This is a genomic window from Arthrobacter sp. C152 (genome assembly GCF_054890965.1).
This window is the reverse complement of record NZ_JBTZSU010000031.1, coordinates 1-50,287: the sequence shown is the minus strand read 5'-3', so window position 1 is coordinate 50,287 and position 50,287 is coordinate 1. Positions and strand designations below refer to the sequence as shown.

At 68.3% G+C, this 50,287-nt stretch carries 43 protein-coding genes and 1 tRNA gene; 21 read left to right on the top strand and 23 right to left on the bottom strand.

Annotated elements, in window-relative coordinates:
- Window positions 1–122 precede the first annotated feature (122 nt).
- Together ACYSM9_RS17410 and ACYSM9_RS17405 are read right to left on the bottom strand one after the other, a co-directional pair.
- Entirely contained in the window at window positions 123–2,123 is a 2,001-nt protein-coding gene (locus tag ACYSM9_RS17410) for a vWA domain-containing protein (protein ID WP_461858213.1), read from the bottom strand.
- A gap of 14 nt (window positions 2,124–2,137) precedes the next feature.
- A complete protein-coding gene (locus ACYSM9_RS17405) occupies window positions 2,138–3,526 on the bottom strand; it encodes a sigma 54-interacting transcriptional regulator (RefSeq protein ID WP_461858212.1) in 1,389 nt (462 codons plus the stop codon).
- 147 nt (window positions 3,527–3,673) lie between these two features.
- On the opposite strand from ACYSM9_RS17405, the gene ACYSM9_RS17400 reads away from it, so the two are divergent.
- Both ACYSM9_RS17400 and ACYSM9_RS17395 read left to right on the top strand, forming a co-directional pair.
- A complete protein-coding gene (locus tag ACYSM9_RS17400; RefSeq protein ID WP_461858211.1) occupies window positions 3,674–4,306 on the top strand; it encodes an MSMEG_4193 family putative phosphomutase in 633 nt (210 codons plus the stop codon).
- A gap of 28 nt (window positions 4,307–4,334) precedes the next feature.
- Complete coding sequence (locus ACYSM9_RS17395; protein WP_461858210.1) at window positions 4,335–5,036, top strand: SCO1664 family protein; 702 nt, start codon at window positions 4,335–4,337, stop codon at window positions 5,034–5,036.
- Between the two features lie 31 nt (window positions 5,037–5,067).
- On the opposite strand, the gene ACYSM9_RS17390 is transcribed toward ACYSM9_RS17395, so the two are convergent.
- The gene (locus ACYSM9_RS17390) at window positions 5,068–5,802 is read right to left on the bottom strand and encodes an SGNH/GDSL hydrolase family protein (RefSeq protein WP_461858209.1); all 735 of its coding nucleotides are present in this window, start codon (window positions 5,800–5,802) and stop codon (window positions 5,068–5,070) included.
- Between the two features lie 165 nt (window positions 5,803–5,967).
- On the opposite strand from ACYSM9_RS17390, the gene ACYSM9_RS17385 reads away from it, so the two are divergent.
- Window positions 5,968–6,765: an MBL fold metallo-hydrolase gene (locus tag ACYSM9_RS17385; RefSeq protein WP_461858208.1), complete on the top strand. Its 798-nt coding sequence runs from the start codon at window positions 5,968–5,970 to the stop codon at window positions 6,763–6,765.
- On the opposite strand, the gene ACYSM9_RS17380 is transcribed toward ACYSM9_RS17385, so the two are convergent.
- The 4 genes from ACYSM9_RS17380 to ACYSM9_RS17365 all read right to left on the bottom strand — a co-directional run bounded on the left by ACYSM9_RS17380 (window position 6,750) and on the right by ACYSM9_RS17365 (window position 10,475).
- The gene (locus tag ACYSM9_RS17380; protein WP_461858207.1) at window positions 6,750–7,574 is read right to left on the bottom strand and encodes a DUF1206 domain-containing protein; all 825 of its coding nucleotides are present in this window, start codon (window positions 7,572–7,574) and stop codon (window positions 6,750–6,752) included. The two genes, ACYSM9_RS17385 and ACYSM9_RS17380, sit on opposite strands and share 16 nt — an antisense overlap.
- A 78-nt stretch (window positions 7,575–7,652) precedes the next feature.
- Window positions 7,653–8,885: a serine hydrolase domain-containing protein gene (locus ACYSM9_RS17375; RefSeq protein WP_461858206.1), complete on the bottom strand. Its 1,233-nt coding sequence runs from the start codon at window positions 8,883–8,885 to the stop codon at window positions 7,653–7,655.
- Between the two features lie 118 nt (window positions 8,886–9,003).
- Window positions 9,004–10,086: a DUF1648 domain-containing protein gene (locus tag ACYSM9_RS17370; RefSeq protein ID WP_461858205.1), complete on the bottom strand. Its 1,083-nt coding sequence runs from the start codon at window positions 10,084–10,086 to the stop codon at window positions 9,004–9,006.
- On the bottom strand, window positions 10,083–10,475 hold the full coding sequence (locus tag ACYSM9_RS17365; RefSeq protein WP_461858204.1) for a GntR family transcriptional regulator: 393 nt from the start codon (window positions 10,473–10,475) through the stop codon (window positions 10,083–10,085). Before ACYSM9_RS17365 ends, ACYSM9_RS17370 begins: the two co-directional genes overlap by 4 nt.
- A 276-nt stretch (window positions 10,476–10,751) precedes the next feature.
- Here ACYSM9_RS17365 and ACYSM9_RS17360 point away from each other — a divergent pair, with 276 nt between their 5' ends.
- Complete coding sequence (locus ACYSM9_RS17360) at window positions 10,752–12,185, top strand: flotillin family protein (RefSeq protein WP_461858203.1); 1,434 nt, start codon at window positions 10,752–10,754, stop codon at window positions 12,183–12,185.
- Window positions 12,186–12,194: 9 nt separating this feature from the next.
- On the top strand, window positions 12,195–12,437 hold the full coding sequence (locus tag ACYSM9_RS17355) for a hypothetical protein (protein ID WP_461858202.1): 243 nt from the start codon (window positions 12,195–12,197) through the stop codon (window positions 12,435–12,437).
- 9 nt (window positions 12,438–12,446) lie between these two features.
- On the opposite strand, the gene ACYSM9_RS17350 is transcribed toward ACYSM9_RS17355, so the two are convergent.
- The 5 genes from ACYSM9_RS17350 to ACYSM9_RS17330 all read right to left on the bottom strand — a co-directional run bounded on the left by ACYSM9_RS17350 (window position 12,447) and on the right by ACYSM9_RS17330 (window position 17,426).
- Entirely contained in the window at window positions 12,447–13,478 is a 1,032-nt protein-coding gene (locus ACYSM9_RS17350) for an aldo/keto reductase (RefSeq protein WP_461858201.1), read from the bottom strand.
- A gap of 12 nt (window positions 13,479–13,490) precedes the next feature.
- A complete protein-coding gene (locus tag ACYSM9_RS17345) occupies window positions 13,491–14,381 on the bottom strand; it encodes an SMP-30/gluconolactonase/LRE family protein (RefSeq protein WP_461858200.1) in 891 nt (296 codons plus the stop codon).
- 32 nt (window positions 14,382–14,413) lie between these two features.
- Window positions 14,414–14,680, bottom strand: a complete 267-nt coding sequence (locus ACYSM9_RS17340; protein ID WP_461858199.1) for a YciI family protein — start codon at window positions 14,678–14,680, stop codon at window positions 14,414–14,416.
- Between the two features lie 27 nt (window positions 14,681–14,707).
- Window positions 14,708–16,795: a bifunctional polysaccharide deacetylase/glycosyltransferase family 2 protein gene (locus ACYSM9_RS17335; protein ID WP_461858198.1), complete on the bottom strand. Its 2,088-nt coding sequence runs from the start codon at window positions 16,793–16,795 to the stop codon at window positions 14,708–14,710.
- Between the two features lie 91 nt (window positions 16,796–16,886).
- Window positions 16,887–17,426 (bottom strand): hypothetical protein, encoded by a 540-nt coding sequence (locus ACYSM9_RS17330; protein ID WP_461858197.1) that lies wholly within the window; start codon window positions 17,424–17,426, stop codon window positions 16,887–16,889.
- Window positions 17,427–17,657: 231 nt separating this feature from the next.
- Here ACYSM9_RS17330 and ACYSM9_RS17325 point away from each other — a divergent pair, with 231 nt between their 5' ends.
- Entirely contained in the window at window positions 17,658–19,169 is a 1,512-nt protein-coding gene (locus tag ACYSM9_RS17325) for an FAD-binding oxidoreductase (protein WP_461858196.1), read from the top strand.
- A gap of 7 nt (window positions 19,170–19,176) precedes the next feature.
- Here ACYSM9_RS17325 and ACYSM9_RS17320 read toward each other — a convergent pair whose 3' ends face one another.
- From ACYSM9_RS17320 to ACYSM9_RS17290, 7 genes are all read right to left on the bottom strand, one after another.
- A complete protein-coding gene (locus ACYSM9_RS17320) occupies window positions 19,177–19,332 on the bottom strand; it encodes a hypothetical protein (protein WP_461858195.1) in 156 nt (51 codons plus the stop codon).
- Window positions 19,326–19,592, bottom strand: coding sequence for a hypothetical protein (locus ACYSM9_RS17315; protein ID WP_461858194.1), 267 nt, complete (start codon window positions 19,590–19,592; stop codon window positions 19,326–19,328). Before ACYSM9_RS17315 ends, ACYSM9_RS17320 begins: the two co-directional genes overlap by 7 nt.
- A 540-nt stretch (window positions 19,593–20,132) precedes the next feature.
- A complete protein-coding gene (locus tag ACYSM9_RS17310; protein WP_461858193.1) occupies window positions 20,133–20,876 on the bottom strand; it encodes a lytic transglycosylase domain-containing protein in 744 nt (247 codons plus the stop codon).
- A 35-nt stretch (window positions 20,877–20,911) separates the two neighbouring features.
- Entirely contained in the window at window positions 20,912–21,946 is a 1,035-nt protein-coding gene (locus ACYSM9_RS17305; protein ID WP_461858214.1) for a zinc-binding dehydrogenase, read from the bottom strand.
- A 110-nt stretch (window positions 21,947–22,056) separates the two neighbouring features.
- A complete protein-coding gene (gene selB / locus ACYSM9_RS17300) occupies window positions 22,057–23,853 on the bottom strand; it encodes a selenocysteine-specific translation elongation factor (RefSeq protein WP_461858192.1) in 1,797 nt (598 codons plus the stop codon).
- A 2-nt stretch (window positions 23,854–23,855) separates the two neighbouring features.
- On the bottom strand, window positions 23,856–25,187 hold the full coding sequence (gene selA / locus ACYSM9_RS17295) for an L-seryl-tRNA(Sec) selenium transferase (protein WP_461858191.1): 1,332 nt from the start codon (window positions 25,185–25,187) through the stop codon (window positions 23,856–23,858).
- 36 nt (window positions 25,188–25,223) lie between these two features.
- A tRNA-Sec gene (locus ACYSM9_RS17290) sits at window positions 25,224–25,318 on the bottom strand.
- A gap of 44 nt (window positions 25,319–25,362) precedes the next feature.
- Here ACYSM9_RS17290 and selD point away from each other — a divergent pair.
- A complete protein-coding gene (gene selD, locus ACYSM9_RS17285; RefSeq protein ID WP_461858190.1) occupies window positions 25,363–26,388 on the top strand; it encodes a selenide, water dikinase SelD in 1,026 nt (341 codons plus the stop codon).
- A gap of 15 nt (window positions 26,389–26,403) precedes the next feature.
- On the opposite strand, the gene nrfD is transcribed toward selD, so the two are convergent.
- Genes nrfD through fdh form a run of 3 tightly spaced genes read right to left on the bottom strand, consistent with a single transcriptional unit; the run spans window position 26,404 to window position 31,826 of the window.
- The gene (gene nrfD / locus ACYSM9_RS17280; protein WP_461858189.1) at window positions 26,404–27,492 is read right to left on the bottom strand and encodes an NrfD/PsrC family molybdoenzyme membrane anchor subunit; all 1,089 of its coding nucleotides are present in this window, start codon (window positions 27,490–27,492) and stop codon (window positions 26,404–26,406) included.
- The gene (locus ACYSM9_RS17275) at window positions 27,489–28,499 is read right to left on the bottom strand and encodes a 4Fe-4S dicluster domain-containing protein (RefSeq protein ID WP_461858188.1); all 1,011 of its coding nucleotides are present in this window, start codon (window positions 28,497–28,499) and stop codon (window positions 27,489–27,491) included. The genes nrfD and ACYSM9_RS17275 overlap by 4 nt, the downstream gene beginning before the upstream one ends.
- On the bottom strand, window positions 28,500–31,826 hold the full coding sequence (gene fdh / locus ACYSM9_RS17270) for a formate dehydrogenase (RefSeq protein ID WP_461858187.1): 3,327 nt from the start codon (window positions 31,824–31,826) through the stop codon (window positions 28,500–28,502).
- Window positions 31,827–31,997: 171 nt separating this feature from the next.
- On the opposite strand from fdh, the gene ACYSM9_RS17265 reads away from it, so the two are divergent.
- From ACYSM9_RS17265 to ACYSM9_RS17225, 9 genes are all read left to right on the top strand, one after another.
- Complete coding sequence (locus tag ACYSM9_RS17265; protein WP_461858186.1) at window positions 31,998–32,987, top strand: LacI family DNA-binding transcriptional regulator; 990 nt, start codon at window positions 31,998–32,000, stop codon at window positions 32,985–32,987.
- 2 nt (window positions 32,988–32,989) lie between these two features.
- Window positions 32,990–33,970 (top strand): 2-hydroxyacid dehydrogenase, encoded by a 981-nt coding sequence (locus tag ACYSM9_RS17260; RefSeq protein ID WP_461858185.1) that lies wholly within the window; start codon window positions 32,990–32,992, stop codon window positions 33,968–33,970.
- On the top strand, window positions 33,967–35,184 hold the full coding sequence (gene manD, locus ACYSM9_RS17255) for a D-mannonate dehydratase ManD (protein WP_461858184.1): 1,218 nt from the start codon (window positions 33,967–33,969) through the stop codon (window positions 35,182–35,184). The genes ACYSM9_RS17260 and manD overlap by 4 nt, the downstream gene beginning before the upstream one ends.
- Window positions 35,185–35,186: 2 nt before the next feature.
- The gene (locus ACYSM9_RS17250) at window positions 35,187–36,710 is read left to right on the top strand and encodes a mannitol dehydrogenase family protein (RefSeq protein ID WP_461858183.1); all 1,524 of its coding nucleotides are present in this window, start codon (window positions 35,187–35,189) and stop codon (window positions 36,708–36,710) included.
- Window positions 36,707–37,759, top strand: coding sequence for an NAD(P)-dependent alcohol dehydrogenase (locus ACYSM9_RS17245; protein WP_461858182.1), 1,053 nt, complete (start codon window positions 36,707–36,709; stop codon window positions 37,757–37,759). Before ACYSM9_RS17250 ends, ACYSM9_RS17245 begins: the two co-directional genes overlap by 4 nt.
- A gap of 56 nt (window positions 37,760–37,815) precedes the next feature.
- Entirely contained in the window at window positions 37,816–39,204 is a 1,389-nt protein-coding gene (locus tag ACYSM9_RS17240) for an MFS transporter (protein WP_461858181.1), read from the top strand.
- Between the two features lie 91 nt (window positions 39,205–39,295).
- On the top strand, window positions 39,296–39,982 hold the full coding sequence (locus tag ACYSM9_RS17235) for a bifunctional 4-hydroxy-2-oxoglutarate aldolase/2-dehydro-3-deoxy-phosphogluconate aldolase (protein WP_461858180.1): 687 nt from the start codon (window positions 39,296–39,298) through the stop codon (window positions 39,980–39,982).
- The gene (locus ACYSM9_RS17230) at window positions 39,979–40,932 is read left to right on the top strand and encodes a sugar kinase (RefSeq protein WP_461858179.1); all 954 of its coding nucleotides are present in this window, start codon (window positions 39,979–39,981) and stop codon (window positions 40,930–40,932) included. Before ACYSM9_RS17235 ends, ACYSM9_RS17230 begins: the two co-directional genes overlap by 4 nt.
- Window positions 40,932–41,993: a DUF4862 family protein gene (locus ACYSM9_RS17225; protein WP_461858178.1), complete on the top strand. Its 1,062-nt coding sequence runs from the start codon at window positions 40,932–40,934 to the stop codon at window positions 41,991–41,993. Before ACYSM9_RS17230 ends, ACYSM9_RS17225 begins: the two co-directional genes overlap by 1 nt.
- On the opposite strand, the gene ACYSM9_RS17220 is transcribed toward ACYSM9_RS17225, so the two are convergent.
- Entirely contained in the window at window positions 41,970–43,196 is a 1,227-nt protein-coding gene (locus tag ACYSM9_RS17220) for an MFS transporter (protein WP_461858177.1), read from the bottom strand. The genes ACYSM9_RS17225 and ACYSM9_RS17220 overlap by 24 nt on opposite strands.
- Window positions 43,197–43,386: 190 nt before the next feature.
- Between ACYSM9_RS17220 and ACYSM9_RS17215 the strand changes: the two genes are divergently transcribed.
- The 5 genes from ACYSM9_RS17215 (at window position 43,387) to ACYSM9_RS17195 (ending at window position 50,044) form a co-directional block, all read left to right on the top strand.
- Window positions 43,387–43,761, top strand: coding sequence for a rhodanese-like domain-containing protein (locus ACYSM9_RS17215; protein ID WP_461858176.1), 375 nt, complete (start codon window positions 43,387–43,389; stop codon window positions 43,759–43,761).
- A gap of 396 nt (window positions 43,762–44,157) precedes the next feature.
- Entirely contained in the window at window positions 44,158–45,459 is a 1,302-nt protein-coding gene (locus ACYSM9_RS17210) for an aromatic ring-hydroxylating oxygenase subunit alpha (RefSeq protein ID WP_461858175.1), read from the top strand.
- The gene (locus tag ACYSM9_RS17205) at window positions 45,456–46,862 is read left to right on the top strand and encodes a ferredoxin reductase (protein WP_461858174.1); all 1,407 of its coding nucleotides are present in this window, start codon (window positions 45,456–45,458) and stop codon (window positions 46,860–46,862) included. The genes ACYSM9_RS17210 and ACYSM9_RS17205 overlap by 4 nt, the downstream gene beginning before the upstream one ends.
- A gap of 128 nt (window positions 46,863–46,990) precedes the next feature.
- Window positions 46,991–48,205, top strand: a complete 1,215-nt coding sequence (gene fdhA / locus ACYSM9_RS17200; RefSeq protein WP_461858173.1) for a formaldehyde dehydrogenase, glutathione-independent — start codon at window positions 46,991–46,993, stop codon at window positions 48,203–48,205.
- A gap of 459 nt (window positions 48,206–48,664) precedes the next feature.
- Window positions 48,665–50,044 carry an MFS transporter gene (locus tag ACYSM9_RS17195; protein WP_461858172.1) on the top strand — a complete coding sequence of 460 codons (1,380 nt, stop codon included), beginning with the start codon at window positions 48,665–48,667 and terminating at the stop codon, window positions 50,042–50,044.
- The last annotated feature ends 243 nt before the right edge of the window (window positions 50,045–50,287 follow it).

The window sequence follows — 50,287 nt, the reverse complement described above, 5'->3', positions numbered from 1 at the left end:
GGCAACGACCACGCGAAACGGAGGTTTTCATTTGAGGCAACGTATTACTCTTCCCGGAGGTATTGCAATGAGGCAACAGGGGGACCCATGGACGGAACCACGCCGCAGGAAGAACCAGGCCCTTAGAACCAGTCGCCCTCGGCGTAGGTACTCCGGACATGGGCGCGGAGGTACTCCCCCACCACCGCGGCGCCCAGGTCGCCGGCCTCGGGCGCCACTACCCGGCCGTCGACGCGGCGCGCCATCCGCTGGATGAAGCGTTCCAGCCCGGGGTCACTGCCAAGCCGGAAGAACGTCGTCTGGGCGCCGGCCCGGCCCAGCCGGTCCAGTTCAGCCACCGTGGCGCGGATGGTCTCGGTGTCCGGCGGCCAGTTGAACCAGGAGTCCCCGTCCGGCAGCAGGTGCGCGGTGGGTTCGCCGTCGGTCACCACCAGGAGCACCGGCTGCATCGAGGGGTGCTGCCGGAAGAACCGGCCGGCCAGCAGCAGGCCGTGGTGCAGGTTGGTGCCCTGTTCCCGCAGGGCCGGCAGCGCCGTCAGTTCCCCGATGTCCATGGACTGCGCGTAGCGGCCGAACGTGATCAGTTGAAGCCGGTCGCCGCGGAAACGGGTGGAAATGAGGTGGTGCAGGGCGAGGGCGGTGCGTTTCATGGGCACCCACCGCCCTTCGGCGGCCATGGAGAAGGACACGTCAACGAGCAGCGCGACGGCGGCCTGCGTCCGCGCTTCGGTTTCCGCCACCTCGATGTCCCCGACGGCAAGGCGCAGTCCTCGGGCGGGGTCGCCGCCATCGCCCATGGTCCGGCGGATGGCGTTGGTCATGGTGCGGGTCACGTCCCAAGGCTCGGCGTCGCCGAATTCCCATTGGCGGCTGGAGCCGGTCTGTTCACCCGCCGCCCCCGCCGCCCGGGTGTCCCGGTTCCCCTGCCGGCCGGAGAGCTGCTTCGCGGTGTCCCGCAGCAGCGACTTCCCGAGCCGCCGCATGGCCTGGGGTGACAGGCGCAGGTCGCCGTCGGCACCGCGGCGCAGGTAGCCGCCGTCCTGAATGGCCCGTTCGATCTCCGCCAGGGTGCGGGCGCTGACCGCTGCGTCCTCACCAAGCTGGCGGCCCAGCGCGTCAAGGTCCAGGTCATCGAGCCGGGAACCGTTGTACGACTGGGAGAGCTGCTCGGAGAGCCCATCGAGCTCGGCAAGGTCCTGCAGGACGCCGGTCCCGTCGCCGAGGCCCAGCCCTTCCTGCCCTTCGAAGCGTTCCGATCCCGTCCAGTCCTCGCCAGGACGCAGGGCCTGCAGCGTGGCGTCCAGTTCGCTGAGCTGGGCCATCAGTTCGGGCGAGCCGAAGGCCTGGGCAGAGAGCCGCATCAGTTCATCGCGCTGCTCGGCGGACATGGACTGCAGGAGCCGCTGGGCGGCCGCGGCGCGCTGGGCGAGGGCGTCCACCAGTTCCTCCACCGACTGCGGGTTTTCCGGGAAGAAGTGGCCGTGCCTGGCCATGAACTCCTGGAAATCGGCGTCCGTGTCTTCGCCGCGCCGGTGCTTGCCGAGCAGCCCGTTAAGGTCCTTGAGCATGGCATTCACTGCCTCCCGGTCATCGTCGGTTGCGCTTTCCAGCGCCTGCTTCATGCCGGCAAACCGCTGCTCCAGGACCTCCCTGCCCAGCAGGTCCTTGATTTTGTCGTACGCCTCGCGCGCCGTGCTGGACTGCCAGTCGTAGGAGGCCAGTTCATTGACCGCCGCCGCGGTTGACGGGGGCAGGTTCTGCAGCTGCATTTCCCGGAAGGCGCGGTCAGTGTTGTCCATCATGGCGTCGCGGGCCAGCTGCCTCCGCTCCTCCAGCACGGCCGTGTCCAGGAGTTTCTTCACCTCGTCCAGGGTGCCGTCCAGCCGGTGCCGGCCGAGAAGGTCGCGCCGCCGCTGCTGGACCCGGCGGGCGAGGTCGTCCAGGCCGTCCCGGTTCCGGCCGCCGCGCCGCAGGAACTCCTGCAGGGCGTGCCGCGGCGAGTAGCCGGCCATCACATCCTCCGCGACGGCGTCCAGCGCCTCGGCCAGGTCGACCGGCGGGGCGAGCGGGTCCGGGCCGCCGGTGTACCGGCCGTACCTGGCTGACCGCTTGTGGGTGGCCATGGTGCCTCCTGTGCTTAGCCGTAGATCGTTTCCTCGTCGTCGGACTCCTTGGAAATCCGCCGTCCGAGGTACAGCCCTTCCAGGGCGAGTTCGACGGCGGCCGCACGCTGCCCGTCGTTCGCGGCACCCAGGCGGCGGCTGATTTCGTCGTACAGGCCCGAGCCGTTTAGGGACGGCAGGTTGCCGAGGAACTCCTGCGCGGTGACCTGCTCGCCGGTGGTCACCGTCCTGTGTCCGTTCAGCGCTGCGACCAGCGGGCCCATGTCCAGGCCCTGGAAGTGGGCCCTGACGGCTTCGGCGGTGGCGGTGCGCAGGAGGTGGTCCAGGACGCCCTGTTCGCGGCCTTCCTCCCCGGATTCAAACTCGATCTTGCCGGTCAGCACGTCAACCGCGGATTCCAGGTCGATGATGCGTGCCACGGCCTCCGCTTCGCCCCGGATCCGGGCCCTGCGCAGGGCCGCGGCGGCCACCGTTTCGGCGCCGGCGATGGCGAACCGGGCGGATACCCCGGAGGTCTGGTTGATGGCCGGGGACTGGCGCAGCGCCCTCGTGTAGCGGGCCAGGATCTCCAGGAGGACGGGCGGAACGTCCGCCACGAGCCGGCCCTCCTGGCGGATCACGGCCACTTCATCGTCGAGTTCGATCGGGTAGTGCGTCCGGATCTCGGCGCCGAACCGGTCCTTCAACGGCGTGATGATCCGGCCGCGGTTGGTGTAGTCCTCCGGGTTGGCCGACGCGACCACCAGCACGTCCAGCGGAAGCCTCAGGACGTAGCCGCGGATCTGGATGTCCCGTTCCTCCATGACGTTCAGCATGGCAACCTGGATGCGCTCGGCGAGGTCCGGGAGTTCGTTGATGGCGATGATGCCGCGGTTGGAGCGCGGAATAAGCCCATAGTGGATGGTCTCCGGATCGCCCAGGCGGCGGCCCTCCGCCACCCGCATCGGGTCGACGTCGCCGATGAGGTCGGCCACGGAGGTATCCGGTGTGGCCAGTTTCTCGACGTACCGCTCCGACCGGTGGCGCCACGAGACCCGCAGCCGGTCCCCTTCCGTGAGGGCCCGGGCACGGGACTGCTCCGTGATCGGGCCGAAGGGGTGTTCGTTCAGCTCGGAATCCTCGATCACCGGCGACCACTCGTCCAGCAGCCCGGCCAGGGTCCGGAGCAGGCGGGTCTTGCCCTGGCCGCGCTCGCCCAGCAGGACGACGTCGTGCCCGGCAATCAGCGCGCGCTCCAGCTGCGGAATGACGGTCCGGCTGAAGCCGTACAGGCCCGGCCACGGGTCGCGGCCGGCGGCAAGGGCGGCGAGGAGGTTGTCGCGGATTTCGTGGCGCAGGTCTTTGTGGACATATCCTGCGGCACGCAGTTCACCAACGGTATAGATCTCGGGGCGATCAGTCACTCCTCTACGGTAATCCCCGGCCTGCGGCTAATCGATAGATTCCTCCAGATTCCCGCAGTCGCATGCCGGGCCAACCGAGCCACGCGGGACACCGCGTACCCACGTACCGGGCGCATGCCGGCCGCCCGGGGTTTACGCTGGTTGCTGATGACTGCAGAGAGCACCCTGATCCTCCTTGTCCGGCACGGGGAAACACCCACCACCGGCACCGTTCTGCCGGGGCGGGCGCCCGGGCTGCATCTTTCCGAACGTGGCCGCGCCCAGGCGGATGCTGTCGCCGAACGCCTTGCCGGCCTCGCTATCGACGCCCTCTACTCCTCCCCGCTGGAGCGGGCCCGCGAGACGGCGGAGCCGACGGCGGTGCGCAGCGGTCAGCCGGTCCGGGAGGAAGCCGGGCTGCTCGAATGCGACTTCGGCGACTGGACCGGCTCCGCGCTCGCCGGCCTTGCCGGACTTCCGGAGTGGCAGACGGTCCAGCACAATCCGTCGGCCTTCCGCTTCCCCAACGGGGAAGGCTTCGCCGGGATGCAGGCACGCATGGTGGGCACCCTGGAGGTGCTGCGCTCGGCGCATCCGGGCGGCGTGGTCGTGTGTTTCTCCCACGCCGACCCCATCAAGGCCGCCGTGGCCCACGCGCTGGGCACCCACCTGGACCTTTTCCAGCGCGTGGTGATCAGTCCGGCGTCGGTCTCTGCCATTTCCTTCGTGGACGGAAAGGCGCCGGCAGTGCTCACGGTGAATTCGACGTCGGAACCCCTGAGCGGGCTCAGGACGCAGTGATGTCCAGCGGACGGGTGCGGGGCGTACGGTGTCCGGGCAGGAGCTGAGCCTTCTCACGGAAGGCCGCATCGAACTGTTGGGCCGGATCGTCAGCGGCAGCAACGCCACCTTCCTCGCCGAAGTCACGTGCGGAGGCGAATCGGCCTGGGCTGTCTACAAGCCGGAGGCCGGCGAGCGCCCGCTCAGCGATTTCGACGCCGGCCTGCACCGCCGGGAACGGGCCGCGTACCTGCTCAGCGAGGCCCTGGGGTGGGCCCTCGTCCCGCCGACGGTGGTCCGCGGCGATGCCCCGCTGGGGGTGGGGTCGCTGCAGTGGTTCATTGAGGGCGACCAGCAGGAGCATTACTTCACCCTGTACGCCGATGCCCCGGAAACCCATGCGGTGCTGGCGCAGATCGCCCTGTTCGACTACGTGGCCAACAACACCGACCGCAAGAGCGGGCATGTGCTGCGCGGCAGTGACGGGCACGTGTGGGGCATCGACCATGGCCTGTGCTTCTCGGCCGCGTTCAAGCTGCGCACCGTCATCTGGGAGTTTGCCGGCGACCCCGTTCCGGATGCCCTGCTGGCGGACATCACCCCGCTGGCAACGGCTGTGCCCGACGCCGTGGCCGCCCTGCTCGACGACGCGGAAACGAGCGCCCTGCAGCGCCGGGTCCGGCGCATCCTGCTCGAGGGCGTCCTGCCGGTCGACCATACCGGGATGCGCTATCCGTGGCCGCTGGTCTGACGCCCGGCACGGGCCCCGCGGGGGCAGCGCCTTACTGGGGCTGGGCGCGCCCCTGTATGGACACCGCCGCTGAGGCGGAGGCCTCGTCAATGCGCGCCCCGATACGCTCCAGCAGGTAATGCTGCCCGGTCACCGTCGGGTGGTCGCCGTCCGGCCCGATCAGGTCGTCGACGTCGTCGCTGATCCAGCCCTCGGCAATCGGGTCGACGAACTCCCCGCCCGCCTCGCGGGCAGCCGATTTGAGCGCGGTGCTGATGTCCACCAGGCCCGGATCCGGGATGGCGGTATACGACGGCGGCCCCACGACAATGATCTTCGCGGCCGGGGCAAGCTCCTCCGCGCGGGTCACGGCAGCCAAGGCTGCATCGCCAATGTCCGGGGCGGGATAGCCAAGATCATTTTCCGACCCGAAGAACACCACCACACCGGTGTCAGGGGTGACGAAGTCCCTGACCTGGGTTTCGAACGTGCCGTTGTAGTCGCCGGGGCTGAGGTAGCCGCTGCCGTTTTCCGCGGCGTTGATGACTTCCAGGCCGGTCCCCAGCGGATCCTGGCGGACCAACGCGGGCCAGGCGTCTTCCGGCGAGGTGCCATACCCCGTGCTCAGGGAGTCACCGACCACCACCACCCGCACCGGGTGCACCGGCGCGCCAACGGGTTGCGGCCTGCCGGCGATGGACGATGTTGCCGCCAGGAGGAGCAGGGCTCCCGTTCCCGCCGCAATCAACCGGCCGCGGTGCGCACGGGCCGGCAAAATCGGGTGCATGGCGCCGCCCTTCTGCCTGGAATCCGCGGGCGCCACCAGCGCCGGCCGCCGACTCGTGTCTCTGTATCAGTGTTCCATGGTAGGCGTCAGGAAAGACACTTGAGCCCCAACGGCCCGTTAACGGCAGTTTGCACAGCAACTCCACAGGTTCTGCAGCCAGCTAGGATGAAGCCCGTGCAGAGCCACAAAACCCCATGGAACCCCGCCGCGGCCCTTACCGAGGAGGCGCCCGGCGTCTACTTCGCCCGGGGGCCTGCCTCGAACTGGATCGTGGTCCGGGACAAGACCGGCTTCATCATCATCGACAGCGGGTACCCCGGGGACCGGCCCCATGTCCTGGCCTCACTCCGCCACCTGGGCCTTGATCCGGCGGACGCGCGCGCCTTGCTGCTGACGCACGGACACGTGGACCACACCGGCTCGGCCGCGTACTTCTCGGAGTCGTTCGGGACCCCCGTCCTGTGCGCACCGGGCGAGGTGGCGCACGTGCAGGGAAAGGAGAAGCACCAGGTAACCTTCGGGCAGGTCCTGGCACGCGCCTGGCGGCCGCGCGTCTTCGGCTGGATGGTGCATGTCATCCGTTCCGGTGCGCTGGCGGCCAAGCCCACGCCCCGGGCGGAGCCGTGGGACGCCGCGACACTGCGCTCGCTGCCCGGCGCCCCGGAAGCCGTCCCGGTGCCGGGACACACCCCGGGCAACGCGTCGGTCCTCCTCCCCCGCGCGGGCGCCATCGCCACCGGGGACTCCTTCGTGACGGGCCATCCGCTCAGCCGGAGCACCGGACCGCAGATGCTCCACCCCATGTACCACTCGGACCCCGCCGCGGCAGTGGCCGCACTGGACCGCTTCGCCGGCGTCGACGCGGCTGTCATCCTGCCGGGCCACGGCCCTGCCCTCCGCACTCCGCTCGCTACGGCGCTCGCGTCACTGCCGGGCCGGCGGCCAGGTCAGAACCTGCCGTAGCGCGCCCGCGCCATCGAGTACACGCCGTAGCAGATCAGGCCCGCTGCGATGGCGGCGAGGAGGAAGACACCGTAGGGCTGGGCGCCGAGGGTCTTCAGGCCGCCGTCCAGGCCGGAGGACTTCGAGGGATCGGCGGTGGCGGCGGCAACGATGACCAGGACACCGACGACGGCCAGGACCACGCCCTTGGCCGCGTAGCCGATGGTGCCGATCCACTGGACAACCGTGCGGGCGGTGCCCTGCACCTGCAGGTCCTTCAGGAACTTGCGGCTGATGCCCCGGTACGCGTAGTAGGCACCCGCAGCGATAATGGCCAGCCCGATTGCCACGAGCAGTACGACTCCGGCGGGCACCCCCATCAGTTTGGCGGTGAAGTCACTGGCGGACTGGCTGGAATTCTTGCTGCCGCCGGCAGCGAAAACAGCGAAGGTGTAGGCGAGGAAGGCGAAGATGACGGCCTTCCCGGCCGCGGACGCCGCCTTTCTCCATTTCTTTTTGGGCTCCGTCTCCGCGCGCGCCCCGAACGCGGCCTCACTGACCATCCACAGGGCCAGCGCGGCGCACGCCACCGCCCCGCCCCACAGCAGCACGCCACCGCCAGGCTTCGACGCCAGGGTCCCGATGGCGCCTGACTGGTCCGCTTCCCCGCCCTGTCCCCTGTCGATCTGCAGCGCTATGGCGCCGACCAGGATATGGACCAGCCCAATGAAGACGTATCCGGCACGGGCCAGGACCCGCACTGCCGGGCTGCGGCTTGCCGATGCTGCCTCTGATACCGCCCGGTTGGCTCCCCGCGACGCGTTGTCCATGGCCGGCCCTTTCCGGAATGTGCTCGATGTTCTATTCCCCGGTCAGCTTCCCGTGCCCATGGTCGCCTCGGAATGGGTTCAGTGTAGATCCGTCCGGCCACTCCCGACAGACCCGCCCAGTCCCGACGGACCCGCGCCTCGCGGGGCGCGCTGGCACAGCCTGTCCAGCGCCTCGTTGAGTGTTGACTCAATCTGGCCGTTCAGCAGGTCGCGCCGGTCCGTGGTGGACGGGTCCTCGACATCGCCGGGCATCGGCGGTGAGGTGACGGTCATCGCCGCCTGGAAACGTCCGTCATCGCTGCTGACCGCCACGGTCTGGAAGTCCCAGAAGGATCCGATGCCCTCCTGGCGGCTGGCGGGCGAGCACTGGTCGGCGAACCGCCACAGCCCCAGGCCGTACGGGCCGAAGCCGGGGCTGGTCTTCATCTCCCGCAACGACGATGCCGAAACAGCCCGGCCCTGGAGGAGGCCGCCCATGAATAGGTTCATGTCCTGGACCGTGGATACCGCCCCGGACGCCGGGGAACCTGCCGCGAAGGCGTTGTCTGTGGTGTCGATGCGGTCACCGCGCAGCGTGACGTAGCCGTGCAGCAGGTCGGGCGCGTTGACGTCGAGCCGGTCCAGGCTGGTGTTCTTCAGGCCGAGCGGACCAAACACGTCATCGCGCATGACCTGTTCGAAGGGCTTGTGGCGCAGGGCCTCCACCAGCAGGCCCAGGGCGAGGTAGTTTGTGTTCGAGTAGTGGAACAGTCCGACGTTGAAGGCGGGCCAGGGCAGCGTGCCGGCGGCGCTGATCCCTTGCTCCATGGAGAATGCCCGGGACAGTGTGGGCCTGAAGTCCAGGTTGCGTGGCAGCGCCTCGTTAACCTCCGGCAGGCCTGAGGTATGGCTGAGCAGTTGCCGCACGGTGATGGGTCCGGGCGGCTGCAGGGCCGCCTTGAAGCCGGGGATGACGTCGTTGACGGGGTCGTCAAGGGCGATCAGGTGGTCATCGACGAGCTTGAGTACTGCCACGGCGGTCATTGTCTTGGTGACGCTGGCGATCTGCACGCGGTCCGTCGGCTGTGCGGGGGCCAGGGAGTCGAGGTCCCGCACGCCGTAGGCCCGGGACCATTCGCCGCCCGGCCAGCGGACCTCGACGACGGCGGACACGGCACCTTGGTCCATGAACAGCTGGATCTGCTGCACCAGGGGTTCCAGGGCGGCGGGCTCGGCCGGTTGCGGAAGGGTGTCGTCCGTATAGGTGCAGCCGGAAAGGGCGAGTGCGGCGGCAAGGACCGCCCGCCTCCAGATGCGGTTCTTCGAGCCCATGGCGTCCGCCCGGTAAGGAAGGGGTGGCAGGGAACCTGGCCGCTCTGCCGCGCCGTGCCCGGCCAGGCTGGCTGGCGGCGCCGCCGTCGTCCTACATCATCATTTTAGGCGTGCAGCATCAGGTGTCGAAGCGGAGGATGACAATCAGCACGGCGAGGGCTGCCGCCCCGGCCAGGAGCATCGCGGCCCGTGGATTGCCGAAGTTCAGCGTCCAGCCAAGACCAAACCGGCGCGGCACCATCAGCGCCTGGTCCTCCCGGTTGAAGTACAGGAGGCCACCGCGCCAGAAGGCGTCGTCGTCACGGTGCGTCAGGCCGGTATCCGGGTCCGGGCCGCCGGACTCACGGTTGTGCCTCGCCAGCACTGCCATGGCGACGCCGACGCCGGCCAGCACGGGGAGCACCACCACGAGCGGTGCCCAGGGCGTCCAGGTTCCGGTCCACATCAGGAGTGAGGATCCGAGCATGGCCACATCGACCGACGCGGCCAGTCCGAGCAGAGTCCTCGCCCCGAGGGCGGTGTACTCGCGGTGCCACCGGGCTGAGCTGCCGGGATGTGCCGGGTCGAGGTCCGCACGGCCGCGCAGGATGCCCGCGGCGATGACCGCCAGCAGTGCAGTGACCAGCACCTGCACGAAGACGAGGGAGAAGGCTGAGCCGAAAGACTTGCCGGCAAGCCTGTCCGGCGTCCCGTTCGCGGCGTAGTGGACTGCCAGCACCGCGGGCATGGCTGGATAGCTGGCGACGCCGGTGAGCACCGTCGCGCCCGTCACGATGACTGCCGGAGCCAGCCAAAGCCAGGGATACTTCGGCGGATCAGCGCGCAGGCTGGTGTCCACGGCCACGCCTTGGCGTAGGCCTCCGTACCAGTTACCGGCCGCTTTGGCCGCCTTGATGGCCTGGTTGGCAAGGAAGAAGCAGCCGTACCAGGAGCCGAGCAGCAGCAGCACCGACAGCGGTAACAGGAAGGTGGCACCTGTCAGGGCGTAAGCGCCCATGCCCCCGGCGGCAGCGGCAATCCCGCTCAGGAGCACCCGGCGCCGGTACAGGCGGGCCTGCCGGATGATCAGCGGGTCCCCGGCATGTCCTGGCGGGACGCGGACACCGAAAGGAACGGTGGGGATGGTGATCGCCGGCAGCACCAGGGCCAGCAGGAGCACCAAAGCCAGCAGGACAGAACCGAGGATGAGGCCGACGGTCATGGCTCATCACCGGCCCGTTGGGATTCGAAGGATTCGATCAGGGAGCGGCATTCGGCGAGCACTTCGCCGGCAGACATACCCCTGGCAATGGCCTCGGCGAGGAGGGTGCGTGCCCTACCCGTCCATTCCTCCCGGTACCGCTCCCCCGGGGCGGCAACTGCCACCACGGCGCCGGTCCGACGGTTGAGCCTGATGAGCCCCTGCCGGCGCAGCAGGTCGTAGGCCTTGTTGACGGTATGGAAGTTGATCCCGAAGTCGGCCGCCAGCGCCCGGGTGGGGGGAAGCGCGCTGCCCGCCACGAGGCGGCCCTCCGCGATCTCCTCCGTGATCCGGTCGCGGAGCTGCTGGTAGAGCGGCACATCGCTGGTGAGATCCAGGGTGAGAATCATGGCTGCACCTCTTTGCTCTATCCGTTATAGAACAAAGCGCTGCCACTGGCAACGGGGCCGTTACCGCCCATGCCGGGTGCCGCCGTCGGACGTCTTTTCCGTTGCCGCAGGCAAATATCACCCAGGCTCTGGACTCTTGGGCGGGCCGGAACCAGACTGTCTACAACAGCTGTCCCGGCGGTCCGAAATTCCCCGGATTCCGGCCGCGGGAACGCTTAGCTGACGTTCTATCGCCCGTACTCGGTGCCTGATCCACACCTGTGAAAGGACAAGGCCATGCCGGACTTCTCAGCCTTCTTCCCGCTGATCGCCATCATCCTGGGAGCGCTCGTTGCCATCGGCTTCATCTGGACGGCAACGAAGCTGATGTGGAAGGTGGCTGAGCCGAACGAGGCGCTGATCATTTCCGGCCTGACGCGCGGAACCCTCGAAACGCGTGCGGGCATGGATTTCAAGATCGTCACCGGCAAGGGCGCCCTGGTCCTTCCCGGCCTCCAGACAGTCCGGGCGTTGTCGCTGACACTGAATGAAACCGAGCTCAAGGTCTCCTGCGTGACCTCCCAGGGCATCCAGGTAGTCGTGGAGGGCGTGGTCATCTACAAGATCGGCGACGCCCCGCCGTTCATCGCCAACGCAGCCCGGCGTTTCCTCGGCCAGCAGCCCAGGATGGAAAGCCAGGTGTACAACGTGTTCGAAGGCCACCTGCGCTCCATCATCGGCAGCATGACGGTAGAGGAGATCATCCGGGAGCGGGACAAGCTCGCCTCGCAGGTCCGCGGTGCCAGCGGCGTGGAGATGGAGAAGCTGGGCCTCGTGGTGGATTCGCTGCAGATCAAGGACCTGCAGGACCCCACCGGCTACATCGAGAACATCGCGAAGCCGCACATTGCGCAGGTGAAGATGGAGGCCCGGATCGCCGAGGCCACGCGCAACCGTGAAGCGGCGGAGAAGGAAGCCGAGGCCGCGGCCCTGATCGCGGACGCACAAAGCGTCTCGGCCATCCGGCAGTCCGTGGCGCAGGCCAACGCCGAGCGGGCCAGGTCGAATGCCGCCCAGGCCGGCCCCCTGGCCGAGGCCACGGCCCGGCAGCAGGTGGTGGTCCAGGAAACCGAGGTGGCCAAGCTTGAGGCGGACCGGGAAGAGCAGAAGCTGCAGACCACCATCCGCAAACCGGCCGACGCGAAGGCCTACGCCAAGCGCACCGAGGCCGAAGGCCAGAAGGCGGCGGACATCAGCGCCGCCGAAGCGCTGGCCCGGCGCACGGAACTCGAAGCGCAGGCCAACGCGCGGCGCACGGAACTGCAGGCCCAGGCGAACGCGACTGCGGCATCCGCCACTGCCGGTGCCACCAAAGTCACCGGTGAGGCCGAAGCCGCGGCCACCCGCGCCAAAGGCGACGCCGCGGCGTCGGCGATCAAGGCCAAGGCGCTCGCCGAGGCGGACGGCATCAAGGCGCGCGCGGAAGCATTGGGAACCAACCAGGACGCCGTGATTTCCCAGCAGCTCGCGGAGAACATGCCGGCCATCATCGCCGCGGCCGCCGAACCGTTCTCGCACGTGGGCCAGATGACGGTCCTGAACGGCGGGGACGGCGTCAACAAGATGCTCGGCGGCATCCTGGCACAGGCGGGCGACTACCTCCCCGCCATCGCATCAGCGCTTCGGAACGGCAAGGAAGCCAAGCGGCCACCCGCGGCTCCCGGGGCTTAGGGGCACCCGGTGCACAGGGAGGTCGACCGCAGTCTGACAGGAAAGGTGGGACGGGTGACCGGGCGCATCGGACCCGGGACCATCGGCGAAGTCATGCTGCCCTACCTCGGGGGCACCATGGCCTTCCACGCCCACCCGTTCGACAAGACCAGCGGCTTTGCCGTGGGTGAGGAGGTACTGGTGATCTACTTCGAGCCGCCCCAGACGGTCTACGTGGACGAACTGCCCGACGTCCTGCGGCACGGCGGCTGACTGAAGCGGCTAGCGCCCGCCTTCCATCTTCCTGCTGCGCTGCTCCTGCGCCATGGGCCCGTAGGGATAGATCCCGGCGTGCGGTTGGCTGGCCTCCGTCAGGCGCCGTACCTCGGCAGGGTCCAGCTGCAGGTCCGCGGCCGCAAGGTTGTCGGCGAGCTGTTCCGTGGTCCGGGCGCCCAGGATCACGGAGGTCACGGCGGGCCTGTCCGCCAGCCAGGCCAGCGCCACCTGGGACTGGGTCACGTGATGGGCGGCGGCAATATCCTCGACAGCTTCGATGACCCGCCAGGTGTGGGGGTTGTCATTGCGCGCCTGCCACGCCTCCATCCCGCGCTCCGGGTTTTCGCCGAGCCGTGTTGCGCCGGCAGGACGCTGGTCCCGCTTGTACTTGCCGGACAGCCAGCCGCCGCCCAGCGGGGACCAGGGCAGCAGTCCGATTCCGGCGTCCAGCGCCGCCGGGACTATCTCGAATTCAATCTCCCGCACCAGCAGGCTGTACTGCGGCTGCAGGCTGACCGGCGGGTTCCACCCGTGGGCGCGGGCAAGGTGGACAGCCTTGGTCAGCTGCCAGCCCAGGAAGTTGGAGAAACCGTAGTAGGCGATCTTCCCGCGGCCCACGGCGTCGTCCAGGAAGCGGAGCGTTTCCTCCAGCGGGGTGATCGGGTCCCAGGCGTGCAGCTGGTACAGGTCGATCTGTTCCACGCCCAGGCGCCGGAGGGAATCATCCAGGGCGCGGGTCAGGCGCCGCCGGGACGTCCCGACGTCGTTCGGTGCCGTCCCCATCGGAAAGCGCCCCTTGGTGGCGATCACCGCCCTGTCCTTCATCTCCGGCCGCTTCTCCAGCCACGTGCCGATGATTTCCTCGGAGGTCCCGGCGCTGTAGATGTCGGCGGTGTCGATGAAGTTGCCGCCCGCTTCGAAGTAGTGGTCCAGGATGGCGTGGGAAGCATCCTGGGAGGCTTCCGCGCCAAAGGTCATGGTGCCCAGCGCGTAGCTGCTGACGACGGTGCCGCTGTGGCCCAGGGTCCGGTACTGCATGGTGTCTCGCAATCAGTAGTGGTTGGGCGGCGGGTTCCGGGACGCGGCATCCATGGTGGTGGTGCGGACCCGGTACAGGCTGGTGGTGGCGGTGATGTACAGGTCCTGGCCATCCGGTCCGCCGAAGCAGAGGTTCGACACCGTTTCGGGGACCTCAAAGGTGTCCAGGAGTTCAAAATCCGGTGAATAGATGCGGACCGAGGGACCCGCGGAAGTCCAGATCCTCCCGGCGACGTCCACCCGCAGGCCATCGGCGGCGTGGCCGTCGTCCAGCTCAACGCCGGTCCCGGCCGGACTGCACTCCCCGTCCCGCACGTCATAGGCGGCGATCCGCAACGGCACGCCGTGGGCCGGGCCGGCGGTGTCGGCAACGTAGAGGATTGATTCGTCCGGCGAGAAGGCCAGCCCGTTGGGGTGCACCAGGTCGGTAATGGCCGCGGTCAGCGCCGCGGGGCCCGGATCGAAGCGGAAGACATGGCAGCCGCCGTACTCCTGCTCCCCTTCGTGCCCTTCCCTGGTGCCCGGGAGGATGCCGTAGGGCGGGTCGGTGAACCAGGTGCTGCCGTCCCGGGCGATGACGACGTCGTTGGGCGAGTTCAGCCGGCGGCCCTGGAAGGAATCAACCAGGGCGGTCACCGTGCCGTCCCGGTCGCGTTCCACCCTGCGGCGCCCGTGGCTGCACTGCACGACGCTGCCGTCGGCGTCGAGCGTCCGGCCATTGGTGTATTCCACCCCCACGGCGTAGTCACGTGCCGCCCCCGTGGCCGGATCAAACTCCAGGATGCGGTTGTTCGGGATGTCGCTCCACCGCACGGTCTGCGACGACGGCACCCACAACGGTCCCTCGGCCCAGACCGTGCCGGTGTAGACGCGCTCCAGCCCGCCGATCACGAGTCGGTCCATGGAAGCCCCCTTGCCTTGTTGCCTGCCGACGCCTAAGCGAGGTGGACCGCGTCCCATTCGAGCAGTTTCGGGTCCGCAAGTCCCTCGGTAATGAAGGGATCGCCGGCAATGAAACGCTCGGCTTCCCCGCGCGAGGTGAAGATGCCCATGGAGCTGACCTCCGCGTCGCGAGACTGGAAGGGACCCAGCGCGAGAAGGCCTCCGCCCTCCGCCCGGAATGCCTCGTAAAAGGCCTTGTGGCGGGGATAGGTTTCCATGATCTGTGACCGGTCGACGCCCGGGCGCACGCTGTACAGCACGACACATTCCATGGGTCTGAACTTACCCTAGGCCTGGTTTTGGGTCTGCGGGACGCGCAGGCTGCCGTACCTTTCCATCCGGTGCCACCGCAGGTGCACCCCGGCCACCGCCGTAACGACGGCCTGGATGACGACGAGGTACATCAGCTGGCGGTACACAAACTGCTGGAGGGGAAGGGTCCACAGCGGCCCGAACCGTTCCTTGTCGAGCCGGAAGGCGTAGGCGGCCATGAGCAGCTGGACCGCCAGGAAGACCAGCCACAGGGCCGCGATCCGCAGCGGGTCGAGGAAGATCAGGCCATACAGGGCGAAGACGTCGACGACGGGCGCGAAGAGGGGCAGCAGCACCTGCAGGACGAGCAGGTAGCCGAGTCCGCGCCGGCCGAGTTTGCCGGCGGCGCCGCCCTGCACCACCGCGCCGCGGTGCTTCCACATGGCCTGCAGGGTGCCGTAGCACCAGCGGTACCGCTGGCGCCACAGGGCGCCGAGCGTGGCGGGCGCCTCGGTCCAGGCCCGTGCGTCCTCCTGGTAGACGACGCGCCACCCGTCGCGGCACAGTGCCATGGTCAGGTCGGTGTCCTCGGCGAGGGTGTCGTCGCTGACGCCGCCCACGTTGACGAGGGCGCCGAGGCGGAAGGCACCGATTGCGCCGGGGACGGTGGGCATGCATTCGGCGACGTCGAACAGCCTGCGGTCCAGGTTGAAGCCGACGACGTACTCGATGTGCTGCCAGGCGCCCAGGATGCCTCCGCGGTTGGCCACCTTGGTGTTTCCGGAAATGGCCCCCACCCGGGGGTCGGCGAACGGCTGGATCAGGGCACGGACCGTGTCGGGTTCGAAGACGGTGTCGCCGTCGACCATGACCACAAGGTCATGGGCTGCGGCCTGTATCCCGGCGTTCAAGGCGGAGGGCTTGCCGCCGTTTTCCTTGCGGATGACGGTGACGCCCGGCAGGCCCAGGGCCTCCACGATGTCAGCCGTCCCGTCCGTGGAACCGTCATCGACCACAAGGACCTCAACCGGATGCGAGGAGGCCACGATGGAGCGGACGGCGGCTTCGATGCCGGCGGACTCGTTGTAGGCGGGGACGACCACGGTCACCGGCTCGGTGACCGCCGGCTTGACCATCACGTCTGCGCGGCGCCGGGCCCGCCCGGCGGTGGGGAGCCGCCGTGCGGCACGGCTGTGGCGCGCGGCGAAGAACATCACGAGCAGGGCGCGGACGAAGGTTACGACGCCGGCGGCGACGAGGCCCCACGAGATAGCGGTGACGACGAAGTCGCTGAGCCGGATGCCCCAGACGAAGGCGGAGCCGCGGAGCTGTTCGGTGCTGGAGGCGGGGCGCATGCTGTCGATGCCGACGGCGTCGCCGACCGTGGTCACGCGGTAGCCCTGGTCGGAGAAACGCGACAGGGCCGAATCCAGCGCGGCGACGGTCTGTGCCCTGTCTCCGCCGCCGTCGTGCATCAGGACCACCTGCCCCTGCGGCCCCGACGGCGTGAGGTTGCGCTCGATCGCAGCCACCCCGGGTGTTTGCCAGTCCTTGCTGTCCATGCTGCTCAGCACCGTGAGGTAGCCCTCATCGGCGAGCCCGTGCAGCGCGGACCACATGTCATTGGTGAGTGCCCCGTTTCCGGCGGTGTAGGGCGGACGCAGCAGTGAGGCCGCCTGGCCGGTGACGCCGACGATCGCGTCCTGGCCGCCCTGCACCTCAAGTTCCCGCCGCCAGTCGGGGGCCGCGCCAAGATCGGTGTGGGTCAGCGTGTGGACCCCGATCTCGTGGCCCTCCGCCACGATGCGGCGTACGAGGTCGGGGTGGTCCACCGCCGCCGAACCGACGACGAAAAAGGTGGCATGGACGTGGTGTTCACGGAGGACGTCGAGGATCCGCGGCGTCCACTCGGGATCCGGGCCGTCGTCGAACGTCAAGGCGACGGTGCGGTCCGGTGGGCTGACTGCCTGCACGGAGCTGCCCCGCGAATCCACCACCGGGCCACCGTGGGACACGGCGCCGGGAACATTGCCGGCCGCCGGGTTCGCGGGCACGGAGTCGGCGCCCACTCCGCCCAGGTGGTGGACGTACCCCTGCACGGCCAGGGCAAGGCCCAAGGCCATGAGGGTGGCCAGGAGGACGAGCCAATGCGCCCGGACGTTGGCGGGGACATTGCTTTTGGCGGGCCTGGAACCCGTAGTCCGGCGGCCCATGTTACTGGTGCGCAGGGGCCGTTGGGCGTGTCGTCTGGCCAGGCGGCAGGGTATCGGCGCCTGGGGCCGTCCCGGCTGTGCCCGGGGCGGTTCCGCTCTTGCCTGGTTCGGAGGGTGCGGCGGTGGCGGCCGGCGCCGGGGCAGGGGCGGCTGCTGCCGCGGGCACGACGGCGGCAGCGTCCACGGGCGGTGCGGCGGGCACTGCCTCGGGTACAGCCGCCTGGGACTGTGCCACGACGGGAACGGCCGGCCCCGGCAGCGGGACCGCGGGGCCCTGCGTGGCAGCCGAGGCAGGCGCCGACGTGGCGGGAGATTTTTCGTGGGGTCCGGCGGCGGCCGGCAGGGGCAGGAAGGGCGCGGAGACGCCCGTGCCCCCGATGAATGCGGCCAGCACGAGCACGACGTAGCCGGCCACCAGCCCCAGGACGCCCAGGCCGATCAATTTGACCCGCCGGAGGCGCCGGCCTGAGGCATCGACGAACACGGGTCCGCGCGACGAAACCGGGCGCGGCTGATCGGAGGTCTTCTCAGGGGCTTTCATCGAGCATCAACCTTAGAGGGTCCCGAAGGAGTACCACAAAACCAGCCTGCTTTCCTTTGCGGCCCTGGCGCCCCGCGAAGCGCTGCCGCAAAAGTTGCCGGCCCCCCCTTGCGCGGGCTCTTGACCCTGGTGAGTGCCGGGCGTATACCGGTTCTGTCATCACGCTGGCGCCCGCTGGGCCGTGGATGGAGCCGGCTGCCCTCTGGTCTCGGAAGAAAATCTGGAGTTGTGATGGGTACCGATCGTTTCAACGTGCTGCGCGAACAGGTCCGCGGGCAGGTCATCGAAGAGGACGACGCCGGCTATGACGCCGCCCGGGCCGTGTACAACGGCATGATCGACCGGCGTCCGGCGGCAGTCCTGCGGGTCTCCCAGGTTGCGGACGTCATGGCCGCCGTCCGCTTCGCCCGCGGGCTCGACATCGACCTGGCCGTGCGCGGCGGCGGGCACAGCGCACCAGGTTTTGGAACCGTCGACGGCGGACTGGTCCTTGATTTCTCCGACCGCCGTGGCGTGCGGGTGGATCCCGTCGCGAGGACGGCCCGGGTGGAACCGGGTGCCACCTGGGCCGACTACAACCATGCGACGCATGCGTTCGGCCTGGCGAGCACCGGCGGCATCATAGGATCGACCGGCGTCAGCGGCCTGACCCTGGGCGGCGGCATCGGCTACCTTGCCCGCAAGTACGGCCTTGCCTGCGACAACCTCACTGCGGCCGACGTCGTCCTGGCCGACGGCACCTTCGTGACGGCCAGCGAGGCCGAGAACGTGGACCTGTTCTGGGCGCTTCGCGGCGGAAGCGGCAACTTCGGCGTCGTCACGTCGATGGAGTTCCGCCTGCATCCGGTGGACATGGTGCACATCGGCATCATGTTCTTCGACGCGGCCACCGGCGCAGACATTGGTGCGGCGTACCGGGCCTGGATAGCTTCCGAGCCGGAAGAAATGGGCGCCTTCCTGGGATTCCACCAGGGACCTCCTGTTCCGTTCCTTCCCGAGGAGTGGCATGGACGCCCTGTCGTCGTCATCGCCGGGATGTGGACCGGCGACCTGGAGGCCGGGCCGGCGCACTGGCAGCCGATGCTCGACGCCGGGCAGGCGCTGGGCAGTTTCTTCGCCCCCATGCCGTACCCCGCCCTCAACATCATGTTCGACGGGCTCAGCGGCGTGCCGGGACTTCAGGGCTACTGGAAGGCGGACTTCCTCAGGACACTCAGCGACGAGGCGCTGCGCACCGCCGTCGAATATTCACCGGGCATCCCCAGCGTCCACTCGGCCAACCATTTCTACCCGATTGACGGCGCCGTGCAGCGCGTGGCCCCGGAGGCCACCGCCTTCGCCCACCGCACGGTGAATTTCGCGCCGGTCATCGCCGCGCAGTGGCCGGACCCTTCGGAGAATGCACGAAATGTCGCCTGGGTACGGGACTACTGGACGGCCCTCCACGAATTCTCGGAGCCCGGCGGCTACCTCAATTTCCAGGATGCCGACGACCAGTCCCGGATTGAGGACACGCTGGGATCCAACTACGGCCGGCTCGCCGACCTCAAGGCAAAGTACGACCCCGACAACTTCTTCCACATCAACCAGAACATCAAGCCCGCCGTTGCCGGAGCGCCGGCCCCTGCCGTCCCGGCCGAAGCCCCGGCGGTGCTGCATGCCGAAGCAGTGCCGGCAGAATCGCCGCGGACGGAAGCTGTCCCTCCGGACACCAACCCTGCCGAAGGGGCTGCTACGTCCTAGGAACGCTTCAGAGACGGTGATTGTCCTCGGACGCCATGTCGGTCAGTTGGCGCGGTGTGGCGCGGATAGCCACCATGAACATGACTGCCAGCGGCGGCACGGCAACAAGGGCGGCTGCCAGGGCTGCCGCAATGGTTTGCGCGTCCATGCCGTCGTTCACCATGGCGTGTCCTTCCCGTGCGCCGTGGACTGTCCGGCCCGGACTTCACGGTAGCGGGCGGGCAGGCGCACGATCTCCAGTTCGGAGCTGTCAAGAAATTGGCGCCTTCCGGTCAGCGTGTCCAGGATCCAGAACTGTCCCGGCTCCGGACCGGGCTCCGCAACGGGCCCGCGGTGGACCAGGAAGCCCCGGTGGAACGCTTCGACGGCGTCTCCGGGTGCGGGGCCGCCGTAGTAAGCGATAGCGGCATCAACGTTGACCATTGCCCTGTCCTTTCCCTCTCGACGTATCCCCCTAAGCTCAAGGGTGCCGATGCAGGGTTGCCGCCGCGTGTCTGCAGGATGATCTTCTGCTGACATTAAGGCAGCGGGTCAGGGCGCTACGAGGCAGCTTGCCGGTCATTCCCGGCGGAACACTTCCTTACCCGATGGGATGGCCGTGCGAACAGTGGTCCTGGCCTGGCAGGATGTCGTGGCCTTGGATACATGTGCTTTCCGGCGGAAGCGGACCATCGTGGCCACTCAGGAAAATGCTGCTGTGGCCGCCTTCTATCCCTTTGTCCTCACGTTTCAGCCATTCACCAAGGTGCGGTGCATGGTGCACATGGGCGGCCGCAGGCTTTTCTGGCTCATCGGGCCGGTGCCTGAAAGGATTCTTCGCCATACTGCTCACGACCTTCAAGGATGTCCCTGCCGGGCGCAGGCAGGAACCGGTCCCATCATGCTAGGACTGCGCGGGTGCCAGGGCAATGCCGGGAGCTCCGCGGCCCTGAGATCCGCCCCCGCATTGCGCTCCGCCCTGCGCTACGCCGCCTTCGCCGCATACGCTGCGGCTTGTGAGCGAACCTGCCGTATATAGGCATCGGACTGGTTGTAGGAATAGATGGCGTCCGTCCACCCCCGGGCCGTGGTGAGGTCCCGGCCGTGGGCGCACAGATACGTGGCCGCGCTGAGGGCGGCGTCGTCGATGTTGAACGGATCCGCGGTTCCGTCGCCGTTCCCGTCCCTGCCGGCGAGCCGCCAGGTTGAGGGAATGAACTGCATGGGTCCGACGGCGTGGTCCCAGCTGGCGTCGCCGTCCAGCGTCCCGCCGTCGGTGTCCGGGATGGCAGCGAAGCCGGCGCCGTCGAGGCTCGGGCCCACGATTGGACCGCTGGTCTGTCCTTCGGGGTCCAGGCTGCCGCCGCCGTGGCTTCCGTGCGCCGATTCAACGAAGCCGATGGCCGCCACCGTATTCCAGCCGATCCTGCACGCCGGGGCTGCGCCGTTCGCCGCCACGGCTGCGGCCACGTACGCGCGCAGGGCCCTGGCCGGGATGCCGGTCTGCGCGGCGGCCGTGGCAAGCCATTGGGCGTCCGGGCTCCCTGTCACATTCACGGCCGTGGTCATGCCGTCCGGCCCCCTGGCCAGTTTCACCGCGGCCTGCGGCGGGGCAGGAGAGTTCCCGGGGATGCCGGCGCCTGGCTGCTGCAGAATCCAGAATGAGAAAGCTGCGCTGGCGAGGACTGCGAACAGGCTGAACACCACAAAGCGTTTTATGCGGAGCACAGGCTACCCAACCACCATGACCCGGGCGGCCGGCGTCACCGCGTGGGGTCAATCATCGTCATGCCGGCCACGTTCGCCGTGTCGAAGCGTGCCAGCATGCCTGCCGCCTCCTCCAGCCCGATCACCCGCCCGATAAGTTTCTGGGGCTCCAACGCGCCCGATTCGATCAGGGCGAGCATTCCCGGATAGCCAGCGGCGGCCATGCCGTGGCTGCCGAAAACGTCCAGTTCCCAGGCGATGACGCGGGCCATGGGCACGCGGGGGTGCCCGTCGACGGGCGGGAGGAGCCCGATCTGGACGTGCCGGCCGCGGCGGCGGAGGCTGAGGATCGCGTCGGCGCAGGTCTGCTCGCTGCCGACGGCGTCGATGGAGACGTGGCAGCCTCCCGTGAGGGCCTGCACCTGCGCCGGGATGTCCGTGCCGTCGGCGACCAGGATGTGGTCTGCGCCCAGGGAAGCAGCCACCGCCAGGGCGCCGGGGTTCCGGTCGACGGCGACGACCTTTCCACCAAGAGCCTTTGCGATCATGACCGCGCTGAGGCCAACGCCGCCCGCTCCTACGATGGTGACCCATTCCCCGGCGGCGAGGCATGCGCGGCCTGTGAGTGCACGGTAGGCGGTGGCGAAACGGCACCCCAGGGCCGCCGCTGCTTCGAAGCTGACACCGTCGGGGACGGCGACGAGATTCGTGTCGGCGGCGTGGACCACCACCTGCTCGGCGAAGGAGCCCCAGTGGGTGAACCCCGGCTGTTGCTGGTCGGGGCAGACCTGCGCATCACCGGACCGGCACCACTGGCAGGCTCCGCATCCCTCGACAAAGGGCGCCGTCACCCTCTCGCCGACTGCCCACTTGGTGACACCGTGCCCGACGGCGGTGACGACGCCGGCAAACTCATGACCGGGGACGTGCGGCAGCACGATGTCGTCGTGCCCCGCCCAGGCGTGCCAATCGCTGCGGCACAGGCCGGTGGCTGCGACGGTAATCGCCACACCGCCGTCGGGCACCTCCGGCGCGGCGACCTCCCGGACCGCCGCGGGCCCGGCGATCCGGTCCATGATCATCGCGCGCACAATGTCCTCCACAGTTGATCCGTCCCACTCCATTGGCGGGTCCGGCGACATCCTTGCACACCGCCGCGCGGTATCGAAATCACCGCCGTGGCGTGCCGGCGGCCCGGCGCTCAGTGCCTCACGGTGCGGTGGCCGGCGTCCAGGCGCTGGGTCCAGCCGCGCGAATCGAGGTGCTCCAGCAGCGGCACCGCGATCCGGCGTGTGGTGCCCAGCGCCTGGCGCGCCTGGCTTGTGGTGAACGGCTGCTCGAGTCCGGCGAGGGTGCGCATGGCAAGGGCCGGGGCGGTGGGCAGCAGCACCACCCCGTCACGCAGCCGAATCAACCGTCCCGCCCGTTCGGCCGCGGCCAGCTCCCGGGCGCCCAGGCCCAGGCCTGACAGCTCGTCGGCTTCGGGGGCGAGGAACGGATACGCGGCAAGCCTGCGCTCCAGTTCGGCGATGGCTGTTTCGACGGCGCCCAGATTGCCTTGGCTGCCGGGAAGCCGGATATGCCCGCCATCCTGTTCCAGCTGGGCCCCGCGGACGACGTGGGGAAGCAGCTTCTCGTCGGGCAGTCTGAGCAGGTCCCGTGCCGCGCCCATGGACAGGCCTGGGGAAAGGGGGTCCTGCTTCTGCAGCCCCCGGACTGCGCCGAGCAACTGGTGCTGCCAGGCCTCGAGGAGAGGGGCATGCACCCACCAGCCGTCAAGGACCCTGATGCCGGCGGGCGCCCCGCCGGCATCAGCGGACAGCAGCCCCAGCCGGCGGAGGTGTTCGACCCGCACGGAGCCACGGGCTGCAACCTCGCCCAGCACGTCTCCCCCGGCGTCCATGCGGGCAAGCCGCTCCGCCCACCGGGCACCGTCGCCGCGCCGCTGCAGGGCCGGAGGATCGGCGTCGAGGATGAGCGCCCCGCCCAGCACCGACCGGCTTCCGGGGTCGCGCAGGACCAGCCGGTCTCCGGGAACGAGCGGCAACTGCCGGTCGAGGACCAGCCGGGCGTGGTCGGCACCGAAGGGACGCAGCCGCGCCGCAACGGACGCCGTGCCCACATGCACCATGATCTGCTCCGGCACCTCGGTGTAGCCCACGCCTGACGTGCGCTGGACGCCCACCACGCCAGTGGCAGGCCACGCGTCGGGGGTGAGCAGCGCGTCGCCGCGCCGTATGTCGGCGGCCGCGATGTCACGCAGGTTCAGCGCCACCCTGCTGACCGGCCCCACGGAGTCGCAGGAGGCATCGCGGCTTTGCAGGCCGCGGACGACGACGGACCGGGAACCAGAGTGCCCAAGCAGGCTCAGCCGTTCCCCCTGGACGAGGGTTCCGGCTGCCAGCGTCCCGGTGACCACCGTTCCGGAACCTGTGATCGTGAACGAACGGTCCACCCACAGCCGCACCCGCCCATCCCCGGCGGGTGGGGGCACCTGGGCCAGGACGCCGTCGAGCGCTGTCCGCAACCCAGCCAGGCCGGTGCCGTCAATGGCCGACACGGCAACCGCGGGGGCATCCTTCAGCCCGGTCCCGGCCAGCTCTGCCCGGGTCCGGGCGAGCACGTCGGCGATCCTCTGCGCTGATGCCCTGTCGCTCCGGCTGAGGACAACGATGCCGTGTTCAATCCCCAGGGCAGCGACGGCGTCCCGGTGGTCATGGGACTGTGCCTGCCAGCCCTCATCGGCGGCGACGACGAAGCAGACCACGGGCGCGGGACCGATGCCGGCAAGCATGTTGCCGAGGAAGCGTTCGTGGCCGGGGACGTCCACGAATGCCACGTCCTGTCCGGACGGCAGCGTTGTCCAGGCATAGCCCAGGTCGATGGTCAGGCCGCGCCGCCGTTCTTCCTCCCAGCGGTCCGGCTCCATGCCGGTGAGGGCGCGGACCAGCGTGCTCTTGCCCGAATCGACATGCCCGGCCGTGGCAACGACGTGCACGGTCAGCCCGCCCTGCCCGCTTCGGCGCCCAGCAGCGTCGCCAGCGCGGCCCGGACCGCGTCCAGTATCCGGTCATCATCCGCCGGCGGGACGCAGCGCAGGTCCACCAGGCAGGAGCCGTCGTGGACGCGCGGCAGCACGGCGGGGTCCCCGGACCGCAGGAGAGCCGCGAGTCCCTCGGGAAGCCGGAGCGCCCAGCCGGGCAGCGGAAAGCCGGGGGCTCCGCCGCCGCCCACCCTGCCGTCATGCGGGACCACGGGAACTCCGAGTGCCTGGGCGAGCCTGTCGGTGCGGAGCCGCAGTTGGTCCGCGTCAGCGTGCAGCGCCTGGACAACGGGCGGCGGTCCGCCCGCAACTGTCGCCTCCAGGGCGGCGAGGGCAAGTTTGTCCGCGCGGACGGCGCGGGCCAGCGGGTGGCGGGCCAGGCGGGTGATGACCTCCCTGCGGCCAAGCAGCAAACCTGCCTGCGGTCCGCCCAGCAATTTGTCGCCGCTGGCAATAACGACGTCGGCCCCGCCCGCCAATGCCGTGGCAACATCCGGTTCGTCAGGCAGGTGCGGGTCGGGCGCCAGCAACCCGCTGCCCAGGTCCGCCACGAGCGGCACGCCGTTTGCCGTGGTGAGCGGGCTCAGTTCCTGCAGCGGAACAGCGGACGTGAATCCGTCCACACGGAAGTTGCTCGGGTGCACCTTGAGCACGCAGCCAGTGTCCGGCCCGAGGGCTCCGGCATAGTCATGCAGGTGGGTGCGGTTGGTGGTGCCCACCTCGCGCAGCCTCGCCCCCGTGGACTCCATCAGGTCGGTCAGCCGGAAGCCCGCGCCGATCTCGACAAGCTCCCCGCGGCTCACCACCACTTCCCGGCCGGCCGCGAGGGCCGTGGTGGCCAGCACCAGGGCTGCGGCTCCGTTGTTGACCACCAGGGCGTCCTCTGCGGCGGGGCAGGCGGCGAGCAGTGCAGCCCGGGCGCCGGCGCCGCGGCTGGAACGGCTGCCGTCCGCCAGGTCCAGCTCCACGTCAACGTAGCCGCTGGCGGCGACAAGGGCCTCCACCGCGCCCGCGGAAAGGGGCGCCCGTCCGAGGTTGGTGTGGACGATCACGCCGGTAGCGTTCAGCACGGGGCGCAGGGTTGTTGCCTTGCGCGCGGCGATGGCGGACAGCAGGGCTGGTTCCACCTGGCCGGGCGGGAGCTCACCGCGCCGGGCCTGCTCCTGGACGTTCCGGACGAGTTCACGGATGACACGCTCGTTCAGCCGGGACCTGGCATCCCTGACGGCGGGCAGTGCCAGCAGGTCATTCGTGCGCGGAATCAGGCGCCGGGGATCGACCTGGTCCACAGCCCTCCTCATTTCGCGGCAGTTCCTGCCGAAACTTGGCGGTGGCGGACGGGAATCGAACCCGCCAGGCCGAGATGCTCAGCCGCACCGGTTTTGAAGACCGGGGGGCCCACCAGGACCCGGACGCCACCGCGCCTCAATATAGCAGGTTGTCCTGCAGGGGTACGCTGGTCGGGTGAACGAGGTTCAGACGTCAGTCCAGCAACTCGATGCAGGCTCCGCCGGCGGTTTTCGGCTCACCGAGTACGCCCACGGCGGCGGCTGCGCGTGCAAGATTCCGCCCGGCGAACTCGAAGACGCTGTCCGCGGACTCATGGGGCCAACCGGCGCGGAGGTGCTGGTGGGCCTTGACAGCGGCGACGACGCGGCGGCGGTCCTGGTGCGGCAGGACCTGGCAGTGCTGTCAACGGCCGACTTCTTCACTCCCGTCGTCGACAATGCCTTCGACTGGGGCCGCATCGCTGCCGCCAACGCCCTCTCGGACATCTATGCGATGGGCGGCAGCCCGGTCACCGCCATCAACCTTGTGGGCTGGCCGCGTGGCGTCCTGCCGCTGGAACTGATGACCGAGGTCCTGCGCGGCGGCCTGAGTGTCGCGGCGGAGGCCGGGTGCCCGGTGCTCGGCGGGCACTCCATTGACGATCCGGAGCCCAAGTACGGCATGGCGGTCACCGGCGTTGCGCACCCGGACCGGTTGCTCCGCAACGACGCCGCGCAGCCGGGGTTGCCCATCACGCTGACCAAGCCCATCGGCGTCGGACTCCTCAACAACCGGCACAAGCAGACGGGCGAGGTGTTCGCCGAAGCCGTGGAGACGATGGCGGGCCTGAACCGGGACGCGGCCGAAGCCGCGGTGGCCGCGGGCATCCGTGCAGCGACGGACGTGACGGGTTTTGGCCTGCTCGGACACCTCTACAAAATGGTGCGTGCCTCGGAAGTGGGCGCGGTGATCGACCTGAAGGCGGTGCCGCTGGTAGACGGTGCGCGCGAGGCGCTCCGTGACGGCTTCGTCTCCGGCGGGAGCCGGCGCAACCTGGACTGGGTCCGCCCGCACGTGGCCGCCGCGCCCGGCATCGCCGAGGACGATCTGCTGCTCCTGGCCGACGCCCAGACCTCCGGCGGCCTGCTGGTGGTCGGCGAGCTTCCCGGACACCCGGTCATCGGCTACACCACCGCCGGCGGGGGCATTGAGGTCCGCTGATACCTGGCGGCCGGGTCAGCTGCCGGTGGTGATCGCGTCGCCGGCAACACCGGCGGCACGGCGGGCCGCGAGCCGGTTCTTCTGCGGTTCGATGGTGTAGCGCGGATCCCGCGCAGACTCGAGGCCGGCCTCGAAAATGCCGAACCGGGTCAAGGCCGAAGCTGCCAGTAGCGACACCCCGGAAGCCGCGGCTACCACCCTGTTCCGGCCGCCCACAAGTGCCCCCAGGCCCCCGGCGACCGCCAGCCGTTCGCTCCACTTGAGCATGGCGCCTGCCTTGCCCTCGTGGAGCGGCTCCGCCGCCACCGGGTCCATCCGGCGCTCCATCACCTTCATGGCCGCCACGTCTCCCAGGACGCCGAGGACGGCGAGGTTCCGGGCGGGACCGGTTTCGCGCACGGGGGTGGTGACCAGGGCGAGCCCTGCAGAAGCGAGGCCGGCCGAACTCACGAAGACGAACGGCAGTTCCTCATGGGCGGCGTTCCACGTCGGCGTTGCGGTATCACCCAGCAGCACCGCCGTGTAGGCCGCCAGTGGGCCGGCGAAGACCGCGGCCTCGACGCCGGCCGGTCCCTCGACAGCCCGGAGCACCGTGCGCAGGGGGCCCAGCGGCAGCCGGTCGCCGGTCATGCGGTCGATCTCGGCCACGGCGGCGACACCCGCGCCCGCGCTGAAGGCGCTGAGGATCCACGAGCCTACGCTCATCGGCGACGTCACCTTGAACGTCCGCAGCATGTGCAGGAAGCGTTCCGGCCTTCCCAGATCCTTCACCAAGGCAACGGCACCGACACTGACTGCTCCCAGGGCGCCCAGCCGGGCGTTCCGGCGCAGCGCGGGCCGGCCGGTCAGCTGGCCGCCGAGCCCGAGCAGCGCCGAACCGGCTGCCACGCCGCCGAGGAACAGGTAGATGGCCACGTCCTCGCCCCAGGGCGCGGGTTTGACGACGGGACGGCCGTAGTACGACGTGAATTCCGGCTCCGGGACCATGGGCATTTCGCGGGAGCCATCACCGTTGTCCCGGCGCCGGCGTACCCCGCTCTTGCCGTCCTGCCGGCGGCGGCGTTCCGTGGACGGCCGGAAGCTGTCGAACTCGGAAAGGGTCACGCCCGTCCTCCCAGGAAAGCCAGCGCAGCTGCCGCGGCCATGCCGGCTACGGCCATGCCTGCCCGCCGGTACATCCGCGGCAGGTCGGCGGTGGGCACCCGCGGGTCAGGCGGAAGCCCGTACACCTCGGGTTCATCAAGCAGCAGGAAGACCGATCCGGTTCCGCCCACGCCGTCGTTCTCGTTGGCACCGTAGAGCCTCGCCTCTGTCATGCCCTGCGAATGCAGGGTGGCGACCCGTTCCCGGGCTGTTTCCACCATGTCCTCGTGGTCGCCGAACTTGATGGACGTCGTCGGGCAGGCCTTGGCGCAGGCGGGCGTCTCATCGGCCACCAGCCGGTCGTAGCACAGGGTGCACTTCTGGGCGATGCCTTCATTGGGGACGGAGGGGTGCTTGGCGTGCTGTTCTTCCCTGCTGGTGGCCACCTTGACCGTGCCGTTGCTGCGGCGCTCGATCACGCCGAAAGGGCATCCGGCCACGCAGGTTCCGCAGCCGTTGCAGACGTCGTCCTGGACCACCACGGTGCCGAATTCGGTGCGGAACAGCGCTCCAGTAGGACAGACGTCGAGGCAGCCAGCGTGGGTGCAGTGCTTGCAGACGTCGGAAGACATCAGCCACCGGAAGTCTGCCGTGTCCGGCGGCGTGGTGTCCGCCCCCGCCAGATCCGCCGTCGGATCGCCCGCCGGTGCGGGAGGACCGATGCGCGGCATGCCCAGGTTAACCAGGGCGCGGCCGGATTCCCGTGCCTCGATGATCCGGTCCTGGCCCTGTTCGATGAAAGCCACGTGCCGCCAGGTGCTGGCCCCCAGTGATCCGGTGTTGTCGTAGGAGGATCCCAGCAGCTCAAGGTTGCCGTCCTGCGGGTTGTGGTTCCATTCCTTGCAGGCAACCTCGCAGGCCTTGCACCCAATACAGATCGAGGTGTCGGTGAAGAACCCCTTGCGCGGATGGTTGTGCTCCCAGTGCGCATCGGCGGTGGGGTCGGTCGGTCCGGACAGCTGGCCCATTCAGTCCTCCCTCGTCGGATCGGTGCCCGGGGCGGGTTCAATGCCTTCCGCCGCGGGGTTGGTGACGGCGCTGTTGCCCGTCTCGATGGTCACCCCGGCGCGCACCTGGTATTCGGCAACCAGGGCAAGCAGGTCCCCGCCGCGGGGCCGGCGGCCCGGACGGATGTCGCAGGACGCGACCTTCGATTCCTGGATCTGGACGTTGGGGTCCAGCGTCACGCCGAGCAGGTCGTTGGCGGCGTCACCGCTGACGACGGCGTTGTTCCCGACGCCCCAGTGGTAGGGCAGCCCGATCTGATGCACGGTGTGGCCGCCCACCTTCAGGGGCGCCATCCGGCCCGTGACCAGCACCTTCGCCTCGATCGCCGAGCGGGGCGAAATGATCGTCGCCCAGCCGTAGGGTTCGAGCCCGCGTTCGGCCGCCAGTTCAGGCGAGACCTCGCAGAACATCTCCGGCTGCAGCTCCGAGAGGTAGGGAAGCCAGCGGCTCATCCCGCCCGCCGTGTGGTGCTCGGTGAGCCGGTAGGTGGTGAAGACGTACGGATAAACGTCGGCGCCGCTGGTACCGGCGCTGGGAGCACTCAGGTTGTCCGCACGGGGAAACACCAGCCGGGCAGGATTCTGCTGTTGCGGATACAGCGCGTTGGCAACGGGCGACTCCTGGGCCTCGTAATGCGTGGGCAGGGGCCCGTCCATGAGGCCCTTGGGCGCGAACAGCCAGCCCTTGCCGTCGGCCTGCATGATGAACGGATCATCTCCGCTGAGCGCGGCCGGGCCGCCGACCGAGGGGTCCGGTTTGCTGCCCGGGGCCCGGTCGACCGGGAAGTCGGGCACGTCGTCGCCCACCCATTTGCCCTGGTCCTGGTCCCACCAGATGTATTTCTTCCGCTCGCTCCATGGTTTGCCCGCGGGGTCCGCCGATGCCCGGTTGTAGAGGATCCTGCGGTTGGCAGGCCAGGCCCAGCCCCATTCGGGAGCGGCGGGCCCTTGCTCCTGGCCAGGCTTGCGGCTGGCGGCATGGTTCACGCCGTCAGCGTAGACGCCGGTGTAGATCCAGCAGCCCGCCGCCGTCGACCCGTCCGCCCGGAGTTCTGTGTATGCCGAAAGCGGCTTGCCGGCGCCTGCGCCGTCGAGGTGGCGTCCGTTGATCTCGGCAAGCACGGCCTCGGCATCGGGCTCCCCGTGCTCATCAATGGGATAGTCCCAGGTCAAGTCGAGCAGCGGACGGTCGCGTTCGTCGTCCGAGCCGGCCAGTTTCCCGCGGATCTTCCGGCCCAGCTCAAAGAAGAACTGCAGTTCGCTCTGGCACTCCCCTGGCGGTGCCACAGCCTGGTGCCGCCACTGCAGCAGGCGCTGCGTCTGCGTGAACGAGCCCGCCTTCTCCACGTGGGTCGCTGCCGGCAGGAAGAACACCTCGGTCTCAATGTCCTCGGTGCGCAGCTCACCGGATTCGATCTCCGGGCCGTCCTTCCACCAGGTTGCCGACTCGATGAGGTTCAGGTCGCGCACCACCAACCACTTCAGGTGGGACATGGCCAGGCGCTGCATCCGGCCATGCGCCGAACCCACGGCCGGGTTCTGTCCGAGGAGGAAGTAGCCCTCCACTTCATCCTCGAGCATGCCCATCACGGTCTCGTACGTACCGTGTGCTCCGGTCAGCCGCGGAAGGTAGTCGAACGCCCAGTCGTTGCCAGCGGTTGCCGCCTCCCCCCACCAGGCCTTCAGCAGGCTGATGGTGTAGGCATCGGCGTCGGCCCAAAATCCCTTCTGCTGCTTCGATCCGATCACCGACAGGTACTCGCTGAGGCTGTCGTGGCGGCCGGCACTGGGCATCGGCAGATACCCGGGCAGCAGGTTGAACAGGGTGGGGATGTCGGTGGAGCCCTGGATGCTGGCATGGCCGCGCAGGGCCATGATTCCGCCGCCGGGGCGTCCGACGTTGCCAAGCAGGAGCTGCAGGATGGCGGCAGCGCGGATGAACTGCGCTCCCAGGGAGTGCTGCGTCCAGCCGACGGCGTAGGCGAAGCACGTGGTCCGGTCGCGCCCGGAATTTTCCGTGATGGTCCGGGCAAGGTATTCGAAGTCCGCGACGCCGATCCCGCACATGTCCTGGACCATCTCCGCGGTGTAGCGGGCATAATGCCGCTTCACGATCTGAAAGACGGTCCGGGGGTCCTGCAGGGTGTCGTCGCGCTGGACTTCGGCGTGTTCCAACGCCGGACCGCCGCTGCCGAACACGTCACCGTGGGCACGGGCGGAAGCTTCGGCACCGTGTTCCGAACCGGGCCCGGGCTCGTCAATGGCGCCGTCCTCTTTTTCCGCATAGGCCCAGGAGGACGTGTCATAGGCGCCCTTCTCCGGATCGAAACCGGAGAACAGCCCGCCAAGATCCTCGGCGTCACGGAAATCATCGTGGACCAGGGTGGCGGCGTTGGTGTACGCGGTCACGTACTCCTTGAACCAGAGGTCGTTGCTGATCACATAGTTGATGAGAGCACCCAGCAGGACAACGTCGGAGCCGGCCCGGATGGGAATGTGCTTGTCCGCTACAGCCGACGTCCGGGTGAACCGGGGGTCGACATGGATGACCTTTGCGCCGCGGGCCTTAGCCTCCGCCACCCACTGGTATCCCACCGGATGGCACTCGGCCATGTTGGAACCCTGGATGACGATGCAATCGGCGTTGGCCATGTCCTGCAGTGATTGCGTTGCACCACCGCGTCCAAACGAGGCTCCCAGACTGGGAACCGTGGCGGAGTGTCATATGCGGGCCTGGTTCTCGGTCTGCACCGCCCCTGCAGCCGTGAACAGCTTTTTGATGAGGTAGTTCTCCTCGTTGTCCAGGGTGGCGCCGCCCAGCGCGGCGATGCCCATCGTGCGGCGCAGCCGCCGGCCCTGGTCGTCTTCCTGCTGCCATGTCCTGCGGCGCGACTCGATGAACCGGTCCGCCACCATGTCCACGGCCGTGGCCAGGTCAAGGTGTTGCCATTCGGTGGAGCGCGGGGCGCGGTAGAGCACTTTTGTCTGCCGGCCGGGCGAGTTGACCAACTGCTCGCTGGCTGAGCCCTTGGGGCACAGCCGGCCGCGGGAGATCGGCGAGTCCGGATCGCCCTCGATCTGGACGACCTTCTCGTCCTTGACGTAGACACGCTGCCCGCAGCCAACGGCACAGTAGGGGCATACGCTCTGGACCACCCGGTCGGCGGTGGCCGTCCGCGGGGCGATCGCCTGGGTCCGGGCCGAGGTGACGGCTGGGCCGCGGCCCAGCAGGTCGCCGGTGGTCAGCTGACGGACGACAGGCCATTGCAGAAAACTTCGCGGTGCCATTTCAGGAGCATAACCCGAAGCTTGCCCAAAGCAACAGGTCGGCACTTGGCGTGTCCCCCCTGGAAAAGATTGGAGCGGTGCGTGACGCAGCTCATGGAAAATTCTTGACAAGTTTGTACAAGCCTTTCCATACTGGAGGAGAAGGGTTCCAACGAAGCAACTGGAGGATCGATGCCGGCAAAACTCACGGACGTCGCAAAGCTCGCGGGCGTCTCGCTTGCCACGGCGTCCCGGGCGTTCGGTGACCCGGGCAGGCTGGCCGCGGAGACGCGGCAGAAAGTCATGGACGCCGCCGCCCAGCTCGGCTACGACGTGCCGGGACTGAACGGCAGCCGCACCTTCGGCGTCATCGTTCCCGACATCTCCAACGCCGTGTTCGCCGCACTCATCAAGGCCATCCAGGACCAGGCCTGGCATGGCCGGCACAGGATGGTGCTCGCTGATACCGCCGAATCCTCCACGCGTGAACGCGAACACCTGTCAGCGTTCGCCGCCGGGGTGGACGGCATCATCCTCTGCTCGCCCCGGCTGCCGTCAGGGCAGATCCACGACCTGGCGGGCAACACACCGCTCGTGGTCATCAACGGTGAGGCGGACCATGCGGCCCGCGTCCTGATGGAGGCCGGGGAGGGGTTGCGGCAGGCCATCGAGCACCTGTACGCGCTGGGCCACCGCAAGGTTGCCTACATTCCCGGGCCGGCTTCCTCCTGGGCGAACGGCCAGCGGCTCGCCGCCGTCACGCGGCTCTGTGATGAATGGGGCATCGAACTGGTGAGCGTGGGCAACCAGAATGCAACGGTCGACGGCGGCCTGGCCGCCGCTGCCTCGGTGGTCGCCAGCGGCGCCACGGCAGTGATCGCCTACAACGACCTCGTGGCCGTTGGCATGCTGGCCGGAGCACGGACGCTGGGGTACCACTGCCCCGAGGACATCAGCGTGGTGGGCATCGATGACCTCGACATCGCAGCGGCGGCAGAGCCCGGCCTGACGTCCGTCCGCGTTCCCATCAGCCGAAGCGGCTCGCTGGCCCTCGAACTGCTCCTCGAACAAATCGCCGGCAAGCCCAGCGCCACCGAAGCGGTCCACCTCAACTCCCAGCTCATCGTGCGCGGCTCCACGTTCGCTGCCCGCACCGCAGACCAGACCCTCCAGGGAAAGTAACCATGAGAATCGTCATCGCAGACTCCAACCTGCTGCCCCAGCGGGCCACCCTCGAATCGGCTCTGCCGGAAGGTACCGCCACGTCCTGGCACGACAGCTGGAACGAGCACTCCGTCGTGACCGACCTGAAGGACGCCGACGTTTACGTCGGGCCAAAATTCACTGCCGCCATGGGCGCCGAAGCGAAGAACCTCCGCCTTGTCCATGTAGCAGGGGCAGGCTACGACGGCATTGACGCGGACGCCCTGCCGGCGGGCGCCATCTGCGCCAACACCTTCCATCACGAAGGCTCCATCGCCGAACACATCGCCGCCGTCCTGGTGGCACTGCGGCGGAACCTGCTCGGCCAGGACGCCGCGCTGCGCACCGGTGTCTGGTCTTCGTCCGTCTACTCCGCCGATGTCCGCCAGCCCGAAACACTGCGCGGGGCGGTGGTCACCTTCCTCGGCTTCGGGCACATCGGCAGCGCCGCATGGTACCTGCTGCGGGCATTCGGCGCCGAAGGGATAGCCATCACCCGCAGCGGATCCACCAGCGCAGCCGACCACTCGCTGCGCTGGACCGGCACCACGGAGCGGCTGGCCGAGGCCCTCAGCGAGTCCGACGTGCTGGTGGTCAGCATCCCGCTCGATGCCGGGACCACCGGCCTGGTGGGAGCAGCCGAACTGGACAACCTTGGCCCCGAAGGGCAGATCGTCAACGTGGCCCGCGGGCCTGTCGTCGACGAAGCAGCGCTGTACGAGGCATTGAAGGACCGCCGGATCGCGGGCGCCGCGATCGACGTCTGGTACCAGTACCCCGGTCCGGACGGGCGCGGGGAACCATCCGCCCTGCCGTTCGGCCGGTTGGACAACATCATCATGACCCCGCACTCCTCCGGCGTCACCGCCGAAACCTTCCGCGGCCGCGCCCTCGAAATCGCGGCCAACATCACCCGATTGTCCACGAACCAGCCCCTGAAGAATGTAGTGATTTCCCGATGACCCGAAAAATCGTCGACGTCGACGTCCTCGTCACCAGCCCCAGCCGCAACTTCGTCACCCTGAAAATCACCACGGACGACGGCATCGTCGGCTGGGGCGACGCCACCCTCAACGGCCGCGAACTCTCCGTCGCCAGCTACCTCCGCGACCACCTCGCCCCCGCCCTGCTGGGCCGGGACGCCGACCGCATCGAAGACACCTGGCAGTACTTCTACCGGGGCGCCTACTGGCGGCGCGGCCCTGTCACCATGGCAGCCATCGGGGCCATCGACCTGGCCCTCTGGGACATCAAGGGCAAGGCCCTGGACGTTCCCGTGTACCAACTGCTCGGCGGCGCCGCGAGGGACAGGATCCTCACCTACACCCACGCCACCGGCTGGGACCTGCCCGAACTCCTCGACTCCGTCGACCGCCGCCGCGACCAGGGTTTCCGCGCCGTCCGCGCCCAGTCCGGAGTTCCCGGGCTGGACAAGGTCTACGGCGTCACCAGGGGTGCCGCCAGCTACGAACCCGCCGGCCGCGGCGCCGGCCCCGTCGAAGAGGACTGGGACACGTCCGCATACCTCCGCCACGCGCCCAAGGTCCTGTCCGCGGTCCGCGAGCACGTGGGTCCCGACCTGAAGCTCCTCCACGACGTGCACCACCGGCTCAACCCCACCGAGGCCGCGCGGCTGGCCCGCTCCCTCGAGGACGTGGACCTGTTCTGGCTCGAGGACGTCACCCCGGCCGAAAACCAGCGGCTCCTGCGGTCCCTGCGCCAGCAGACCACCATCCCGCTCGCCATCGGAGAGGTCTTCAACACCATCTGGGACTGCGAGCACCTTCTCACCGAACGCCTCATCGACTTCATCCGCACCGCCGTCGTCCACGCCGGAGGCATCTCCCACGTCCGCAAGATCCTGGCCCTCGCCGAGGTCTACCAGATCAAGGGCGCCCCCCACGGCCCCTCCGACGTCTCGCCCATCAACCTCTCCGCCTCGCTCCATCTGGGCCTCGCCACGAGCAACTTCGCCATCCAGGAATACATGGGCTACGCCCCCCTGGTCTCGGAGGTCTTCCAGTCCAGCTTCCGGTTCGAGGACGGCTACCTCCACCCCGGCGACGAACCAGGCCTCGGCGTGCACGTCGACGAGGCCGCGGCCGCACGGTTCCCCTACAAGCAGGCCTACCTGCCCATCGCCCGCGAGCTCGACGGCTCCATGAAGGACTGGTGACCATGACTTCCGCTCCCCCGCTGACAGCCACCACCCCCGGGGTCCTGCGCCGGCCGGCTGCACCCCCTGCCGGGATCGTGCACCTGGGCCTGGGAAACTTCCACCGCGCCCACCAGGCCGTCTACACCGATGCGGCCGTCACTGCCCACGGCGGCGACTGGGGCATCATCGGCGTCGCCAGCCGCTCCGCCGCCGTCCCGGACGCAATGCACGCCCAGGACATGCTCTACACCGTGGTCGAAATCTCGCCTAAAGGCTCCAGGTTCTCCATGCCACGGGTCCACACGGACGCCTTCACCGCCGCCGCCGACCCCGCCCGTGTAGCCAGAACCATTGGCGACGCCGGAACCCGCATCGTCTCACTGACCGTCACCGAAAACGGCTACAACTACGCCCCCGCCACCGGATCGCTGAACCTGAAGGACCCGGCCATCCAGCACGACCTGGCGCACCCGGACTCGGCGCAAACACCCATCGGACAGATCGTCCGCGGCCTGCAGCACCGGTCCCGGACGCACGGCGAACCCGTCACCATCCTCAGCTGCGACAATCTGGCCGACAACGGCCACCACACCCAGCGGCTGGTCCGCGAATTCGCCTCCCTGCTTCCGGCGCCCGAAGCCGCTGAGACCCTGGCCTTCATCGACCAGAACACCAGTTTCCCCTCCTCCATGGTGGACCGGATCGTCCCGGCCACCACCGACCACTACCGCAGCCTGGTCGCCGCGCAGCGCGGTTACACCGACCGGATCCCCGTCCCGGCCGAACCCTTCACCATGTGGATCGTCGAGGACAACTTCATCGCCGGACGCCCTGCCTGGGAAGCCGGCGGGGCAGTGTTCTCCGACGAAGTGGCGGGGTACGAGCAGCTGAAGGTCAGGCTCCTCAACGGCACGCACTCCCTCATCGCCTACCTCGGCGCCCTCACCGGCGCGGCCACCATTCCCGGGTCCGTCGCGAACCCGGACATTGAACTGGCCGCCCGCGACGTCCTGCGGAACGAGTACCTGCCCAGCGTCTCGGTGCCGGCCGGAGTGGACGTGGGCGCCTACGAGGAACAGCTCTTCTCCCGCTGGCGGAACACCGCCCTCGGCCACCGCACCAGCCAGGTGGGCTCGGACGGGTCGGTCAAGCTGCGGCAGCGGATTCCATTACCGGCGCTGCAGATGCTCGGCGACGGCCGGATGCCGCAACTGCTGGCGCTGACCGCCGCCGCCTACCTCGCCTGCGTCGCCCCGCTGCCCGGTTTCGATCCCGGTCCCCACGCACACGCCATGCTGGACCCGGCCAGGGGCCTGCTCGCGGGGCTGGCCGAACGGTCACGTTCAGGCGCCGACCTTGCGTCCAAGGTCCTCCGCGACCACCACCTCCTCGGCGGCGAACTCGCCGAACGCGAGAGCTTCATTGCGCGCACGGGCGAGTTCATTGACATCATTCGCACGGCAGGGCCGCTGGCGGCAGCCGCAGAAGCGGATTCCGCCTCCGACCCCGCACCCTCCCTCCACACCACCCGGAGCACGCCATGACCACCCAAGCCGTTCCCGAATCGAACACCACCGGACTCCCTGCCGGCACCCAGGCCGCGGTGCTGCACGGTGCCCGGGACCTGCGCATCGAACACAGGGCCCTGCCCCCGCTCGGACGCCACGACCTCCTCGTCGAGATGCGCTCCGGCGGGATCTGCGGCTCGGACATGCACTACTTCGCTGACGGCCGCAACGGCACCAACGTCCTGCGCCGGCCCACAGTCCTGGGGCACGAAGGCGCGGGGGTCGTCACCGCCGCCGGACCAGGCAGCAAAGTCGCGCCCGGCACCGCCGTCGTGATTGAACCGGCCCTGCCGTGCGGAGAATGCGCCACCTGCCGGTCCGGACGGTACAACCTCTGCCCCACCGGAACCTGCTTCGGTTCCCCGCCCACGGACGGGCTGTTCGCCCGCCACGTGGTGGTCCCCGAAACCGCCGTCCACACACTGCCGGACAGCATCCCGGCGGAGATCGGCGCAGCCATCGAGCCGCTCGCCGTCGCGGTCTGGGCCGTGGAACGGGCGCAGGTAGAGGCCGGGCAGCGCGTGCTGGTGACCGGCGCCGGGCCCATCGGCCTTCTCGTCGCCCAGGTAGCGGCAGCCAAGGGGGCCGCGGAGATCGTGGTGACGGACGTCAACGACGACAGGCTCGCCATGGCCGGCACGTTCGGTGCCACCCGCACCATCAACACCGCCACCACACCACTGGACCTGGCCGGCATGGACCGGCTGATCGAATGCTCCGGGAACACCCGGGCCCTGGCGGAGGGAATCCAGACCCTGGCACCGGCGGCCCGCGCCACCGTCGTCGGCCAGGCCAAACCCACGGTGGACGGCATCCCCCTCGGGTTCCTCCAGCGCTACGAAATCGACCTCGTCACCGCGTTCCGCTACGCCCACGCCTTCCCGGCCGCAATCGACCTCGCCGCCTCGGGCGCCGTCGACCTGCCATCGCTCATCACCGCGACCTACCCGCTGGAGGATGCCGCAACCGCCCTCACGGCACCCATCACCGACCCCACCAACCTCAAAGTACTCATCACCTACTAGTCCCCAACGGCCCCCAGGCCCAGCAACAACAGGCATCCATTCAAAGGAGTATGGACATGACCACTGCAGCGCACGTCCCCCCGGGAAACATCGATCAAAGCAAAGTCCGGAAGGCCGCCGTCGCCGGCCTTATCGGCACCACCCTCGAACTGTATGACTTCGTCATCTACGGCACCGCCTCCGCGCTGGTCTTCAGCAAGCTGTTCTTCCCCAACGTCTCCCCCGCCGCGGCGCTGATCGCCAGCTTCACCACCTTCGCCGTCGGCTTCCTGTTCCGCCCCCTCGGCGGCGTCTTCTTCTCCCACTTCGGTGACCGCCTGGGGCGCAAATGGGTCCTCGTGGTCACCCTGCTGCTGATGGGCGGCGCCACGCTGGCCATCGGCCTGCTGCCCACCTTCGACCAGATCGGCCTGCTCGCCCCGGTCCTGCTGTGCGTGTGCCGCGCAGCCCAGGGCTTCGGGGCCGGCGCCGAACAGTCCGGCGGCGCTACCCTGCTGACCGAATCCGCCGCCCCCGGCACCCGCGGCAAGCTGGCCTCGCTGATCATGGTCGGCGCTGCGGCCGGCACCGCGCTGGGGGCGCTGGTGTGGATCGCCGCCCAATCCCTGGCGCCCAACGACATGTTGACCTGGGGTTGGCGGCTGGTCTTCCTCTCCAGCATCTTCGTCACCATCGCCGCGCTGGTGATCCGGCGCAAGCTCGATGAATCCCCCGTCTTCGAAGAGATCAAGCAGGCCCGCACCGAGCCGCCGGCACCGCTTAAGGAAGTCGCCAAGCGCGGCAAGGCCAACGTCCTGCGCGTCATCCTCATGAACTTCGGCGTCAGCACCCAGTCCTACACCATCCAGGTATTCATGGCGTCCTACCTGATCACCGTTGTGGGCACCGACCCCAAGTTCATCCCGCCGGTCCTGCTCATCGGGGCGCTGTGCGGCGGCGTGGCGGCAGTGTCCTTCGGAATCCTGTCCGACAAGATCGGCCGCCGCCGGGTCGTCTCCCTCATCGCCGGCGCGCTGATCCTCTTCCCCGCTCCCGCGTTCATGCTCCTCACCACGGGATCCCCCGTCGCGATCGTCCTGGTGATCATCGTGGGCTTCATGTTGGCCTGCCAGGGCGTGGTGGGAGTACACATGAGCTACTTCCCGGAAATCTTCGGCAGCCGCTACCGCTACGCCGGCGTCACCCTGGGCCGTGAATTCTCCTCGATCATCGGCGGCGGCGTCGCCCCCATGATCTGCGCAGGACTGCTGGGGCTGTTCAGCAACTCCTGGATCCCGGTGGCCATCTACATGTCGCTGACCATGCTCGTCAGCTTCGTCGCCACCCGGCTCTCCCCGGAGACCCTCAACCGTGACCTGACGGAGTTGGAGGACGCCACCCACCACGGCGAAGCGGCCGCCAGGGACGCCTCGGCGCAGTTAGCCGCCACCCGTTCCGCCAAGTAGTCCCACCAAAGAAACGTGCACGACGGCGGTGCGTACCGCCGTCGTGCACGTTTCAGTCCGCTGCATCCCACCCAACGCCAAAGGAAATCCCATGCTCCGCCCCGACCACGCCCCCACGGCGGTCCGGCCCTGTCCTTCCACCGTCCTTCGGGACACCAAGGCCGTGGCGGTCCTGAGGGCCCGCCACGCCTCGGATTACACGCCCGTCATTGAGGCCCTGCAGCGCGGCGGCGTCCTCAGCATTGAACTGACCCTCAGCACCCCGGGGGTCTGGGACGAACTGCCCCGGCTCCGCGAACGTTTCGGGGACGGCGTGGAAATTGGGGTCGGAACGGTCACGGACGCGGCGGACGCCGAAACGGCCCTGGACCTCGGTGCAGCCTACATCGTCACCCCGGTCACCGACCCTGCGGTGATCTCCGTCTGTGTCGACCGCGGAATCCCGGTCTACCCGGGCGGCCTCACCCCCACCGAACTTCACGCCGGCTGGAAGCTCGGCGCCACCGCCGTGAAGGTCTTTCCCGCCGCCACGGTGGGCGCCTCCTATATTGCCCAGCTGCGCGGCCCATTCCCGGACATCCAGGTGATCCCCTCCGGCGGCGTCAACATCGACGACGTTCCCGCCTGGATCAAAGCCGGCGCCCTCGCCGTGAGCCTCGGCGGCCCGCTGCTGGGCGACGCGTTCAAGGGCGGTGACCTGCACGAGCTGTCCTCGCGGGCCCGCCGGGTCCGCGCTCTGATCGGCCAGGCCGTGGAACAGCTGGAGGGCGCGAAGTGATATCCGCCCCCTACGTGCTCACCTTTGGTGAGACCATGGCGCTGATGCGCGCCGACCAGGCCGGTCCGCTGGCCCATGCCTCGACCCTCAGCCTTGGCATCGGCGGCTCAGAATCCAATGTGGCCATCGGCCTGCAGCGGCTCGGTGTGCAGGCTGTCTGGTGCGGCCGTGTCGGCGCGGACACGCTGGGGCAGCTGGTGGCACGGGAGATACGCGCGGAGGCAGTGGAGGCGCGGGTCACCGTCGATGACGCGGCGCCGACCGGCCTGATGCTCAAGGAGCGCCGGACCCCTGATCTGCAGAGCGTCAGCTACTACCGCTCCGGCAGCGCCGGCTCCCGGCTGTCCCCGGCGGACCTGGACCACGGCCTCATCCGCAACGCCGGACTGCTGCACGTCACAGGAATAACCCCGGCCCTGTCGGAGGAAGCCGCAGCCACAGTCTTCGAAGCGCTTTCAGCGGCCAGGGCAGCGGGAGTGCCGGTGTCCTTCGACCTCAATTACCGTGCGAAGCTGTGGTCCCGGGAAACCGCCCGCGCCGCCTACCGTGACATCATCCCGCTGGCGGACATCGTGTTCGCGGGAGCCGACGAAGCCGCGATCGCCGTCGGGCCCGCGGACGACCCGGAGGAGCTGGCCCACAGCCTTGTTCAGCTGGGAGCGCGGCAGGCGGTCATCAAGTTGGGCGCCGACGGAGCCTGCGCGCTGGTGGACGGAACGCTCTACCGCCAGGCCGCAATCCCCGTCTTAGTGGTGGACACGGTGGGCGCCGGGGACGCGTTCGTTGCCGGCTACCTTGCCGAATTCATGGCCGGCGCCGCCCCTGCAACCCGGCTGCACACCGCCGTCTGCACGGGCGCCTTCGCCTGCCTTGTGGCCGGCGACTGGGAAGGGTTCCCGCGCCGGGAGGAACTGCCGCTGCTGATGTCCACCGAACCGGTGCTGCGCTGATGGGCGCGCCGGAGGGATTCTTCATCGGAGCCTACGCGGCAGCCCCGGCCCTGGCAGGGTGGGACCCTGCCGCTGAGGCCGCCTTCCTGCAGTCCGTGCTCGAACTCGATGGAGCCGCGGGCCTCGAACTGCCGTATGCAGGGACGCTGCACAAGTACGACGAGGACTGGCTGTTCCGCCGCTTGCCCGCGGGCGCCCGCTTCATCCTGACCACTATTCCCGGGACCATGGAACGGCTCGCAGCCGACCCCGGCTTTGGCCTGGCATCGACGTCACCGGATGGACGGCGGGACGCTGTTTCCTTCGTCCGGGAGGCCCACCGGGCAGCTGGAAGGCTCAGCGACGCGCTGGGCCGGCCCGCCGTCCACGCCATCCAGCTGCACGGCGCCCCGGTCGCATCTCCAGGGAAGGCCTCGGCCGCGGCGCTGGCCGCGTCATTGGAAGAGATCGCCGCGTGGGAGTGGGACGTTGTCCACGTGCTGTTGGAACACTGTGATGCCCTCATGCCGGGACGGCCTCCCGCCAAGGGCTTCCTCCCCCTTGAAGAGGAAATTGCGGCCGTCCGGGAAGCCAATGAAGCGGGCGGGCGGCCAGTCAGCATAGCCATCAACTGGGCTCGCTCCGTCATCGAACAGCGCCGCCCTGAGGCAGGCCTCGAACATGTCCAGATGCTGCGCGGCGCCGGACTCCTTGGCGGCTTCACGGTTTCCGGCTGCGCCGGCGTCGACACCCGGTACGGGAAGGCCTGGGCCGACGTTCACGTTCCCCCGGCACCCGCCGACGGCCATGGCTGGCCCGACGGACTGCCGGAGGCGGAGCCGTTCGAGGACGGCTCGCTCCTGACCCGGGAGCGGTTGTCCCAGTGCCTGCACGCTGCAGGCCCCCAGGGGCCGACAGGATTCCGGGCCATCAAGGTGGCCGCTCCGCCCGGCTCCACTGTGGAGCAGCGCGTTGCCGCCATCGCCGGCACCCTGGACCTCGCCCGGTCCGTCAGTGCAGCGGCGTGCAAGACCTCTTCTCGCCCCTGTGGGGCGCAGTCAGATCCGGGCGCGCAGTCTTGACTGCAGCACCAGCAGTCCTGTGGCTGCCAGCAGTGCCAGCGCGCTGGGTGCAAGGAACACAAGCGGCAGGCCAGCGGCAGCAACACCGATTCCGCCAATCACGCCCCCGAGGGCAGAGCTGACCGCCGGGGCACTGATGAAAATCGCAGAGGCGGTCGCCACTGCATTGGGCAGCAGCCGCTGGGCCACGATGATTCCCAAGCCAGCGAACACTCCCCACACGCCACCCATGAGGACCTGGGCAGCCAGCAGCCCGGCGGGAGACCCGCTGACCGCAAAGAGCACGTTCGCGCCGACGCCAAAGAGGGCCCCAAGCACCATGAGGTTCACCATTCCCGTCCGCCGGGCGGCCACAGCAGCGACGGGCATCAGAATGAGCTCCACCAGGGGCTGGATGCCGATGATGGCGCCGCTAAGGGGTGGCGGGTAGCCCTGGTCATTCATATAGATCGGCAGGTACGCGTACTTGATGGGTTCCCCGGCGTAAACCAGGACATAGAGAGCAGTGAATGCCAGCAGCGGCGTCATGGCTTTCGGGGACACGTGCGGTTTTGGCCCGCGCCCCCCAGGCCCGTTGGCGGATGCCGCCGTCGCGTCCGCAGTGGAGTCACGCAGGAAACCCAGCGGGAGCAGCTGGGCCAGGGTGCACGCAGCCGTCGCCAGCAGCATGGCGCGCAGTCCCATTTGCGCGGCAAGGAACGACCCCGCGACAGGCCCGATCACCCAGCCCAAGGTCAGCGACATGCGGACGTAGGAGACGATAGTGTCGCCGGCGGGTGAGGGGTGCAGCGCAAGCTCGTCGTGGATGGCCGCAAAGAGCTGCGACGTTGCCGCCCCGGCGAAGCCGAGGATGAGCGCGCTGATGACAAATGGCATCCAGAGCTGGGTTGAGACGGCAATTCCGGCCCAGCCGAGAAAGCCGGCGACCGCACAAAGCCGGAACGGGCCAAGCCTGCGCCCTGTGCGGTCGGAGCGCCGTCCAACCAGGTAACCGGCAGCCAGGGATGTGAGGTTGGTCAGGTAGAACAGCCCCGCGACCGTTAACGAGCCGCCGAGATCGTCGACCAAAAAACGGGCGATTTGTGGTGCGGCGGCGGAGAATCCGAGACCGGAGAAGAACAGGGCGAGCGTCGCGCCGCGGTAGAGCGGGCTGGCAAGCAGCACCCCCAGGGCCGATTGACCGCGGGTCAGTTGGATCGTCATGCTCGCTCTTTTCTCCATTGAAGTCACTCGATGCGGGCTAAAACCAAGTATCACTAGATTTTTACATGAAAGCTGCCTTTCCGGGCCTGTTTATCGGCAATTTTCCAGCCGGAGACGGCATGGCCGATACGGCCGGGGGGTACATTTAGCGTGGCTCAAACACGCAGCGCCAGGCAAAGCGAGGGAAGCAATGGGGCACATCGACCGGTTCCTGGAGGAATGCCGCATCGGGCTGGAGCGCGTGCACCCTTCGGATCTTGCGCAGGAGATGGCAGCGGGCGCCCTTGTGATTGACACAAGGCCGGCCGATCAGCGGGAGCGGGACGGGGATCTTCCCGGGGCGGTGGTCATTGACCGCAACGTTCTCGAGTGGCGGCTCGATCCTTCCAGCGATTACCGGCTCCCGATCGCCGATGACCCCGCCCGCCGGATCGTGATTGTGTGCAACGAGGGCTACAGTTCCAGCCTCGCGGCGCACACGCTGCAGCTGCTGGGGCTGACTCATGCCACCGACCTCATCGGCGGCTTCCAGGCATGGGCAGCCCTGCGCAAGCAAGCCGACTAAAGAATCCGGCCCTCAACACTGAACCAGCCCGCGGCGCCCAGGACCTTCACGGCCGAAGAGCCCGCGGGCCTTTTCCCTGGCCACAAGACAACCATGACAACCGGCGCCGCGGGCTTTCGGAACGGCGGCGCCTCCACATCCCCGCTGCACTGTTTTCGTAACTTTCGGACGCGGCGGAAAACGGATTGACAGTAGGCGTGGCAAGAGTCACACTGTTGCATATGGTGATCGATGTTGCGTACAGCGCGTACAGATACGTCCCAGACGGACGCATTGTTGCAGGTCGGTCCTCCCCAACTTGATGACGACAAAGTTTCGACAACGCCGGTTGCCGCCTCCAACTCTGTGGTCTCCACGAATCGCACACCACCCAGCCCTCCCGGGAGGAAACACATCATGACTGCTTCAGTGAACGTCCCCCTCAAGCGCGGAAAACTCGCTTCCTCATTGCCTGCCGAGCAACTGGCGGAAATCACCGAACTGTTCGAGTTCCGGCGCACGGGATATTCCCTCGACGCCCCCTTCTACACGGACCCGACAATCTTCAAGCTCGACATGGAGGCCATCTTCGGCCAGCACTGGATCTTTGCCGGCAGCGTTGCCGAGCTGCCGGAGCCGGGCGATTACATCACGGTGGACTACGGCCCCTACTCCCTGATCGTGCTGCGCACCGACGAGGGCGACGTCAACGTCCTGCACAACGTCTGCCGCCACCGCGGTGCCCGTGTCCTGACCGAAGCTGCCGGCTCCACCGGAAACCTGGTCTGCGGCTACCACTCCTGGACCTACTCCCCCGAGGGCAACCTGATCCACGCCTCCGCCCCCGGCGAAGCCAAGTTCGACAAGAACTGCTTTGCCCTCAAACGAGCCCACAGCCGCGAGGTTGCCGGACTCATCTTCGTCTGCATTGCGGATGAGCCCCCGACTGACTTTGACGAAACCGCGAAGATCTTTGAGCCCTACCTCGCGCCCCACGATCTGTCCAAGACGAAGATTGCCTACCAGCAGAACATCATCGAAGAGGGCAACTGGAAGCTCGTCATGGAGAACAACCGTGAGTGCTACCACTGCGACGGACACCCGGAACTCGCCTGCTCGCTCTTCCCCACGTGGGGCCTGACCGAGGGCCTGATCCCGCCGCACCTGGAAGAAGTGTGGGACCGCAACAAGGAAGCCCAGTCCTCGCTTGAGGAACGGTGCCGCCGCTACGGCCTGCCCTACGAGGTGGTTGAGGAACTCGACACCCGCATTGCCGGTATCCGCATCTCGCGCGAATCCCTGGACGGCGAAGGCGAATCGTTCTCGGCCGACGGCCGCAGGCTCTCCAAGAAGCTGCTCGGCGACCTGCCCGACTTCCGCCTGGGCCGCTGCTCGATGCACCTGCAGCCCAACAGCTGGTTCCACTTCCTGGGCGACCACGTCATCACGTTCGGCGTCTTCCCCATCAACGAGCACCAGTCCCTGGTCCGCACCACCTGGCTGGTGGCTGACGACGCCGAGGAAGGCGTCGACTACGACCTCGACAAGCTCACCTACACCTGGAAGCAGACCAACATCCAGGACAAGGCATTCGTTGAGCTGTGCCAGCAGGGTGCCGCCAGCCCCGCCTACGAACCCGGCCCCTACATGAAGAGCGAATACCAGGTGGAGGCCTTCATCAACTGGTACGTCCAGCGGGTGCAGGAGCACTTGGCATGATTGACGTTGCCCTGACTGAGACGCCCGTCCAGGAACCACAGCGCATCCGCGGCCTTGAAATGCCGTGGAACCGGGTCATGGGCAGCATCGAAGGACCGGCCAGCGCAGCCAAGGCCCTGGGCCCGTGGCATCCGCAGGAGTTCATGGCCGAATGTGTCGAGACCGTTCCCGAAGCGGGCGGCATGATGACCTTCGTGTTCCGCCGCACCGACGGTGCGCCCCTGGCCTTCCGCGCCGGGCAGTACGTGAACATCGCCTTCCCCGTGAACGGCGAGGACCAGGAACCGGTGGACCGCAGCTACTCGCTGTCCAGTTCACCCACGGAACCGTGGACCTTCAGCGTCACCGTCAAGAAGGACGCCGGCGGCCTGGTTTCCCCGTGGGTCCACGACAACGTCCGGCCGGGCACCGTCCTGGACATGCTGGGACCCGTGGGGGCATTCCACCTGCCCGATGCGGACCGGCGCGCCCGGTACCTCTTCCTGGCCGCCGGCGCCGGCATCACCCCTATCATGTCGATGCTGCGGACCATCCACTCCCTGCCGGGAACCGCCGACGTGGTGGTTCTCTACCACGGTGCGGAAGCCGGCGGCTTTGCCTTCCACCGGGAGCTTGCGTACATCGCTTCCGTGGACTCGCGTGTCAAGGTTTTCTACGCCCTGGGCGACCGCGGCAGGCCCGAGGACTGGGAAGGCTTCAGCGGACGCCTGAGCTCGGCCATGATCGATGAGGTGGCGCCCGACGCCAACGGCCGCCAGGTGTACGCCTGCGGACCCGAGGGTTACCTGAACACCGCCACCGAGCTGCTCCAGAAGGTGGGCGTCGACGACACCTCCATCTACATGGAGTTCTTCTCCGGCGACCGGCAGACCCTCCTCGAATACCAGGCCGAGCTCGCCCTGGCCGCGGACATCGCCGAGGAGATCGCTGAGGAAATCGCGGAGTCCGCCGAGGACTACTTCGAAGGCCAGCCCGCAGCGTTCGGGATCTACGAGCCCGGCTACGACGACGAAGGAACCCTTCAGGCCACCGGACTGGCTCTGGAAGCCGCCACCCCGGAAGCTTCCGCCGCCGGCACCCCGGCCGCGGCCCCGGAGGCTCAAGCCCCTGATGCCTCAAGCTTCGACACCGTGGGAACCGGCAGCCTCACTCTGTCCTTCATGCGCACCGGTATCAATGTGCGGATCGACCCGGAGGAGCCCATCCTCGGGGTGGCACAGCGTGCGGGTGTCCGGATCGGCGCCAACTGCAAGGAGGGCATGTGCGGCTCCTGCAAGGTGGTCAAGCTGTCCGGGGAGATCGACATGAACCACCAGGGCGGAATCCGCAAACGGGAAATTGATGCGGGCAAGTTCCTTCCCTGCTGCTCCACCGCCCGCACCGACATGGTGATCGACGCCTGACTGCTCCCGGAGCGGTATCCTCAGGCGCGCCCCCACAGAACTGACAACCAACCACGTCACGGAAGGTCTGATGCAGCCAGCGTCAGGCCTTCTGTGGCAATTCGAACACCAACCATAGGAGCCATTCCATGTCAGGTAACAAAGCCGTTGCTTACAAGGCGCCGGGCGTCGTCGAAATTATCGACACCCCGTACCCCACGTTTGAACTGAAGGCCGGGCCGGGCGTCAACCCCATAAATGTCGGCCGGAAGGTCCCGCACGGCGTCATCCTGCGCACCGTCAGCACCAACATCTGCGGCTCCGACCAGCACATGGTCCGCGGCCGCACCACGGCCCCGGCCGGCCTCGTCCTGGGCCACGAGATCACCGGTGAAGTCATCGAGACCGGGCCCGACGTCGAGTTCATCAAGGTTGGGGACATCGTCTCGGTCCCCTTCAACATTTCCTGCGGGCGTTGCCGGAACTGCAAAGAACGCAAGACCGGGATCTGCCTGAACGTGAACCCGGACCGTCCCGGGTCCGCCTACGGCTACGTCGACATGGGCGGGTGGGTCGGAGGGCAGGCAGAGTACGTCCTGGTCCCCTACGCCGACTGGAACCTCCTGCGGTTCCCCGACCGGGACCAGGCACTGGAGAAGATCATGGACCTGACCATGCTCTCGGACATCCTCCCGACCGGATTCCACGGCGCCGTCACGGCAGGTGTCGGCGTCGGGTCCACCGTCTATGTTGCCGGTGCCGGACCCGTGGGACTTGCCGCGGCGGCCAGCGCGCAGTTGCTGGGAGCCGCGGTGGTCATCGTGGGAGACCTGAATGAGGATCGCCTCGCCCAGGCCCGTTCCTTCGGCTGCGAAACCGTCAATGTGGCCAACGGCGACCCGGCTGACCAGATCGAGCAGATCCTCGGCGTCCGGGAGGTCGATGCCGGCATCGACGCCGTCGGATTCGAGGCCCGCGGGCACGGACACGGCGCCCAGGAGGCGCCCGCCACCGTGCTCAATTCGCTGATGGACCTGACCACCGCCGGCGGGTCAGTTGGCATTCCCGGCCTGTATGTCACCGGGGATCCGGGTGCCGCGGACGAGGCGGCCCAGAAGGGCAGCCTGTCCCTGTCCCTCGGCACCGGATGGGCGAAATCCCTCTCCTTCGCAACAGGCCAGTGCCCGGTGATGAAGTACAACCGGCAGCTGATGATGGCGATCCTGCACGACAGGATCCAGATCGCGAAGGCGGTCAACGCCACGGCCATTTCGCTCGACGAGGCACCGCGGGGGTACGCGGAATTCGACGCAGGAGCCGCCACGAAGTACGTCCTGGACCCGAACGGCTACCTCAGCAACTAATCCAAGGCAGGAGGGGCTTCCCCCTCGCAGGCTGGGACGGCCGCTGCACCACCCGGAGCGCACGGGTGGTACAGCGGCCGTCCTCTTTTGTGTCGCATTAGAGGTCGTTCAACCGGTCCCGAACGAACCGCTGCACCGGGTGGCAGCCATGCACTGGATTCCCGGGATCCCGTTCGCGGCATTAATGGCCCTATGCACTAAATCGCGCGGGGCAGGACTTGGCCGAGGTCTCCCGCTCTGCCATAAAGAATTGCTATGTGGGAACACAAAAAGAGTCTTTGTGTGACCTGCACCTCAAACGCTAATTTGATGTCAGAGGCCAGTCCGCAAAGCCGCCCAAACAGACGATGTCGAGCGACAAAGCCCGCAGCAGGACCGTCCGGACATTCCACCCGGGCTCTCTTCCCAAAGCCCACGTGAACCGGTAGGCCGCTTTTCACCCATCGCCATGGAGACGAAATGACAGAAACCACACTTCCCAGGAAGACCCCGGTCAGGGCCGCAGTCGCGGCCTGGATCGGTACGACGTTGGAGTACTACGACTTCGCGGTGTATGGCACCTCGTCGGCGTTGGTTCTGAACGTGCTCTTCTTTTCACCCGAGCTGCCCCAGGGGATCAGCGTGCTGCTCGCCATGATCACCTTCGCGGTCGGCTACGCCGTGCGTCCCCTCGGCTCCCTCATCCTGGGACCGATGGGCGACCGCCACGGCCGCAAGTTCGTCATGATGATCACGCTGTTCGGCATCGGCGGCTGTACCTTCCTGATCGGCTGCCTTCCGACGTACGCCCAGATCGGTTCCCTTGCTCCGATCCTGCTCGTGGCCATCCGTGTCATCCAAGGACTGTGCCTGTCGGGCGAGCAGCCCAGCGCGATCACCATGAGCCTGGAGCATGCATCCGAGGGCCGCCGCGGGTTCCTCGCGAGCTTTACAACGTTGGGTTCCTCCTCCGGCACGCTGCTCACGCTGCTGGTCTTCATCCCGATCTCCGCCATGCCCAAGGAGCAGCTGCTGACCTGGGGCTGGCGGCTTCCGTTCTGGGCATCCGCCCTCGTAGTGGTCGCTGCATACCTGATCCGCCGCCATGTTCAGGAGCCGCCCGAGTTCGTGAAGGTCCAGGCCGCCAAGGCGAACGTCGCCCCCCTCAGGCATCTTCTGCGCTTCCACTGGCGCGCGGTGCTGCGGATCGTATTCTGTGCGCTTATCGCCGGCACGAGCTACATGATGCAGACGTTCTCGGTGGCATTCGGTACCGCTGGATACAAGCTGGATAAGCCGACCATGCTCCTGACGACCACTGTCTCGGCAGTCATTGCCCTCGGAATCACGCCCCTGGCGGGATACCTTGTGGACAAGATCGGCCGCAAAACGATGTTCCTCATCGCAACGGGCGGCGTGGGCATCACCATGGTGCCGTACCTGTGGTCGATCACGACCGGCAACTGGTCGCTGATCTTCCTGTTTGGCATCATCAACTACTCCCTCTTCTACTCGATGGTGAACGCGTCCTGGCCCTCATTCTTCGCAGAGATGTTCCCTGGCCGTCTGCGCGTCTCCGGGCTCGCCCTGGGCACCCAGATTGGTTTTGCCATCTCGGGCGTCATCGGCCCCGTTCTCTCGACAGCACTCGCTGGCCCCGACCTGAAGGATTGGGTCGGACCGTCCATGGTCGCACTCGGGTTCATGGTCCTGGCAGGGATCTCGGCCCTCACTGCCAAAGAGACCAAAAAGTACACGCTCAAGGAGCTCGACGAGGTGCAGCAGAGTGAGCGGGAGACGGCCGTCCTCACGGCCGCGAGCGTGTTGCCAGCCAAAGCTACCCACGGAATCACCGGTTAGCCTGGCGCGCAGAGGCGACGGTTTATCGTCCGCCTAAGCTGATTGCGCAGTAGCGCAACCACGAGCGGAGCGGCCGCTGGCCAACAGGCCAGCGGCCGCTCCGCGAGGGTGGACCCTGTGGGCGACACAACCGAATCCACCGTCGACAAAACCACCGGGCCGTGCCGTAAACGCACAGCCTCATCCTTCTCCTGGAGAACCAATGTCCTTTTCTGATTACACCACCGCCCTCGTCACCGGGGC

Bases quoted from the DNA above. Each gene is read 5' to 3' on its own strand.
- ACYSM9_RS17410 (WP_461858213.1), bottom strand. From the start codon at position 2,123: ATGGCCACCCACAAGCGGTCAGCCAGGTACGGCCGGTACACCGGCGGC.
- ACYSM9_RS17400 (WP_461858211.1), top strand. From the start codon at position 3,674: ATGACTGCAGAGAGCACCCTGATCCTCCTTGTCCGGCACGGGGAAACA.
- ACYSM9_RS17390 (WP_461858209.1), bottom strand. From the start codon at position 5,802: ATGCACCCGATTTTGCCGGCCCGTGCGCACCGCGGCCGGTTGATTGCG.
- ACYSM9_RS17385 (WP_461858208.1), top strand. From the start codon at position 5,968: ATGAAGCCCGTGCAGAGCCACAAAACCCCATGGAACCCCGCCGCGGCC.
- ACYSM9_RS17380 (WP_461858207.1), bottom strand. From the start codon at position 7,574: ATGGACAACGCGTCGCGGGGAGCCAACCGGGCGGTATCAGAGGCAGCA.
- ACYSM9_RS17375 (WP_461858206.1), bottom strand. From the start codon at position 8,885: ATGGGCTCGAAGAACCGCATCTGGAGGCGGGCGGTCCTTGCCGCCGCA.
- ACYSM9_RS17370 (WP_461858205.1), bottom strand. From the start codon at position 10,086: ATGACCGTCGGCCTCATCCTCGGTTCTGTCCTGCTGGCTTTGGTGCTC.
- ACYSM9_RS17365 (WP_461858204.1), bottom strand. From the start codon at position 10,475: ATGATTCTCACCCTGGATCTCACCAGCGATGTGCCGCTCTACCAGCAG.
- ACYSM9_RS17360 (WP_461858203.1), top strand. From the start codon at position 10,752: ATGCCGGACTTCTCAGCCTTCTTCCCGCTGATCGCCATCATCCTGGGA.
- ACYSM9_RS17350 (WP_461858201.1), bottom strand. From the start codon at position 13,478: ATGCAGTACCGGACCCTGGGCCACAGCGGCACCGTCGTCAGCAGCTAC.
- ACYSM9_RS17345 (WP_461858200.1), bottom strand. From the start codon at position 14,381: ATGGACCGACTCGTGATCGGCGGGCTGGAGCGCGTCTACACCGGCACG.
- ACYSM9_RS17335 (WP_461858198.1), bottom strand. From the start codon at position 16,795: ATGGCCTTGGGCCTTGCCCTGGCCGTGCAGGGGTACGTCCACCACCTG.
- ACYSM9_RS17330 (WP_461858197.1), bottom strand. From the start codon at position 17,426: ATGAAAGCCCCTGAGAAGACCTCCGATCAGCCGCGCCCGGTTTCGTCG.
- ACYSM9_RS17325 (WP_461858196.1), top strand. From the start codon at position 17,658: ATGGGTACCGATCGTTTCAACGTGCTGCGCGAACAGGTCCGCGGGCAG.
- ACYSM9_RS17320 (WP_461858195.1), bottom strand. From the start codon at position 19,332: ATGGTGAACGACGGCATGGACGCGCAAACCATTGCGGCAGCCCTGGCA.
- ACYSM9_RS17315 (WP_461858194.1), bottom strand. From the start codon at position 19,592: ATGGTCAACGTTGATGCCGCTATCGCTTACTACGGCGGCCCCGCACCC.
- ACYSM9_RS17275 (WP_461858188.1), bottom strand. From the start codon at position 28,499: ATGGGCCAGCTGTCCGGACCGACCGACCCCACCGCCGATGCGCACTGG.
- ACYSM9_RS17265 (WP_461858186.1), top strand. From the start codon at position 31,998: ATGCCGGCAAAACTCACGGACGTCGCAAAGCTCGCGGGCGTCTCGCTT.
- ACYSM9_RS17260 (WP_461858185.1), top strand. From the start codon at position 32,990: ATGAGAATCGTCATCGCAGACTCCAACCTGCTGCCCCAGCGGGCCACC.
- manD (WP_461858184.1), top strand. From the start codon at position 33,967: ATGACCCGAAAAATCGTCGACGTCGACGTCCTCGTCACCAGCCCCAGC.
- ACYSM9_RS17250 (WP_461858183.1), top strand. From the start codon at position 35,187: ATGACTTCCGCTCCCCCGCTGACAGCCACCACCCCCGGGGTCCTGCGC.
- ACYSM9_RS17245 (WP_461858182.1), top strand. From the start codon at position 36,707: ATGACCACCCAAGCCGTTCCCGAATCGAACACCACCGGACTCCCTGCC.
- ACYSM9_RS17240 (WP_461858181.1), top strand. From the start codon at position 37,816: ATGACCACTGCAGCGCACGTCCCCCCGGGAAACATCGATCAAAGCAAA.
- ACYSM9_RS17235 (WP_461858180.1), top strand. From the start codon at position 39,296: ATGCTCCGCCCCGACCACGCCCCCACGGCGGTCCGGCCCTGTCCTTCC.
- ACYSM9_RS17225 (WP_461858178.1), top strand. From the start codon at position 40,932: ATGGGCGCGCCGGAGGGATTCTTCATCGGAGCCTACGCGGCAGCCCCG.
- ACYSM9_RS17220 (WP_461858177.1), bottom strand. From the start codon at position 43,196: ATGACGATCCAACTGACCCGCGGTCAATCGGCCCTGGGGGTGCTGCTT.
- ACYSM9_RS17215 (WP_461858176.1), top strand. From the start codon at position 43,387: ATGGGGCACATCGACCGGTTCCTGGAGGAATGCCGCATCGGGCTGGAG.
- ACYSM9_RS17210 (WP_461858175.1), top strand. From the start codon at position 44,158: ATGACTGCTTCAGTGAACGTCCCCCTCAAGCGCGGAAAACTCGCTTCC.
- ACYSM9_RS17205 (WP_461858174.1), top strand. From the start codon at position 45,456: ATGATTGACGTTGCCCTGACTGAGACGCCCGTCCAGGAACCACAGCGC.
- fdhA (WP_461858173.1), top strand. From the start codon at position 46,991: ATGTCAGGTAACAAAGCCGTTGCTTACAAGGCGCCGGGCGTCGTCGAA.
- ACYSM9_RS17195 (WP_461858172.1), top strand. From the start codon at position 48,665: ATGACAGAAACCACACTTCCCAGGAAGACCCCGGTCAGGGCCGCAGTC.